Raw genomic sequence first — 43,223 nt, forward strand, 5'->3', positions numbered from 1 at the left:
ATATCTATTCAACCCTCCCGCCAAGCCTATTGGATCGCTCTGTAAATACCGGCCTAATGTCGGGTCATAGGTTCTGTGCCAGTTATCATAATATCCCGTTTCTTCGTCGGCATATTGCCCGGGGAACATGAGGCTTTGCGTGACGGCCCCCATAGCGCTGAGCTGAAGGCCGAACGGCGTGGTAATGCCGCCTTCCCAAACAACTTGCCCGGCGACATCTGTGGCATAGGATGGTCGCCCGAGGTAATCTTAGTGAGAACTTGAGAGTTTCTAACTCAGTTAGTTGCGTAACTCACACTAATCTGGCTGTATAGCATTTGCGAACGTGCCGTCTCGAAAAGCGGAGTCTACCATCAAAAGAGTAAACCTTTTATAATTTAATTTAACAGAGTTACGCCTTTTAGAAAACGGAGTAACGGAGACGAATAAACTTTTAAGAAGGCCTTTATTTGAAAACTCTGGAGGAAAGTAATCTTCAAAATTAATGCCTGTAACATCCACTCCCATTTTTCTAATAATAAAAATTAGCTCCCAAGCTTCATCTCCGTAATAATTCAAATCGTGATAAAAACTTGTGTCTTTAGTCAGGTCTTCAATTTGATTATTAGATAGTTTCAAATATTCTACAAACTGTTCCGTTTTCTTGCATACGGATAAATTTTCAGAAAGCTTCATGATATCCTTCATAAACATTTCCGTATACGATTTAATCGGTAAATAGAACAAGCTACCGAAAGTCCACCTGAAAGCTTGCCCGCCGCTCTCCCGAATTTTCTCAATCGTCTTGTAACACGGCGTGATAACCTATTTTGACGCTCAAGACTTGCCAAACCTTTACTAAACTGAGATGTCTTATCCCCTGAAGGACCTCCGCCCGCAAAACCAAGCTTTCCATCTTTTCTTTCAAATGGGCCGAAAAATCCGTAGGCAGACCCTAAAGCGCCACTAATCATGGTTTCCGTATCAAGACATCCGTCACATTTCCAAAGTTATCAGTCGCTTTAATTGTCTAAGTAGATATCTGAACTTGAGGCACATTTAGCATACGCATCACTACATACAAATCTACTAACCTTCTCGACATGAATATCATTTGAAATTAATTGAAGAGCGATAGAGGCTCACATAAATGAAAATAAATTAACAAAAAATGCAATTATATAGTCAACAAGCCTCGTGGCTTGATTTTTCCTTTTTCGAGTTTTTTTTCGCGCCATCGTTCAATCCTACTTACACATACCGCAAGAGTCATCATCAAGGACATTGGTAGTTTTTTTAAGCCCTGTTTGAGCGACTACAGCAGAAAATCTAAACTCAAGTTCTAAAAGTATATCGTTGTTAGCTTTTCCCTTTCTACGTATAAATTTTCGTATATTTTTTGGGTTTTTTACCTTACGAAGATAGCTGTTCATTTGTTTCCGTTTCGAAATTGCTAACTTAGCGCTTTTAACTTGCGAAAGCGCACCTGGAATAACTGCACCAAAAACGCCAGAAATCATGACGTCACCCCAATCCACACATTCAAATCTCCCACCATTTAAAGCTAATTGGATTGTTAAGTTTGTTCCAGCTCCAATCGCCCCTCCAAGAAAACCAAACTCTCCCGTCGGGTCAATGAAATTAACCGGGTTCCCACCAACATAGGCGTATCTATTCAACCCTCCCGCCAAGCCTATTGGATCGCTCTGTAAATACCGGCCTAATGTCGGGTCATAGGTTCTGTGCCAGTTATCATAATATCCCGTTTCTTCGTCGGCATATTGCCCGGGGAACATGAGGCTTTGCGTGACGGCCCCCATAGCGCTGAGCTGAAGGCCGAACGGCGTGGTAATGCCGCCTTCCCAAACAACTTGCCCGGCGACATCTGTGGCATGCGTTGGTCGTCCAAGGTGGTCAGCGTGTAAATTCGGTATCAAATCCATCAAAGTAGTACTGCTCGACTAAGGTTGATCTGCGCCTTCAATATCGCAATGATCTGTTCTTCAGAAAATCGTGATCGCTTCATATTAGTCTGCATTACTGTCGAAGACTCTACCAGAAAATGGTGGAAGTTTAGGGGCGCAGGTCACAATGTTTCGTTATACTGATACGTTTGAAATCATTATTGCTGCAAGATTAACAAAAAATATGCCGCAAAACAAATTCGGTTCCGAACCGTGAAATTTGTTATTACTTTTAACAATTTCGAGAAAATAAAACATACAAAAGAAGAGGGCAATATATGACATCGATAGAGATGCAATTGCCTTTAACGAGTTTAACATATCAAAATCTTTAGCAAAAATCGAATATAAATGTGTAGAGAATAAAAGTAATAAAAACCCGCAATAAAATTGAAATTTATTCAATGTAATCAGCTGTGAAGTGCTTATAGATGGTGCTTTGTCTGCATCGCTTTGATACTCATCTCTTTCTATTAGAAGCATTTTTAGATTTTCATAAAGTATGTATACAAAACAAAAAAATATAAGGAAAATAGATATGTAGTTTATGTATTCGGGAAAGAAAAAGGAAAGAGGGTTGATAACACAAAACGTTGCCAATAGCATTAATATAGATTTTCGATTGTTTTGGATAAAGTTCATATTTCACACCCACACGTATTGCTGCCAAATAGCGGGGCTGAGCTAAATCCATGCTCGTTACCGATTTCATAAACTGGCAGCCTAACCTTAAATGCATCCTTAAGCTTTAATTTGTTTTTCTTGTCCTTTTTTGCCGATGGCCAAGGAAAGTTATATTCCAATGGTTGAGGACCTGTTCTTTTTTTAACACCGTAAGTCTTTACTTCAACTCGACTTAGTTCTTTTCTCACCCCTACAACGCTTATGTTTGCATTAATTTCGCTTACAGCCACGCTAGACCAACCAACTGGAGCACAATAACTGTTACGAAAAATAAAGGGAGAATCAAATCCTCCACCAAGGCCAATTAGCCCTCCGTAATTTCCTCTAAATCTAAATTGCTTACTTTTAGTATCGAAGGATATTTCAATGCCGAACTTGCCACCCGCCAACAGAGAACCAGATATACCAAACCGAATACCTATTTCTTTTAATCCATCTGGGTCAATGAAGATCACCGGGTTCCCACCCACATAGGCGTATCTATTCAATCCACCCGCCAAGCCTATTGGATCGCTCTGTAAATACCGGCCTAGTATCGGGTCATACGTCCGATGCCAGTTATCGTAATATCCCGTTTCTTCGTCGGCATATTGCCCGGGGAACATAAGGCTTTGTGTGACTGCGCCCATGGTTTCAATCTGCATCCCGAAAGGCGTGGTAATGCCGCCTTCCCAAACAACTTGCCCAGCGACATCTGAGGCATAGGCCGGACGCTTGAGGTGGTCGGCGTGTAAATAATGCAGTACCGTTGGGCCGCCATTGCCAGGCGTTGGGTTTTCGCCATAAGTGGCAATCGGCGTCAGCCCAATCCAAACATATTCGCGCAGGAACTCGCCAGTCGCCGCGCTCGTCTCGCCAATTAATCGACCCTCCCTGTCATAATGGTAATGGACATCCGTCACATTTCCAAAGTTATCAGTCGCTGTCTTGGCAATACGCTGTTCAAAGACATCATAAGTGTAAGACGCGGCAACCGCGCCATCACGGTATACTGTTTCAATTCGGCCACGCGCATTTAAATCAAAGTCCAGAATGCGCTGACCCTCCGCGTCATAAAACTCAATCCGCGATTCTATCTTAGTGTTGGCCGCGAAGACACGGCCAGCATAGTCATAATCAAGTGACGTGGCACCGTTTAGCGGGAACGTCATATCAAATCCCTGTTTATCCGAAGTCCCAACAACTCCGCCGACAATATCCGTCGTCCACCCCACAGCTTCCCCGGCATCCGTTTTCGTGAATTTGACAGCGGAGCGGGCGTCTATGGTTTCATCCGTCATAGCAAAGCCTTGCCCGATTTGCCAAACATGCGCGAAGTCTTCTGCCAAATCAAAGTCAAGCGTAGCCGAAGCTGGTGTGCCCCCGACAGAGTTACCGAGACATCATCAAGTGCAAAATCAAAGTCCCCATTGAGAGCCGCGCTCGCGCTATAGCTTTGAAAGCTAAGGGTGGCTGTAATCATATTTAAAAGCGCTCTTTTTCGTTCGTCTAAAGTAGAGCCGGGTGTAAAAGATTACTCATTAAGTTGATTTAATTTGTAGATAACATCTAAATTCTTACCGTCTGAGTATACAACGACAAGTAATATTTTATCTTGAAATTGAAAACTAGACTGATTTAATTCATTTATTAGATGGTTTTGTTTTCTTATCCAAAGAAACAGCTTTTCATCAGATTCGGCACGACTAAAAGCGCAAGTAAAATCATTTGCTCCGTTTGGTGAGTATGGAGAAAGTTTTTCAAAAGAAGGGGAGTACTTCCTAAAAAATGTTTCCTTTTTTAAATATTTCCAATGAGGCGGTTTACTGACTTGGGTATAAAAATACTTTCGAAAATAGTTGCAAGTAATCTCGGCATTGTAGCTTCGTATATCTATATAAATGTAACTCAAAAGCATTGAGAAGAGGACAATTATTGCGGCAGTTACCTTCATGGGGTTGCCCCTCTAAGGTCAGGGGGTGACTAATCAATTGCCGACTTTAGCCCAGACGGAGATTATTTAAAGAATTTTCTATATGAAAATCTATTCCAAATAGCTGTCGAAAAAGTTGAACATTGAAGAGACGGGCTATAATTCAAATGTTCAACTTTTTGATTATCCTCATGAACTCGATTTCCATCTTATCATTGAGGTAAACACTTCGCGATGAATATTTGGTAGAGTTAACATCGTCTAAATAAAAATTGCGGTTTAACCCATTTTTTTGTCCCCGATCAGGCACAATTAGAGGGATTGGGCCCGGCCAAAAACTGAAGGTCTGTTTTTCACAATTGCAATTATCGCTATCTTTTTGAAAAGATAAAAAGGAATGACCAAAACCGCCTTCTCCATCCTTGGAATAAATCGTTAGTATTCCAGATAAACCTTGAAAGTCTACATAGTTCACCGGGTTCCCACCGACATAAGCGTATCTATTAAATCCACCCGCTAATCCTATCGGGTCGCTCTGTAAATACCGGCCTAGAGCCGGATCATAGGTTCTGTGCCAGTTATCGTAATATCCCGTTTCTTCGTCGGCATATTGTCCGGGGAACATAAGGCTTTGTGTGACAGCGCCCATAGCGCTGACCTGAAGGCCGAACGGCGTGGTAATGCCGCCTTCCCAAACAACTTGCCCGGCGACATCTGCGGCATAGGCCGGTCGCCTGACGCAACCTCACTAAGGACTTGAGAGTTTCTAACTCAATTAGTTGCGTAACTCACACTAATCTGGCTGTATATCATTTGCGAACGTGCCTTCATTCTGCTACGCAATTTTACATACGCTGGGATGCTGGATGCCGACATTTGAACATGTTATTGCGAATACAACATTAGCCGCCATTTAAAACGGCCTAAGATATAAGAAAAGCAGGCGCGGAACATTAATTTAAATGGAGTAAATTGTGAGGTACTAAAACCACTCCCCCAATGGACCGTTAAAAGCAGTAATTTACATAAAAGAAATGGCGCACCGGGGAGGATTCGAACCCCCGACCCCTTGATTCGTAGTCAAGTACTCTATCCAGCTGAGCTACCGGTGCTTAGAGTGCGCGAAACCGCGCGGCATATCGCAATCTCTTGCGAGCGCGCCTTAAAGCGGAAATGTTCTGACTTTGCAAGGGGTATTTTCAGCCAAATTCGAGGATTTTCGTCCCTTTTCGCATTTCAACAGTTTTGCCGTATCATCAACATATTCAAGCTTGTGCGAAATAGACGCCACGCATGAGAGCCCGCGCGACAACCCGTGCGGCAGCCGCGCCGAGTTCAGCTAAGGCTACAGGGGTTTCGCAGGGTTTATTTCCTGTCGATAAAGCAAAAATCGTGTCACCATCTAGCAGCGTATGGGATGGCTGCACCGCCATAGCTATTCCGTCTTGCGCCATAATTGAAATTCGCCGTAATTGCTTTTGGGATAAACCCGCATCTGTGACGATGGCTCCGATTACTGTTGACTGTCCGGCCTCTTTTAAAAACGCTAGCTTCGTGTCTTTGGCCTCTGAGAGACTATATCCCTTTGGCGGCTGCTGCCCGCCAAATTCATTGTCGACTTCATATGGCCAAGCCCATGGACATTTTGACCCTGGCATATATGGCGACCCAACAGGGTTAGCTGCTATGATAGCGCCAATTTTAACGTCCCCCACACTTTCAACTGCCGCGCCCAAGCCGCCCGCATATAAGCCAGCCGTGGCGCCAAAGCCGGCCCCTGCTTTACCTTCGCTCAGGCGCGTTTCTGCGCCTTCGCACGCCTGAATGGCCAAATCACGGAATGGCGGATTTAATCCCCACAATTTTTGACCGCCATTGGCATTATCAAAAAGTATAGCCGAAGGTACAATTGGCGATACAGGCACAGGCTCGGGGCCTGGGGCATAACCAATTCGCTGTTCACCGAGCCAAGCCGTCACGCCGTCTGCTGCAGCCAACCCATAAACTGACCCACCCGAAAGAACGACAGCATGTACCGAATCAATTAAACCGCCGTCTTGGAGCGCCATGATTTCACGTGTCCCGGGCCCACCGCCGCGGACATCCACTGCGCAAGTCGCGGCCTGTTCAGGTAAGATCACGGTCACACCTGTATTAACGGCTTCATCATGCGCTTGGCCAAGGCGAAATCCGCCAATATCAAAAATTGGGTGTTGTTCCATACGCCAACCCTATGCGGTTTGGTTACAATTTGCCAGCGTTCGAGAAAGTTTAAAGGCAATTTTGAAATGGATAATTTGATTGAAGGTCAGAGATGATAACGGTATGGCCCGTTCATGTTTGATCTTGCCCTATTCTTGAGCGCCTTTGCGACTCTTTTTGTTATTGTTGACCCGCCCGGCTGCGCTCCAATTTTTGCGACCTTAACCCAAGGTACGTCAAAAACCCATCAACGGAAAATGGCCTTTAAATCAGTCGCCGTGGCTTCGGTCATTTTGATTGGCTTTGCTTATGTCGGCGAGTGGTTGTTTTCTAAACTCGGTATCAGCCTTGACGCCCTGCGGATTGCGGGCGGCATTATGCTCTTTATCATCGGTTTGAACATGGTGTTTGAAAAACGCACTGAGAAACGGGAAGACCGCGCTGAGGACTTACTTGAAGAAATTGAAGATCCCGAAGATATCTCCGTGTTCCCAATGGGTATTCCCATGATTGCGGGCCCTGGTACTATGGCCTCCTTATTAATCCTGATGAGCCGCAGCAGTAATGGCTGGGAAGAGGCCTCAATTATTGCCGCCCTCGTCCTCGTCCTTGTTATAACATTGATTTCATTTCTCATCGCCGCGCCGCTTATGAAGCTAATGGGCAAAACGCTCACCAATGTATTAACCCGTGTCTTGGGGGTCTTACTCGCAACCCTCGCGGCGCAATTTATTATTGATGGCATTAAGGGCGCTCTATTTTAGAAAACCGTCCAAAGTTATGTTGAATATAAAAAAGGCCCCATTCACAAAATGGGGCCTTTTTTATGATGTAAGATATGATGACGTCGACATCATCACTTCCTCTTTTTAAGTGCCTCTGCAAGTTCAGACGCTTTAGTCTCTTTCAAGGCAGCACATAATTCAATCCGCTCAATTGTTTGTTTCAAGCTCCGCTCATATCCGGGAATGGTTGCACTATTAGCTTCCATAAAGGCCTGAACCTCGTCCCGGCGGTCCAGAGAGCAAAAATTGCCACCTGTTGAAGGCATGCCGCCCTTACGCACATCTGCCACACGGTCATTCACAAATTGCGTAAAATTACCCTTTAGCCAATTCCATGTATAATCACCAAATTGATTTGAAGCCAGTAAACCGTTTACCACGCTAAGAGCTTGGCGACCTGTTAAGGGGCCGTCTTTATCCAAAGCCAACCCCAGAAGGGCGTCGACAACGTCTTGACTATTTGTCGAGGAAAGCGCGCCTAGAGCGCGGCTTTTTTCAAGAGGTGAGCCGGTTGTCGCTAATTCCAGCAATGGAGCATAGGCATTATCACCATACTCTATCATGGCCATAGATAAGGCGAGCCCCATCATATTCGGAGCGAGCGCCTTTTTATTCATGGAGCCGTTAAGTCCTAAATATTCTGCCCCTTTAAGCGCCATTTCCTGACGTAAGGTCGAATAATTTCCGATATACGCCAATTCTCCCGCGAGTGACGGGGCCAATAGGTTACCTTCAACGGTATTCTGACCTCTGATACGCTCAAAACGCGCTTTGTAATTTCCGCTAACGTAACGGGCCAAATCCTCTCTAGACTCTGGCAGTTCATTATACATGAAACCTATCAGGCGGGTGGAACCAGACGCCACATCATATTCTGGGTGTTGTGCAAATTTGGACATGCCATCAAGAAACACCGAAGCCTCAACTTCGCCTGCTCGGAAGGCCGCAACAAGGCTATCCATAACGGTTAAGGCTTCTCGTGTATTTAAACTATCGATATTGGCAATTAATTCAGACCAAGCTTGGCTATCCATTGTGAACCGATAATAACCCGAACCATTTTCATTGGGGGTCATAAAGCTTGGGCAAGCCTCTACTTCGGTGCTTTGGGTGAGCGTCTTTTCTTTCATCAAGAAACAACTCTTTGATGTCTGCCCATCGGCATAACCAAATTTCGCACAGACAGGGATTTGCCAAATTTGCCCTTGTTGCACTTTGGAGCCCAGAGGGGCGTATCGTGATTGGGTCAGGTTTAGCTCCATTTTATTATCAGAACAGGTCATTTGAGCATCAACCAATGGAAGCCCGGGCTGATCCACAAAGCTTTTCATAGCCCCTACCACGTCCTTATTACCTGATCCTTCGGCGATTGAACGAAAGAAATCATCCCCTGTTGCAACACCATCAGCATATGTTTTCATATGAAGGCGAACCCCATCGCGGAACTTCTCTTCGCCGACATAGCTCTCGAACATCGATAAAACTCCGCCGCCTTTTCGGTAAGTAATGCCGTCAAACTGGTCCATGACATTTTCGGAACGCTCCAAAGGCTCGCGGACTTTACGCGTCGTTGAAAGCGTATCGATATTCATCGCTCCTAATGCTGAATTGAGCGTGTTTCGATCAAAGTTGCCTTCAGGATTCCAAAGAGAAGTCCCTTTATTCCCTGCCCATGTGGCAAAGGCTTCGTTCAACCAAATATCTTCCCACCATACAGGCGTGACCAAATTACCAAACCATTGATGGGCGAGCTCATGCGAATGCACACCAGCGTAAGATCGCTTTTGTGAAAGAGGCGGGTTATCCCCCAAGAGAAGTAGTGACTCACGATACACAATCGCCCCGGGGTTTTCCATCGCACCAAAAGCATAATCAGGCGCCGCAATAATATCGAGTTTCTCGTAAGGGTATGGCGTCCCAAAATACCCTTCTAACGCGCTTAGAATGCCATTCGTATTTTCCAAAGCATAAGTAAGGTTTTCGCCCTCCCCTTTGGCGGCCAAACCTCGAAGCTGCAGATCTGTCTGCCGAATATCATTTTTGGGCAACATTCCGAAATCAACCACGTCCCATGGACCCGCGCCAAAAGCGACCAAATAGGTTGGTAAGGGTCGAGTTTTGGCAAAATCATGCCGGATCCAACCATTGTCTAATTCTGTCCGTTTGATCTCAGGTGTATTCGCGTAAACGAAATCAGAATCTGGAGCTGTGATAGAGAGTGTAAAAGGCACCTTATATTTAGGTTCGTCAAAACTTGGAAAAGCCTCACGCGCGCCCAAAGGTTCAAACTGTGTGATTATATAGCCTTCGCCGCCGCGCTTTACTTGGTAAGCCGAATTTAGGGATTGGTTATAGGGGGTCGCATAATCCAAAATAAGCGTTAGCTTGCCTTTAGGCAGAGTGTCTTCCGAAGTCAAATAAGCAACCCCTGAAGGCGCGGCTTCTGCAGAAAGCTCTGTGAATGTGAGCGGCATTTCTGTGCCATCATCTAATTTTGCTACGGCGCGAGAGACTGTCATATGTTTCCCGTGCATCCAGATTTTTTTCGTAGCTTCCTTATTGTCAACGACAATTTTTACCGTGCCTGTAAACCCATCGGTATCTGGGTCCATGACCATATCAATTTCGTAATTTTGCGGAACGACCGTGTCGGGAAGCTGCGCGTGAGGAATACCGTCACTCGAGAAAACTGACACCTGCTCAGCGGCGACGTTTTCTTCGCTCGCTACCTTTTCTTCACCACACCCTGCCATGATGAAACTAATCGAGGCCAAAGCCGCGAGTGAAAATTGCTTTGAATACATAGAAATAGTCCAGATTTATAAATTTTGTTTCTGTTAAACAATAAGGTTTAGCAATACCAGAGCGCAATTTGGGTCTTCTGAGGTGAAATTCTATGAATCTCGGGAGAATGCTGACAAAATTGTCGCCCCTGTAAAAGTTATGCTATAACAGCCCACTTATGAGTGCTGCACCCGATAGTTTTTCTTCTACAGAAGACACACGCTTTGATAAGCCTGACCGTCGTGGCTTGCCAGGACGGTTACCGCCTGAGAGCGCCTCGCGCATTACGCGCCGCATCACTGCCTTAGCAGTCATCGTTGGCCTCACCCTTACGGTCAGTAAAATTTTCCTATGGCAAGGCACGCATTCTATTGGGGTTTTATCCTCATTGGTTCATTCTGGATTGGATATGTTCGGCGCGGTCTCCAGCTTTATCGCCGTCCGCTACGCAGCCAAAAAACCTGATGGGCAATATCGATTTGGACGCGGAAAGGCTGAGAGTTTTTCTGCCGTCTTTCAGGTTTGCCTCATTATATTTGCTGCATTTCATCTCTTTGAAGAAGTTATCGAACGCATTGATGGGCACCAACATATCTCTAACTCTGCCTTAGCGATTCTGGCTATGGGCGTCTTTATTATCATCACAATTTGGCTGATAATCGCGCAAAGTTGGGCTATCCGTGCTACTGGCTCTATCGCTGTTCGCGGGGATCGGGCGCACTATCTCGCAGATTTATTTGCCAATATATTTGTTATTTTAGGCCTCGTCATTTCGAGCTTTACCCCCTTTATCTGGGCCGATGCGGCGGTCGGGACAATCATGGCAATATGGCTTCTATTCACAGCGTATCGTGTTGGCCGTTTAGCGTGGGCCCAGCTTATGGATATGGAATTAGGCTCCGAAGAACGCGCGTTGATAATTCGCCTTGCCATGGCTGACCCACGAGTTCGCGCCGTAACGGAACTAAGAACTCGCGCATCAGGCCCACATATACATATACAAATGCGGCTCGATATGGATGAAACGCTCTCATTATCCGAAGCCCACGACATTATCATCAATGCGGAGAGGCGTCTTATGGGCGACTTTCAAGCTGCGGACATTTTGATTCACCCGCACCCAGCCGGCTGTTCCCACAGCCATGGGAATCGTAGATTTTTCACGGATGAAGAGGCACAAGACGACATAGTCTGAGCCAATCTTTAACGGCATTATAAAATACTAAATCTATCAGGATTTACAGTATCGTTAAGGCTTCGTTACTACTCTCTTGATTAACTAGTCGTTATGCGTACGCTTTATCATTTCGCCCTGCACCCCGCGAGCCGTCAGGCCCGTATAACCTTGGCCGAAAAAAAGCTGAAAGTCACTGAAAGTCCGATTAACCCTTGGCAGTTAGATCAAGGGGATTGGAAAAAATTTGAAGACATCACGCCTGAGGGCGTTCCCCCTACATTGGTTGATGTTATACCTTCTGGTGAAATCATTATAACAGGCGCGCGAGCGATTTGCGAATATGCAAATGATGGGTCGACCCGTCATCCCTTACTCGCAGAAGATATTGTTGAACGCGCAGAAGCCCGTAGATTAGCCGACTGGTTTGATCATAAATTTGCCCAAGAAGTTGATGCCCTTATTCTTCATGAGAAAGTTGAAAAGTCTATTGCAGGCGCTGGCGCGGCTGACCCTGCAATTCTTAGAGAGGGCCGAGAAACGCTTGCTCATCATTTAGGGTATTTTTGCTGGCTTCTTGAACGCAGAGATTGGCTCGCAGGGCGATATTTCAGTCTTGCTGATATTGCGGCAGCCGCTCATATATCTTGCCTCGATTTCCTCGGTGAAATTAATTGGCGCGACTGGCCCACATTGAAAGAATGGTACCAAAAAGTTAAGTCTCGCCCTTCAATGCGCCCCCTGCTTATGGACCGCATTCCAGGGTTCAGAGCGCCAAGGCATTACACCGATTTGGATTTTTAATATTTAACATCCCAGTCTTGAGTTAAGGCATCATTTCATTATGTTTCCGCCAAAGGAGAAATCATGCCACGATTGACTTTCCAAAAAATTATATTTGCAAGCCTAACAGCCTCTCTCATTTTCTCTGGTGGCATTAACATGGGAACGGAACCGCATGCTCATGCACGGCAGACCTCTCAAATTAATTCACTCAATGACATGTTGGCTTGGCATCAACAATATTTACAGGCCTATACGCAAATACTTTCCGTTTACAATACGGGCTCAATATCAATCCTTTATAGTATTGATTATGAAGACTTAGACGCCGTTAAACGCGCTTTTTCTCACTATAATGCGGAACGCGAGGCCATTCTAAGTCGCGGTACCGCTCTATTCGATCAATTAGCCCCGCCTCAACAATGGGATGTAGACCGCACCCTCTTTAATCGCCAAGACAAGGCCTATTATGTGGCCGCCTTGCAAAAATATAACGACATTCCTGATCTCTTAGTCAATATTCGTGAAGGCTCTAATTTTTTACCGGCGATAGAACTTATCGAGCAAGGGAAGTATGAAGCCGCATCCCAAACCTTTATCGAGAAACAAATCGAAGCCAATCAGGCCCTAATTGTCGCAGAAAACAAACAAATTGACGCATATCTGGCTGCGATCCCCAAGGATCACCCCAACTATCAAATTCAACAGATTTTCAAAAAAGGCAATCATTTCGCCCTTAAAGAGCTAGAGTGGTCCAGGCGAGATATGATTGAATTTCAAAGTCTCGAGCAGCGTCATGAGTTTGCCAAAGAAATGAAACAAACGATTGAAGAGGTCCCCTCCCTCATACAGCTAAGCCGGAACAATACCTTGAAAACACTAGAAACTCTAAAAATAGCCAGCCAGTCTCAGAGCGCGCGCAAAAGTGATCAAGAGCTGATAAAACGCGTTACTAAAGCCCTTCAAACATTCGATGAATCTTTAGACGTCGAACAAAAAATTTATGCCAACCAACAGGCAACTGTGGTGGCACATCAGTCAAACTTAATAGACAACGAATACACTGCAGTCATCGATAAAATAGACCTCGAGTTTTTCGTATTAATTGATGAACGCACACGACTAGCCGATAAACGGCTCACCTTAGTGCAACCTTAACCTAAATGGTCCATCGCCCCACATCCTCACAACATCCCCATTGGCATAAACGGGCCCTTAAACTGGGGTTTACTGAACCATATATTTTAGACCTCTCTCAATTCGGCCATATGGCTGGACATCGATTGAATGATTTCATCGAAAAAAAACGTCATGGCTCTATGACATGGATGGAAGAAACAGCGCAGCGGCGCGCACATCCACAGTCACTATGGCCCGAGGCAAAATCTGCCATCGTTTTTGGTATGAATTACGGCCCTGATATAGATCCACTCCTTACGCTTGATTTAGCAGATCGCGCCACTATTTCGGTGTATGCACGCGGCCGAGATTATCATGACGTCATGAAAGGCCGCCTAAAAGAAATTGCCGGATTGATTGCACGAGACACACAGGCCGATGTGAAAATTTTCGTCGATACTGCCCCTTTAATGGAAAAACCTATCGCAGAAGCCTCTGGTTTAGGCTGGCAAGGCAAGCATACAAACTTAGTCAGCCGTAATTATGGCTCATGGCTATTTTTGGGCACGATTTTAAGCGCGGCAGAATTAACGCCGACCCCCACGGAAATAGATCATTGTGGCTCGTGTCGCGCCTGTTTGGATATTTGTCCAACGGACGCCTTCCCAGCCCCTTATCAGCTCGATGCGAGACTTTGCATTTCTTATCTGACGATTGAGCATGCTGGCGCCATCGACGAAGCTCTCAGAGAGAGAATGGGGAATCGCATTTATGGATGTGATGACTGCTTGGCGGCTTGCCCTTGGAATAAATTTGCTGTTCTAGGGCAAGAAACCAAATTAGCAGCGCGAGAAGATTTAATGGCGCCCCAACTGGCTGACCTCGCACAATTGGGCGAAACCGAGTTTCGAAGGAAATTTGCGGGCTCTCCCATCAAACGGATTGGTTGGCTGCGATTCTTACGCAATGTCCTATATGCCATTGGGAACAGCGGCGATGCCCGCCTAACTGTCTCTGCGACCCCCTATCTGGATCACACTGACCCCGTAGTAAGAGAGGCCGCGCAATGGGCCGCAAATAAATTGTCCTATAATGTGAATTAAATCCTTCTTTATATATTTAAAGTAATCCTATTTTATAAAACAGCGTTAAATTGAATGGGGTCAATCGGTGCTTAAGAATGAGGACAGCCTCGATAAGGCCTATCATCCAGGGTTCCTGACTGACACATCTGGGGTTCGGCGCGCCAACCACAAAGCTTCACTTCTTTTTAAAATCTTATTCTGGCTTGGGGTAGCCGCACTTGGCATAGGACTTTTTCTCAACCCCTTGGCCTTTCTGTTAAAGCTCTCAAGCCTTATTGCTTGGATAAGTCTTGCCGTTGCAATGCTGCGTATTGCGGCGGCCATTAATCAGAAACCCAAAAGCCGGCGCTATGAATCCCCTCAAAACTATCCGAAATATTCTGTCCTCGTCCCCATATTTCATGAAGCCAATATGGTGGAATCTTTGATGAACAATTTAGCCGCGTTAGATTACCCTCTATCGCAGCTTGAAATTTTCATCATATGTGAAGCCGTAGACCCTGATACAGTTGAAGCTGTTAAACGGTGTTTACGCCCGCCCTTTCAACTTGTTGTCGTGCCCGCAGGATATCCGCAAACCAAACCCCGCGCATTAAACTATGCCATGCAATACAGCACAGGAGAATATATTACGATTTACGACGCAGAAGATCAGCCTCACCCCTCTCAGTTAAAAGCAGCGTTGCAATCCTTTGGCGAACATCCAGAATGGGCGGCGCTACAGGCGCCACTCGATTACTATAATGCGGATGCGTCTTGGCTCTCGGCGCAGTTCACACTTGAATATGCCGCACTATTTCATGTTTGGATTCCATTTCTTTCTCGAATGGGCATACCGCTTCCGCTTGGTGGAACGTCTAATCACATGCGGCGAGGGCCGCTTGAAAAATGTGGGGGGTGGGACATTCACAATGTGACAGAAGATGCAGATCTAAGTTTCCGCCTCGCAGCACTGGGCTATAAAATTGGATATATCCTGCCGCCCACAGATGAAGAGGCTGTCACGACGTTAAAAGCGTGGCATAATCAACGAGCGCGGTGGATGAAAGGGTATATGCAGACATGGCTCGCGCACATGCATTCACCTTGGAAACCAAGAAACATCTTCGGGGTCATGCGATTTTTATCCTTGCAGTTTACCATCGCTTATGTGTTCTTATCCGCCTTTATCTTCACGCCTATTGTTTGCGGCGGCATCATTTATGCCATTTGTCATTGGCATATGGGCTGGTCACTCCCTTTTTCAAAAATTCATTTCCTCGCCCTCGGCACCAGCCTCGTCGCCGGCATTCTAATTGGTATGCTAGGGGCTTATCGCGCTGGAAAGACCACTCATTTATGGAAAGCCTTTCTTATGCCCCTCTATTGGCTTTTACTTTTTTGGCCGACACTGAGGGCCTTGGTAGAGCTGAAAACCAAACCTTTTCACTGGCATAAAACCACGCATGGTGTTAGCGCGTCGCAAACGAAACAAAATCAAATATTTTGCTGCCCCGCAGACGCGTCTATAAAGTCTCCAATGGTTACGGAGTAAAGCCATGTCACGGTCATCAGACCTTACCCTTACAATTATTGCCCTGATTTTTTTAGCGGGCTTAGCGATTATCGCTTTGCGAAATCATTTCGCTGAAAAACCCAGTATCAAACCCCACAGAGCCCCTTGGATGATTATTTGCTTAGGGAGTATTGCCACAGGCTTCATGGTCATTGTGCACCTAGTGAACTTAATGGGGTTTGAAACAGGCCGGATGTAACTAGACTCCTAATAAAGGATAGCTGGCCTCTAGTCGGTAAATATTAGGTCCGTTAATTTTGCGCCAACTTGAATAGAGTTGAAATTCATCAACAAAAAAAGGGCCTGCTTCGAAAGCCGCTAACCTTTGTTCAAATTTAATAATACGGTCCAAGGGCGCGCCTTTCTTCAAATAAGCAAGCGTAACATGTGGCACATATTTTCTTTTCTCCATGACAATACCTGCACGGCGTGCGGCCGTTTTGCAATGTTCATGGATACGGGTCAACGATGGGTGAGGCTGCACACCCGCCCATATTGAATGAGGCTCTGCAGAACCAAAATGTCCTACCCCTTTAATTGAAAGTTCAAAACCACACATTCGCAGCTTCGCAAGTTCATCGTCTAGAATTTCAGCGCGGTCATCATCAACCTCACTGAAAAATCCTGTCGTGATGTGTAGCTTCTCTGCTGCCGACCACCTAGCCCCAGAAACGCCTTTTTGAATACGGGTTAGAGCCGTAACCGTGCGAGGTTGCATTTTGATGGCGGCAAATAATATCATGGCATTATCATTGTAAACTAAATTGGAAACCGCAGGCGTCGTATTTTGATCCCGCGCCAATTCTGTGCTGAAGGGCTCAAAAGCGACTATCAAAGATCACGCGAGTTTTGCGCCCTGCTGAATCCACCATATGACATTCGTTTTGCGGTCTTACGGCTATTATTCATCAGGCTTCGCTTTGAATTCTGATAAAAATAGCTTATATAGACTGTAAGCCGCAAGACAATTCGATATGTCTTGCCATAACGTGAATAAAGGAGCGTTTAATGAATGATTTTAACTCGTCCGTCGGCGTAGGTGCCCAAACCGATGTCGGCCTTAAGAGCTTTATGCTCGGTACATATCGCTATATGGCTCTGGCCATGTTGGTAACTGCCGCTGTTGCTTATATTAGTGCGCCTTATGTTGCACAAAGCGGCATTTTCCGTAGCCCCTTTGCGCTACTTGGTTTTGTTATTGCTATCCCTGTTTTGTTCGGCGCTGTGGGTGCTAAATTGCAATCCATGAGCAAAGGCGGCGTCTTAGCGTTCCTCTTTGGCTTTGCGGCGTTCCTAGGCCTATTTATGTCCGCTATTACAATCGCATTCCCTGGCGTAGTTCTGGCTAAAGTCTTTTTCATGACCGTAGCCATGTTCGGCGCTCTTAGTCTTTTTGGATATACGACACAGCGTAACTTAGGGACATTTGTCAAATATGCGGCAGCAGCCTTTATCGGTTATGTTGCTATCAGCCTCTTGGGGGCCTTTTTCCCCTCTCTACGTCCAACAGGGCCTCTTGATGTAATCATCAATATTGTAGCCCTCGCCGCCATTGCCATCATTACGGCATGGGAAACACAAATGCTAAAACGCATTTACTACGGTAGCTCTGGTGATGCCGTCATGATGGACAAGCTCTCAGCTTATGGCGCAGCCTCTTTGCTCCTAGCTTTTGTTAACATGTTCCAAATCCTTCTCAGCCTTTTTGGCCGTGAGTAATTTACATAAATAAGAGTTCGAACCCGCCTCACTGGCGGGTTTTTTTATGGCTATAGAACAGTCAAATTTCAGCTCTCCTCATAAAAACTTGATTTTACAACAGTTTCATGACAAATCGTTAATGGATTGACGGGCCAAAGAGCGCGCAATCTTTTCGCATTTTGCGACATCAGGGGAGAAAAACTATGTCACTTGCAAAAATCATATGGGCCGTCAGCGCTGCGGCCGCCATTATTTTAGCGTTCATCAATCTTGCGGGACATGACGCTATGATATTGGCAATATTGGGACTGCTTTCAGGATTTTTCTTGGATCACAACCATCGTCGTGGCGTTATTATAGCGGCTATATTTTTGATGGCAGGCGGCGCTAGCGCGTTAGCTAGCATTGTCGGCATCGGGGACTATTTGACGGCAATTTTAACAAGTCTAGGCGCGGTCTTTGCAGCCGCATCTGTCATGGCCATCGTTAGAACTTTGGTCGAACGTATATTCCTGTCAAACAAGGAAGCCTCGACAGCATAAGTCGACGTTCATCATTTAACAAAAAAGCTCGCTCTCGTAGCGGGCTTTTTTATTTGGCTTTAGACGGACTGGAAACGCTGCTTGTCAAAGACTCGCAAAACAGTCGCGAGATCGTGACCACGCTTCAATATGAGGCCCCCCGGCGCAACCACCGCAAATTGGCCCTGTTTATTCTTTAACTCAGGCTTTTTTTCGACGCGATATAGAGCGTGTTCTGTTGCCTTGCGATAAATTGAGAAAACAGCCTTATCCTGTAAAAAATCGATGGCGTAATCTTTCCAATCTCCTTTGGAAACCATCTGTCCATAAATATTTAAAATCAATCCTAACTCTCGCCTATCAAAGGCGACTTGGCTTGGCTGTTTTTTCCGGGACTTTTTAATCGGGACAATATTCGACATTTCCCTAACCTAAGAGGCTTCCTCAGTTTGGGCAAGTTGCATTGCACATACCCAATCGTGTTGAAGCCTTAATGCCCGCCTGTCCGAAGTGTAAGGTTTTGCCATAAATTAGACATAATTTGGTCTCGCTTCGACCATAGTGAAAGCGCAGTTTGAAATTGTCAGTTGGTGTTCTTAGAAAATTCGGTTTTTCTTTTGGCCCCCCAGCCCCCCGAATATTTTAGGGACAGCAACTGACGCATCCCTTCCCCGGGTTTGGATGAGCCATATTAAACAAACCCTGACGGACCTTTGCGCTTCAGCCCCGCTTAGGTCCGTTCCCTTTTTAAGGGTAGCTATGGTTTAAGAATAGCGGCTGTAATTATTTTACTGGAATCAGGAGCATGAAACAAAGCGGCGTAGGCCTGTCCAGCTTCGAGCTTAGAAGGCAAACGTAGATCATCGCCGCCCCAATTTGGTGTATCGAGCCCCATAACAACATTTTCAATTTCTAACACGCGCCCTGAATTCTCGCCGCGTTTGACGGCCACTTTTTGCGTGCCTGGCTGATACCGAACAAGAGACAAATTATAGTCTGCAGGAAGGTTTGCAGAAATTACAACATCGCCGCCTTTATCCAAACGAATATTCGCTTTGGGCCTAGAGGTTGAAAGCGGCATAGAAATAACATCACTCTCTGAATAATTCGGACTATGGGCCGCGCCGTTCAAAACAATTTGCGGCGTGTAATTATTTGAACCGAGTGACTTTCCATATTCGTTTTGCCGCGCCGTAAAAGCGGCGTCACCGAAGCTATCTTTCCATCCCAAATAATCCCAATATGTTACGCCATATGACAAGACGAGTGCATCCGAACGGTTGGCCGCCAGTTCGGAAACAAAATGGTTGGCCCGTGGACAGGATGAACAACCTTGTGAGGTGAAAAGCTCGACAACGAATTTCGGTTGAGCATCCCGCTGCTCAACACTTTGCTGTACCCTTTCATCCGTCGCGGCTTGGGCGCCAGAACTAATCACAAGCTCTAAACCAATTGCGGTGCTTAAGGTGAGTCCAAGAGTAAATAAAAAAGCAGCATGTTTCATAATTTATCTATAGCAAGCCTTTTCTGAATAGGCGATTGACGAACGCATCACGCCTCTGTGAAACGCAGTGGCATCACAGAATCTCCGCCCTCAATTATAATGACGGGACAGCATTTTTCGCCTGTTTCTCATAAGGGTCTAAATCTGGCTGACCATCGGCAGACAGTAAAACTGCAATCCAACGCGTCGTTGGGAATTGTGCCAAGACGATCATAATGATGACCGTTAACGGCGCAGACAGAAAGGCCCCAACGCCGCCCCACAACGCTCCCCATAAAGTAAGAGACAACACGACGACCAAAGCTGAAAGGTTCATGCTGTCTCCCATCATTTTGGGCTGTATTGTATTGCCAATGATAAATTGCGCTCCGAATAAGGCTCCTGCCAGAATACCGATACGGCCCACGCTATCAAACTGTACGGCCGCAAAAATGACAGGAAGGGCGACGGCCGCGAGGCCCCCAACGATGGGGATGTAATTCAATATGAATATAACCAATGCCCAAAAGAGGGCATTATCTAAACCCAAGGCGACCATCGCAATATAGGATACAACAGTTTGCATCAGGCTGATGATGGTTTGAACACCAAGATATTTTTCGATGGAATGACGAATACGTTCTCCGACTTTATGCGCCTGTGCTCGGCGGCTACGGTCTGGGAAAAGGTCATCCATTTTTTTGGGAAAGCTAGATTGTGCAGCAAAGAGAAATGCCACATAAATCGCGATAAAGCTGATATTCCCTAATACACCTTGGATAGAACTTGCAAATCCCGCTAAGCCGCTCTGCAGTTTTTCACTCAAACCAAACCGATCATTTAACGTTGAGACACTAAGGTTTTCTTGCCCAGTAATACCTCCGACCCATTCAAACATCATCTGAAGTTTAGCTTCATATAAAGGGGCCTGTTTCACGATATCCGATGCCGTATCGGCAATGATAAATCCTATACCAATAAAAGCCGCCACTACGGTCAAAACCGCAATTATCAAAGCAACCCAATAAGGAAATTTTGGTGATAACCTATCCATCCATCGTGCAAAGGCATCAATGATAAGCCATATAAACACGGCCAAAGCAAAAGGGGTGATAAGGTCTCGAATTACATAAAGCCCAGCAATTCCAAGTATAAACGCAATAAACAGGAGGCTTGCTCGCACAGCCGGGTCGGTTGTGCGGTTTTCAGATTCAGCCATTTGCAGTTTCCCTCTTTTAGACTATGCCATATTGCATTCTTATGCCCTATTACATAACAATTTCTCACGACACTCTAAACCAAAAATATATAAGGCTTTCGCAATGTCAGGCTCAATAGACGATCATATCTTTGTCGGTACAGATGATGAAGGTAACCGTCAAAATCTTTTACTTAAACTTGCCAACCGCCATGGATTAATTGCAGGCGCCACAGGCACTGGTAAAACCGTTACGCTTCAAATCCTAACAGAAGGGTTTTCCAAAGCCGGCGTTCCTGTCTTTGCCGCAGATGTAAAAGGGGACTTATCTGGCGTTTCGCAATCGGGTTCAGAGACGCATAAGCTCCATGACAAATTAATCGCACGGGCAACCAAGATTGGCCTTATCGGCAATGATTATGCAGGTCTGCTGGGCCAAGGTTATAGCTACTCTGCTATGCCAACCATTTTTTGGGATTTATACGGTAAACAAGGCCACCCTGTCCGCACAACGATTTCCGAAATGGGGCCAACGCTTTTGGCGCGCCTAATGGGTTTGAACGAAACTCAAGAAGGTATTTTAACTATCGCATTTGAGCTAGCTGATGACGAATCTATGCTTTTGCTGGATTTAAAGGACTTGCGCGCGCTTCTAAATTTTCTTTCAGATAATCGGGCCGAAATCAGCCGCGAATACGGGAATGTCACCACACAATCTGTCGCCGCAATTCAGCGAAGCTTATTACGATTAGAGCGAGCTGGTGCAGAAGAGTTCTTTGGCGAACCCGCTCTTAAACTCGAAGACTTAATGAAAACAGATGAAAATGGACGCGGTATAGTTTCTATATTAGCCGCGGATGAACTCATTAATTCTCCAGCGCTTTATTCAACCTTTCTTCTTTGGCTTTTATCAGAATTATTTGAAGAACTGCCAGAAGTCGGAAATCCTGATAAACCGAAAATGGTTTTCTTTTTTGATGAAGCGCACCTTCTTTTTGACGATGCTCCAAAAGCGCTCATCGATAAAATCGAACAAGTGGCCCGGCTTATTCGCTCTAAAGGCGTTGGCATTTATTTTGTAACACAAAACCCTATGGACATCCCTGACAGTGTTTTGGGACAATTAGGTAACCGCATTCAACATGCGCTTCGTGCCTATACGCCAAAAGAGCAAAAGGCTGTCCGTGCGGCCGCCAGCTCTTTCCGCGAAAATCCATCCTTTAAGACTGAAGATGTTATTACCGACCTAGGTGTCGGTGAGGCCTTGGTGAGTCTATTAGATGCAGACGGCGTGCCCGGCATTGTCGGCCGTACGCTTATTCGTCCGCCATCAAGCCGCCTTGGCCCAGCAACAGCCGCTGAGCGTAAAACAACAATTAAAAACAGCCCTGTCTTCGGTCAATATGATACACCTATTGACCGCGAAAGTGCCTATGAAGAATTAGAGGCAAAAGCCAAGAAAATGGAGCAAGACGCTGCAAAAGTTGAAGCGGCGAAAACCAAGGCAAAGAAGACGCCAAAGAAAAAAACCACGACCCGAAAAACCACATCTCGTCGTAAAACAAAATCAGCAACGGACCATGTCCTCCATGAAGTTAAACTCGTAGGGCGGCAAATAATGCGTACAGAAGGGCGGCGAATTATTCGAGGCATTCTTGGCGGCTTGATGCGGCGATAGCGTATATGCGCACACGCTTTGCGCCGTCGCCTACTGGCTATCTTCATCTAGGCCACGCAAAAGCGGCCTATGAGGCCTTTCACTATGCCCAAAGCGCGGGCGGTGTTTGTCTCTTACGGATTGAAGATACAGACCACACACGGTGCAAACCAGAATACACCCAAGCGGTGTTTACGGACCTTGATTGGTTAGGCTTTGATTGGCCCGTCCCTGCGCGCCGTCAAAGCCAGCACTATCCGGATTACGCCAAGGTGGTCTTGCAGCTTCTCGAACGCGGCCTCGCCTATCCCTGCGCTCTCACGCGCTCTGATATAAAGAATGGAAGCCAACCCGCTCCAGAAAATTTTGCCGCTCACTGGAATAATGAGCAAGTTATCTCACGCCTTCAGTCTGCTGCCGCGACTGAGGCACCAACGCTTCCATTTTCGATACGCCTCAACCTCTCCAAAGCGATTAGAACCCTCAACAAAGCGGCAAAGTTCAAAGAAACTGGGCCGCTATACACTGGTGTGTATGATGCGCGTGAGAGCCTCGCCCAACGGGAAGACCCCATTCTTGCTCGCAAAGATATTGGATGTAGCTATATGATAGCGGGACCGCATGATGATTGGCACCAAAACATAAGTCATGTTGTACGCGGGGCAGACTTATTTCATGAAACCGCTTTGCATGTTCTTATCCAAAATCTGATGGGCTGGCCCACACCACTATATCATCATCATGGATTGGTTCTTGCTGAAACGGGCGAAAAGCTATCTAAGCGTAATCTGGACACAAGCTTACACGGTCTTCGTGAAGCGGGCCAAACGCGCGAAAACATTTTCGACCTGATTCACATGGACAGACTTTAAATGACATCTGCTTATTTCTTGGATTTGTTTGATTGGGTTGGCGTCTTTGTATTTGCTGTTTCTGGCGGGCTTATCGCCGTTCGGCAACGCATGGATATTTTTGGTGTTGTTGTCATCGCTCTTTTACCAGCCATTGGCGGCGGGACCTTACGGGACGTATTACTTGGCCAACCTGTGTTTTGGTTAAGTGACCAAATCAGTCTTTTAATTGCTACAGGAGCAGGCTTTGCCGCGTTCTTAGCCCCACGTTTTTGGACAAAATTTAAAAGTTTGCGCTGGCTTGATTCAGCAGGGCTGGCTCTCTTTGCTGTGGTCGGCGCCTCAAAAGCCTATTCGCTAGGCTATGGCTTTGTCATCTGTACGATAATGGGTACGATAACGGCCACCGCCGGGGGGCTCTTACGCGATGTTGTTTGTAACGAAACCCCCATGTTATTGAAATCTGACATCTATGCCACGGCCGCGTTCTCAGGCGCGGCAGCCTATGTCATATCAAAAGCGCAAGGGGGTTCTGAACTTCTCAGCTTGTCTTTAGGCGCAGGATTAGTCTTTCTCTTACGCGCGGTAACTATACTTTATAAACTTAACCTCCCGACTAGTAAGGGCGACTAAGCCCCGATATAAAACCTTATGGCCACTGCAACATCAGAATTAGTATTCGACATTTGGTATTTTGCTGGCCTTTCCCGCGAAATTAAAAAAGACAAAATGGTTCGGTTTGAAATCGCGGGGGAAGCCATCACGATTGGCCGCGATAAGGCCGGGGATTTATTTGCTTTAAGTGATATTTGCCCCCATCGGGCGGCACCTTTGTCCGAGGGTCAGATAAAAAATGACACTGTGGAATGTCCATATCATGGCTGGCGATTCGACATCAAAAATGGACTCTGTAAAGAGATACCAGCGCTATGCACTGGTCAGGATATGGCCATTGAGCGCATTCGCGTTCGCCGTTTTCCTATTCGGCAAGAAGGGGAGTTAGTGTGGGTTTACATCGCCAAAGACCCCAAATTCATAGGTGAGCCTGACCTGCAACCCCCTCCCTTTCCATGTGCAAATAGACGCGCAAACTTATCAGATAGTCTGGTATTGAATTGTCACGTTGACCATGCCGTCATTGGGCTCATGGATCCCGCTCACGGCCCCTATGTTCATCGTCAATGGTGGTGGCGTTCTGAACACTCCATGCATGAAAAATCCAAAAAATTTGCGCCAAAGAATATTGGCTTTGCGATGGTCGCTCATAGTCCATCGTCTAATAGTTTTGCTTATAAATTATTAGGCGGCAAACCCGTAACAGAAATCACCTTTCAACTTCCTGGCATTCGGACCGAACATATTAAAGTCGGAAAATATACAGTATTATCTTTTACGGCTGTCACACCTATAGATAACACGCACACAGAAATCCGTCAGATTTTCTTCTCAGACCACCCTGTGTTTTCAGTCTTAAAACCTTTGATAAAATTAGGCGCTCGAAAGTTTCTACGCCAAGATGCCCGTATGGTGGACCTTCAACAAATGGGGTTGCGTCATAACCCTCGATTAATGTTGGTTGAGGATGCAGACACCCAAGCCAAATGGTATTTTGCCTTGAAGAAAGCTTGGGCAACATCTCGTAGAAATGGGGAAGATTTCATCAACCCCGTGAAAGCGAAAACTTTGAAATGGCGTAGTTGATGAAGACATTTTTAAAATCTTGCGCATGGCTCATCTTAGTGGGCGTCATCATAGGCGGCTTTTATGTTTTCGCTATTCTGGTCCCCAAAGTAGATAAAGACTTGAATCAAGTCACAGCACATGCCCCCTACCCTGTGTCAGAAACAGCCCAAACTTTGCATGACAGCCTGCTCATTACAGACTTACATGCTGATAATCTCTTATGGCGCCGAAATCCTGAGAAACGCAATAATTACGGCCAAGTTGATTTTCCGCGTTTGCGCGAAGGCGGCGTCAACATTCAGGTGTTTTCCGCCGTGACTAAGTCGCCGCGTGGACTAAATTTTGACGAAAATGATGCTGGTGCGCCTGACGACATTGCCTTACTCGCCAAGGCACAACTTTGGCCTGTTCGCACATGGGGTTCAATCTATGAACGTGCGGCTTTCCAAGCGCAGCGCCTGCACAGATTAGCGAGCCATAAGGAAAACAAGCTTGTCATCGCCAAATCTAAATCCGACCTAGACCAAGCCGATGATGTCCTCATAGGTCTGTTACTTACTGAAGGAGCGCATCCATTAGAAGGGAAAATTGAAAACATCAGCCGCCTTTATAACGAAGGTTATCGCGCTATGGGTTTACAACATTTTTTCGATAATGCGTTGGGCGGCTCTATGCACGGGCGAAGCCAATCTGGCCTGACTGAATTTGGCAAAGCAGCCGTAAAGGAAATGGAACGGCAAAACATAATGATCGATGTTGCTCACTCCTCTGTTGCCAGTGTGCGCGATACGCTCGCCATTACAAATCGACCTATTTTTATCTCTCATGGCGGCACAATTAGCCATTGCCCGCAGACGGCCAACCGCAATTTGCCTGACGACATTCTGATAGAAATCGCCTCTCGCGGTGGAATTATCGGGATAGGATATTTTAACGGTGTGGTTTGTGATATTTCTCCCAAAGGTATCGCCGCTGCGATTATTCATGCCGTTAATTTACTCGGCCCGGATGCTGTGGCGCTCGGGTCCGATTTTGACGGGTCTGTCACGACAGCATTTGATACATCGGAACTGGCCGCTTTGACGCATGAACTCTTGGAACAAGGGCTTGATGCACTGACTATACGTAAAGTGATGGGCGAGAATGCCAAAATCTATTTCACCAATAATTTGCCGGATTAAACTATGAGAAAAATATTAGCTCTGCCCATCCTCGCCGCATTATCAGCCTGTTCCCCCATCGCGCCAGAGGCCGATATGCAAACAGCTTTGCGCGTTTTCGAGACACTCTCTGCTGATGATATGCAAGGCCGCGCCACAGGAACAGAGGGCGGCAACAAAGCTCGCGCTTATCTTAAAACGGAAATTAAAACACTAAAGGTCTTTGATGAAACATCAGCCGAGGTTTTCACATTTACTCCGCGCAGTCGAGATGGTGCGTTTCAAGAGGATATAGTCGGCGAGAATTTAATTGGCTTAATTGACATAGATGACAAGGATCAAGGGCCCATATTAATTATCACCGCGCATTATGATCATTTGGGGCAACGCGGTGACGATATCTATAATGGCGCCGATGATAACGCATCAGGAAGCGCCGCTTTATTTGCCATAGCTGAGAGCTTTAAAAAACAGCCGCCACAACATGATATAGCCTTTGTATGGCTAGACGCCGAAGAAAGAGGCCTCAGCGGCGCACGGGCTTATGTCAGTGCCAATAATAATTTCAAGGATAGGCCCGCTTTCAATCTGAACTTAGATATGGTGAGCCAAAATCAGGACGAACTATATTTTGCTGGGAGCTATCACTTACCCGCGCTCAAACCACTTATGGAAAAAGCCGGTAAGAATACGGGCCTTACGCTGTCCTTTGGTCATGACCGCCCGGAAGAGGGGCCAAATGATTGGACATTACAATCGGATCACGGAGCTTTTCATGCCGTCTCTATCCCCTTTGGTTATTTTGGGGTTGAAGACCATCCACACTACCATCGCCCCAGTGACACATTTGATTCTGTGCCGCTCGCTTTTTATGAGAGCTCAGTTCAAACGCTCATTAATGCAGCGCATATTTTGGATGACAATTTAGAAAATTTGGCCCGTAAAGGAACTGAGATTAAACCCGCACAGGCGGAGTAAATAGAGTTACAGAACATCCCCGTTTAGGGCGCTTTCCAAGGCCGCGAGCCTATCTTTCACGGCTTTAAGCTGCGGGTGAAGGCGGTGCGCTTCTCGATAAGCCTCAAGGGCCTCTTCATTTCTATCGAGTTGTTCAAACACATTTCCCATCGTCCAAAGGGCATAGAAATGACGAGGTTCTAGAGCCAAGGCTTTCGCTGCCTCCGTCAGAGAACGAGAGAGGTTTTTCTCTTCTAATGCCAAACGTGATGATCGTGCCCAACCTTCAGCATAATCCGGAGAAAGTGTGAGGGTTTGATCATACATTCGGCGCGCAAGGTCAGATTCTCCGCGTTTTTGAGCGGCCGACCCCCGTCTTAAAACAAAATTGATGGACGCCGATCCGCTATCAAGCCAAATCGCCCAAATTTCTTCGGCGATGAGTTCGGCTTGGCTCTCATCAGCGGCCGATGCTAGCCGATTAAATAGTGCATCTAACCGGACTGTACGTTCTTCTTCGGCAGAGAGGTGAGAGTAGTCAGGCTTAACAGGCGGCAACACATCCGAAAGATCAGTCTCTTGGTCTGGGCCTGTTTCTGGCTCGGGCTTTTTTTCGATGTCAGGGTCCAAACCCGGAATCTCTATATCAGGCGGCGGTAAACCTTGCTGATCCTGCGGCGGAATCACTTGCGCTTGGGAGATCGAAGGGAACAGAGCCACGCCCATTAACGACGCCCAAAACAAGGCAAGGCCTGAACCACAAATCTTATGAAGGGATTGTTTCATCACCCAGATACACTGACGCCTCCCGCAGTAACTGGCAAGAGGCGTTAAACATGTCATATGCGCGAAATCACGCAAATATTTGTGAAGTCAGATTGCTGACTAACAATAGGCTTAGCCTTGGCGTGCCTTAAAACGTGGGTCTGTCTTATTGATAACATAAAGACGGCCCTTACGACGCACGATTTGGCAATCGCGGTGACGATTTTTAAGGGACTTCAGTGAACTACGGACTTTCATCGGTCTATCTTTCCTGCGGGCGCAACTGCGCCGTGTTAATCTCGAATGGGGGCATATACGGAAGGCGCGCAATGAAGTCAACGCGCAAAACTGCATTATCATAGGAGATTCAGAGTCCAATCTGGGCGCTTCTTAGTTTCTGAACCTATTCAAGGCTCCATCTGCACTTCACCGCCTAATTTACTATGTGTTACCATAGTTTTTTGGTAGCGTGAGTTATGAAAATCAGATCTACCCTCCCTTTATTATCCGCTATCGCGCTTCTTTCGTCAGCCTGTGCGGCGACCCCAATGGCAGAAGCCCAAACTTTACCTGTCTCCGAAGCGGCTCAACTCACGGAACTAAGTCAAACGGAACGATTCGAAGCTTGGAAAATTGATTTTACCAACCGCGCCATCGCCAAAGGTTATGACAGAGCACTTGTCACGACTTTATTAAAAGACGCCGTTATCAATGAATTAGCCCTTGATCGTGACCGCGACCAACCCGAATTTACAAAACCCGTTTGGTCTTACGTAGATAACGCGGCCTCAACGGACCGTTTGAATACGGGCCGCGCGAGACTTACGGACACTACCGCCATTTTTAATGCCGTTGAGAGCCGTTATAATGTACCCCGTTATATTTTAACGGCGATTTGGGGCCTCGAAACAAGCTATGGCCGTATCATGGGCAACCATGACACAATCAGCGCCTTATCTACTTTCGCATTTGAGGGGCGCCGAACAGCCTTTGGTGAACAGCAGCTTTTCGCCGTTTTGGACCTAGTGTCCGCTGGTGATGTCCGTCCTGAGCAACTTACAGGTTCATGGGCTGGCGCTATGGGTATGACACAGTTCATCCCGACGACTTTTCGTGATTATGCTGTAGATTTTGACAATGATGGCAATAAAGACCTTTGGAATAATCGGGCCGATGCCCTTGGCAGCGCCGCGCATTATTTAGCGCGCCATGGCTGGCGTAGAAATGAGCCCGTGATGGCCGAGGTAAGTGTCCCTCAAGGGTTTGACTATTCTTTATTAGAGGGCACTAAAAAAACTATCAATCAATGGATAGCTATTGGCGTCGCGCCGATTACCGGCGAGAGATGGACTGCAGATGACGGATTTTTAGAAGCAAAAATGATAGCGCCAGGTGGGCATCGCGGCCCAAAAATTCTGACGTTCAAAAACTTTGACGTTATTAAAAGATATAACAACTCTACAAGCTATGCCATGGGCATTACTGTTTTGGGCGAAGCGCTTAACGGGAAAGCCATTCTTCAAACGCCTTGGCCACGCGAAGATAAACCGCTTTCATTTGATAATAAAAAGGCCATGCAGGCCCGCCTCACTCAGCTTGGCTTTTCGACGGGCGGCATTGACGGACAAGTGGGGCCAAATACAAGGAAAGCCATTCGCGCATGGCAACGCTCAATGGGATTGCCAGCGGATGGCTATATGGAACAATCTTTATTTCAGAAACTTATGGGCCGATAATCTCCATAGAGTCATCTTGAGCTAAAATTTGTCTTAATGCCAGCGCCCCGCCCCCTTACGCTTTGCCCTCCCGCGGCATTAGACTGGAGCCGTCCGGGCACGCCTGCAGCCCCTGAATTTGGGGATATTTATTTTTCAACAGATGGCGGCTTAGACGAGACACGCGCTGTTTTCTTAAGAGGCTGTGGCCTACCTGAGGCGTGGCAAGAGACGGAACGATTTGTTATTGGAGAATTGGGCTTCGGCTCTGGCTTGAACTTTCTCGCCGCGCGGCAATTATGGGATAAAACTGCGCCGCATAATGGCCACTTACATTTTGTTTCTATTGAAAAATTTCCCTTTGATACAGAGCAGTTACGCAGAGCTCTTTTGGCGTGGCCAGAATTAAAAGCCTATGCAGATGAGTTACTAGCCCAATGGCCCGGACGTGTTCGTGGTTTTCATCGTTTACACTTCGGGACAGTCACTCTCACGCTTATCCATGACGACATTATGTCAGGGTTGGATGACCTACAAATGCAAGCAGATGCCTGGTTTTTAGACGGTTTCAGCCCCGCCAAAAACCCCGACATGTGGTCCCCTGCTGTTATGAAAAAGCTAGCGGCCTTATCCGTAAATGGAGCGAAGCTAGCGACTTTCACTGTCGCAGGGGCCGTGCGCCAAGCACTATCAGAGGCTGGATTTACAGTTGAGCGTAAGGAAGGTTTTGGTCGTAAACGTCATAGGCTTGAAGCTATTTTTGGGGAACGCTCTGGCCAAAACATCTCTTATACTCAATCGGTACAACCGACTATTATCGGCACTGGCATTGGCGGATTGTCTCTAGCCCAAGCCTTTAGACGGCGCGGCATACAGCCCCATATCATATCTGATCCAGACCATATTGCGGCGAGCGGTAATGCGGCGGCGCTCGTGAAACCTCGCCTTGATTTACAAGATAGGCCTGAAAGCCGTTTCTTTTTGGGAAGCTATTTATACGCCCTGAAAACCTATCATGAGGCCTGCCTACATCGCTCTATTACTCATATCCCAAAATCAGATTCTGATCTTAAACGCCACCATAAATTATTAGCGCAGGCCCCCTTACCAGAGAATCACCTCACAAGCCGTGACAATAAAGCCATGTTCTTTCCCAGCGCTCAGGTCATTTGCCCAGCGTCCTACAGAGACGCGGTTCTGTCAGGTTTAATCGTAGAAAAGCGTGAAATAAAAACCCTCAAAGCGTTACCTTTTCCTCTATTTATTGCGGCGGGATATGGCATTGCGAAATTAATTCCAGAATGGCCCATGCGGTTTTCACGAGGACAAATTACTTGGGTGACAGGAGCATCGCCCCTAAATGAAGCCATCAGCTATGGCGGCTACGCAATCCCCGCAGGAGAAGATGTCCTACTGGGGGCGACGCATGATAGGCTGGTATCAGGTAATAACCCATACCGACTTCAGGTCGAAGATGATGTAAAAAATATCGCGCAAGCCAAAACACATTTAGGTTTGAACTTCACAGCGTCTGAAACCCCTTCCCGCGCCAGTGTTCGCGTGACCTCACAAGACACCTTACCTGTTATTGGTCAGATTAATCAAAATCAGTATGTTTTGACTGGACTTGGATCGCGGGGCTTTGTCTTTGCTCCGCTTCTAGCCGAAGCGTTGGTCTCGGAATATTTCGGTGACCCGCTGCCTGTTGCCCGTTCTTTATGGGAAAAGCTGTCACATCACCGATTACTTTCCTAATCAATATGAATATCAGCGGAGCCCGACTCTTTGCTAATGAGAACCCCAGAGACATCGCCAAGATATACATCCGTTGAACCTGACGCTTTCACGTCAGCATCAATTGTATCCACATCAATATTAACAGTACTCGAACCAGAGGCCCGCACAAAGATTTCTCTCACTTCGGTTCCATCAATGGACACGTCTCCACTCCCTTGAGATTCCACTTTAATATAGCTTGATGGGCCACCTTTAAAATTCTCAATGGAGAGGTCACCCGAGCCCGATGTAGAATAGTCTAGTGCCCCATAAACTGTATCAAAGTCCAAATCACCAGACCCAGAGGAACTGGCCAGAATTGAGCCCTGAACCGTATCAATTTCAACATCGCCAGAGCCGCGCGTAGTGATGTCTATATCATCCGCCTGTTTAAATTCGACATCTCCTGAACCTCGCGCCCGCAGAATTAGGGCCCCAATGTCTTTACCCTTGATATCACCAGAGCCTTTTAGACTCGCCTCCACACGGCCAGCGCGCCCAAATACGACGTCTGTTGAGCCACGATTTTCTAAAACCATATCACCACTGACATCACCGAGCTTTATCTGACCGCAATATTGCAAAGATAGATCCGCAGAATGTATATCAGGTGCGCCTTGGGAATAAATAACAGCATTATTTATGATCAGCTGCGTATTAGCGGGAAGCGCAATCTCTAGCATCGGGAAGTCTTCTAAATTTTCATACCCTCCCAAAGTGCCTTTGTTTTTCTTACTTCCGAAAAAATCAAAATCATATGACCCGTGATAGCTTTTACACTCACTGCCATCTATCGAGTCTATATTGCCATTAATGACAAGACCGCTATTGGCAGTGTCAAAATTGACATCTCTTGTCTTTTTTTCCGCGATGATCTTCACAGGGCCTTCTGAATTTTTCCAGTGGATTGTCCCAATAAAGTTTTCAATACGCAGTTCGGGGGCACCTATATCTTGGGCGATAGACTGTGGCGCTAAAGCCGTTAGTGTTATCGCTGTGGTGAGACACAAAACCCGCTTGGCTGTATTACTCATCGCTCTCTCTTTTCATTATTTATAAAATTATTGGAAGTGGCCGCTTTGGGGTAGAGCCTTAGAATTGAAGGGTGATAATTTTATCGCCCGTGAGTTTCAGCTTCAGCGCAAAATCTGTTTGCGGCGTCAACTTGGCCTCAAAACCTTCACCACCCCAATTCAATGAAAACTGAGAGACATTTATAGTTGCCTCTTTGACTGGCTGTATTTCCTGAACGGCTGGCAATGTTGACCCCGTGGCAAAGACACCGAGCAATACGATTGATTTTATCATGACCGTTTCCTCCTTTGGTCAATTCAATTATTTAGGATTCTAGGTCGCGAAAGTCGCGGCGTAGCTTCCATTCTTTGGATGTGATGGACTGCTCTAGGTCTTGCATCCGTGTCTCAAGAGAGCGATATTTTGACTTCACATCTTTAAAGGTTGTCGTCCGAATTGGCGCTGTCGGTGATTCCCGGTATGCACGTCGCGCTTGATTATACTCACGGCGATATGGCGCTCTCGTATCCTTTGGAATGAAAATCCATAGCAGGAAGTAAACAAAGAAGGGCAGCCCCAAAAAGATAACCGACAAGACGAATAATACCCGTACAATTGTATGATCAAGGCCGACATAGTCACCGAAGCCGGCACAGACGCCGCCCAAGACGCCGTCAATTTTGTTCCGGCTTAACCGTTTTGGCCCTGTATATTCATGGCCGTCATCAGAGCCGTCCCAATACATATCATTGAGCATACGGTGGGTTTTATTCTTATACTTTTTCTTAGTCATTTTTTGCTCTCCAATCTGGGACTTCATCGTCTAGGATACGCTCAAGAACGGCAACGCGTTGGTCAAGAATATCAGCGACTTTGGACATTTGTTCCAGTTCAGCGATCTCATCACCGCTCATATGGTTTAGTTTTTTATCCTGATGTTTGAAGTGCATGACTGTCCAAACGATAAAGACTGGCATGAGCAGGGCAATGATAGGGATTAACAAGGCCAATTCGTCCTCCATTATGTTTCTCTCTCTTATTAAATATTATGCGGTCCGAGCGGTGGGATGCCACCAGTTCGAAGGGTGAGCAGGGGGATAGTCCGCTCGGACCTATCAGCAAGCTATTAGCCTGCTTTTTTCGATGTTTTCTTTTCGCCCTTGCTACCAAGCCGGGCTTTCAAAGCTGATAGCTCATCTTCGATGGCTTCATTCGCTTCGAGTTCAGCAAATTGGCTTTCAAGAGTTTGGCCTGCGCCAAGATCAAAGCTTTCCACTTGGGCCTCTAGATCGTCGACCTTGCGCTCCATGCGGCTATAACGGGCCAAAGCATCCTCTACTTTTGTATCCTTTAGCACTGTCCGCATCTTGATTTGTCCGCGAGCAACATTTCCGCGCATCATAAGCGCCTTATGTTTGGCTTTGGCTTCATCAAGCTTTGTTTGAAGTTTTGACAGGTCTGCATCAGCTTTGTCGACGGCTTCGTCTAAAATTCCAATTTCGCGCGTTACAACCTCTGACATAGCTTCGGCTTGCTGTTTGGCACTCAGCGCTCCTCGGGCTAGGTCTTCGCGGTCCTTAGAAAGCGCAAGCTCTGCTTTGGCTTCCCACTCACTGGCGCGCGCCGCATAGTCTTCGGCTTTACGTGAAAGCTCTTTACGCTCTGCAATGTTGCGGGCCGCATCAGTACGGACTTCGATTAATGTATCTTCCATCTCCTGGATGATAAGGCGTGCGATTTTTTCTGGATCTTCGGCTTTATCAATCATCGCGTTCAAGTTTGAATTAATGATGTCGCCCATGCGTGAAAAAATTCCCATTTTCGTCTCCTAAAACTTTTTGGTGGGGTTGGGTTGGGTGAGCCGTGAGGCAGAGGTTAATTTAAAATCGAGGCGATAACAAAGCCTGCGATAAAAAAGAACCAAGTTTCTGACTTACGGGTTGTTAGGTAGCGGACGAAGCGGGCGCCTTTGCGCTGCCAGCTTTCGCCCTGATTTCGGTAATCGTCTGAGTGATAATCGTTCATAGTGCTTGATACCTTCCTAAAATCCAAATCCGACGACGCGGCAACCGTAGCTACGGCGGCTCATGACTGAAGCATGGCGACGTGAACGTGTCGTGCGGGCTGGTGATGAAGACATGGCTGTAACGTCAGGCGTTTCAATGGCTGTATCTATGTCTAAAGTACGGAAGGTCATTTTACTCTCTCTTTCTGTTTGACCTCGATTTTGAGGTTTGTTGTTGTCAGTAAGTATCACCGACAAATTCAATATGGCTAGATGAACCAGAACTGTCTACTTTTTTTAAGTTATTGAAAAATATAGATTTTTTACTTTTTCGAATTTTCACACATCTTAAAATTAGTATATTTGACTAAATTTTAGCTTGATTAATTAGCCTATTTGGCCACATATAGCCCCCTATGAGCGCTATCTCTCAACAACCAATAGGCCGGTCGGCCATTTTCTACGCCTTACTGGATAAGGTTTCCAATGCGGCCGCCCTCGAACGCCCAGTTTTAATCATGGGAGAAAGAGGAACAGGCAAAGAGCTTATTGCCTCTCGACTTCATTTCCTCTCCCCTCGATGGGAACAAAGCTACATTCGCGTCAATTGCGCGGCCTTCACAGATGAGATGCTCGATAAAGAATTATTCGGTCAGAGCTTTTTAGATGGGCGAGAAGACACTAATGGCCGCTTTTATCTCGCCGATGAGGGTACGCTCTTTTTAGATAATATAGAACAAACGACCTTGCGCCTTCAGGAGAAGCTGATGCGCGCCATTGAGTATGGGCATTTTGAGGCAGGGCTCGAAACTGAAGTCCAAGAGGTTGATGTTCGCATCATCGCGGCAAGCGGTACTGATCTTCGTGAATGCGTTGCGAAAGGCACATTCCGCGAAGACTTACTAGACCGACTAGCCTTTGATGTCGTTCACCTTCCCCCACTTCGCATACGTCCAGACGATATTGCGCCATTGGCTGAGCATTTCGGCCGCAAAGCATCTGGCGGTTTAAATGCCGAAAGCTTCCCAGGCTTTACGCCCGAAGTCTTGGCGCAACTCGAAAGTCTGTCATGGCCAGGCAATGTAAGAGAGCTTAAAAATGTCATAGAGCGCAGTGTCGCAAACAGTTTCCTACAAGATGAAAGCTTAAGCCACCCCATTGAACGCTTATATCTGGATCCGTTTGAGGGCCCTGAATGGGTTAAAGCTTTAACCCCCACCTCTAGCCACAAAGTTGAGGACAAATCGGTCTCAGGCAATACAGGCCCTGCAAATACTGATGCGACATTTAATGACCGCGTGATGACTTTTGAACGTCGACTCATTGACGAAGCCCTCTCCTCACAAGACCACCACCAAGGCAAAGCCGCGAATTATCTCGGGCTAAGTTATCATCAATTTCGAGGTCTGCTGAGGAAACATGGGTTAAAGAAGTAACTCAATCGTCAGCGATAGACTATCCCCATCAAATTATCGAATATACCTCGTCTAAATGTTCACTTTATGTTCTTATGCATAAAAGGATATTACGCGGTGAAAAAACCAACAAAACTTACGACTCTATACATCGATTTCGATGCGTTTTTCGCGAATGTTGAAAAACAACTCTCCCCTGACTTTCACAGTTTCCCGACGGCTGTCAGCGCCTTTCCGTCAGAACACTCAGCACTTATAGCGCAATGTTATTTGGCCAAAGCTTTTGGACTGCATCGCGGTATGAAAGTCAAAGACGCAAAAGCTTTATGCCCCGATTTGCGCGTTATATCGGCACGTCATGATGTTTATGTAACTATGCATCATAAAATTATTGCTGCGATTGAAAAACATATCCCCGTCAAGAAAGTGTGGTCCGTTGACGAAATGGAATGTGACTTCGGCGCCTTACGGGATAAAGTCTGTATTGAAATTTCGCAGGCCATACGCGAGCAATTAAGCCGTGACATCGGCCCCTATATAACCCCATCTATCGGACTGTCCTCTAGTAATTTGCTGGCTAAAATTGCTGCAGAAATGAATAAACCAAATGGCTTTGAGATACTTCACCCTCGTGATTTGCCTGGCCGTTTACTTAACGTCCCGCTTCGGGATGTGCCTGGCATTGCTGGCGGTATTGAAGCTCGCTTAGGGTCAGCAGGTATTCGCACCATGAGCGACCTTTGGTATATATCCAACAAACAAGCCCGCGCCCTATGGCATAGTGTGGAAGGAGAAAGAATTTGGTGGATGCTTCGCGGTTATAACCTCGAAAAAGCCCCAACAAAGAGAGCGATGTATGGACATAGCCGCCAACTCTCAGGAGATTGGACAACGCCTAAACGCGCCCAAGACTGCCTCAGGCTTCTGACTTGCCAAGCCGCGCGGCGCATGCGGAAAGATGGGTATTTATCCTCTCGTTTGACCGTTTCGCTACGAGACCAGAAAAGAAATCGGTATAGCGCCGAAAGCCAATTCTCTCCTATTCGTGATGATCACTCGGTTCTGCGATATATGCTATCCGCCTTTGATAAATGTATGAAGCAACACAGCCTGAGCCGAATATCATCTGTCTACATTACGCTGCAAGGTCTCTCGACTCACGGCAACGTGTCCCAAGATATTTTTTCTACACCTGCCGACACGCACGCGCAGGAAAGACTCAGCCGACTCAGCGATATAATCGACAGTACCAACTCTCGGTTTCAGTCTGACTGCCTGACTGTTGGGCTCCAAGAGCAACCCCCTGGGGATTATGCCGGCGGAAAAATTGCCTTTGGTCGCATCCCCGATGCAGAGGCATATTTGAAACAGGTACAAACCCGTAGTCCCTAACCCCTGCTCTCTGTCTTTCTCTCTCAACCTTCAAAGACCGCTGTAAAAAAACCGTTATGTTCTTGAATTAGGACTTGAAGACAAGGATTCAGGGCCCTATATGACGCCTTCGGTAACGCGGGGTGGAGCAGCCCGGTAGCTCGTCAGGCTCATAACCTGAAGGTCGTAGGTTCAAATCCTACCCCCGCAACCAACTTAACTTGCCTCTGCTGGGCAAGTTTTTGACTTCCCAAAGCTTTTTCATATTCTTGACGTAAGTTGTGTGGGTATCGAACCCCCGCAACCAACTTCACTTTCCTATTGCACAAGCCTTTTCCAGTAACGCTTTCAGCGCTATTTTTGACCTTGTCACGGCAATGCCCGTTTTCAGACACTCTATTTAGGCATAGCAAAAGAAATCATCAATTGTCGCCCAGCCCCGTTCCTATCTAGACATCACTAAGCACGCCGTTTGGATGTATTTACTTTCAATTTCAGTTTTCATGACGTCGAAATACAAAAACAGCGCTCCGCTTATTCCACAGAGGCCAAGGCCAGAGGACAACTCGAATTGTAACAAATAGACCTGGTTCGTACGAGGCAACGCTTAAGGTGTTTGGGTTGAAACGCTAAGAGGGCGTTGGAAGCCGAAAGTGTAACCGCACAGACTGTTCTCACGTTCCGATACGATACAGGGAACGATAATCACAGAAATTCAGATTCGTCTATCAAGCGCAAAAGCGGCCCTCTGCTCACGGTCTGATGTATTATCTCTTGAGTAACCGACGCCACCTCATTTCAAGAAACACACTCCGAAAGTTTAGATATCATGCCAATCAGGAATGGGAATTGGCACGGCATCTATGTGCTGTAAAATTCAAAAGCACGAGAAACCAGGGTCAGTCCTGTTGACGTGACAAAGCCTACATGCACGTTTTATTATAAATTTGGTGGGCCATACGGACAGTCAATCAGATACCCCCAGCCGCCGCTTTCAAATCTCTTTGCAACTTCTGTAGATTGACCTTCCGCCATGATGTTCCCGTCTGGTGCCACCACACTCCAATTCGCACGAATTAGCGCGATGTCTCCGATGATAACTTCACTGAACACCTCACTCTTGATTTCTGGCCTAATGTCCATGAATCCAGCAAAAGCCGTACGTGCGCCCTCTATCCCTAAACTAGGTGGCTGATCTGGGGGGAAGAATACTTTACAGTCCGGGTGGAACATTGATGTGATGCCGTCCAAATCTCCCTCTTGAAGATATGCGCTAACGCAGTCGGCAATGTCGCGGGGGTGGTGGGCAATATGTTTGGACATAAGTTTCTCCGGTTTGACTTCTAGCCATTATATTTGGCTGGATGTATTTGCGAGTTTGACGAGTGCCTTAAGCCTGTAGAAAGTCGAAGCACTCGCCATGGATTCAGCGTCGTTTAGGCTGGCCCATTATTGTCCATATCTAGGATCATCTTCCATGCGCCGGCATCATCGCGCTGATAGACCAGAACCAATCGCCCTTTAGGGCTGCGAACCTCACCAGTATCGTGCATTTTCATTGTCCCATAAAAATGTCCTGAAACGATGGCAGTATCTCCAAAGACTTGAAGCTCTTCGATATCAAAGCCGGAAGTGATTTCGGCAGCCGCTATGCGTGGAGTGTATTTGTCACGGATGGCTTGAGAGCCAACAGTCACAGGCTGATGTTCGTTCACGGTCATGACATTCGGGTGGCACGTACTTACCATGGCTTCAATATCGCCAGAGTCGAGTCCACTGTTCCAAGTATTGATAGTCGCTTCGATTTGCTCATATTCAGTCATCGATAATCTCCGTAATTTGGTCTTAATTGGTTTCGTTATGCTTTTTGTTTTCAGCTTGTAGAGACATTAAGCCGATGTTATCGTTAGAATAAACAACGTACTTCCATACACTGTGATTGGTTTAACGAACAATGAGTCGGAATAATTTTGGAGATATTCGGATCTTTGTTCAGGTCGCGCGCATGGGGGGATTTCGGGCAGCCGCAAAACAATTACGTCAAGCTCCAGCATCCGTAAGTGAGGCTGTCCAACGGTTAGAAGATCGAATAGGGGTTAAATTGTTTGAGCGCTCGACCCGCTCTGTTGCACTTACCCAAGTAGGAGAACAGCTCTACACGCGCAGCCTCCCAGCCGTTAAAGAACTGGAAGAAGCTCTCAGTGATATTGATGTACAAAAAGATGAAGTTGCAGGCACATTGAAACTATCTGCCCCTTATAGTGCCGGCCCCTTTTTCCTTGATAACTTAATTGCGAAGTTCGCCACTCTCTATCCAACCGTCGACGTAGAGATTATTTATGATGACAATAAAGTGGACCTAGTGACATCAGGAATTGATGCCGCAATCCGCTCAAACACACTCTTGGAGCCGGATACACATGCAGTTACTGTTGGGCCTGCACTTACAATGTCGATTATTGTTTCGCAGGATTATCTGACCCGCAAAGGCACGCCCAAGCATCCTCAAGACATTATTAATCATGATACGCTTTGTTATGCGTTTGGTCGTAGCGGCCAACTCGCTCCTTGGAGTTTTAACGGGCCGGATGGTGTCTATACAATACAACCTAAACCAAGGATCGCCGTAAATGATATGCGGTCACTTCTACATTATGCAGAACAAGGACTTGGACTGGCTTATGTCTACAAGGAAATTGCGGCCCCATTCCTAAAATCTGGAAAGATGAAAGATGTCTTGAACGCTCACCTGACCCCTTTCCCGCGTTACTCACTCAACTACCTCAGCAAACGGCATATGCCGCGGCGGTTACGTGCGTTCATAGATATGGCTAAGGAAAGTACTATTATGTGAGAGCCTCATTAATCATTTAGGATTGGAGCTTGAGAGATCATATATTTGCTTTTGCAGCACAAAACGCACCGTTCTTTTGGGACGCTTCTACGCTAAGGCCCAGTTTTTCTGACGTACGTTGTGGCATCTCTTTATTGGCAACTGATGCCGTACCGTCAAAACACCTTTATCCGGCTTTGTTATAAGTTTGTCGAATGACACTGCCTTTGATAATTTTTTGTGAAATATCCTGTAAACTGCTGTTTGCGCTATCTTTTTAGTACACCTATTTAAGGTTTGATAAACTTTACCCCCCATATCTTTTGTACGATTTTGGGATGAGCTATGTATCAAGTCTATACCTGCCTAATGACGGAGCATAATTTTCTGCTCGTCGCATTGGCTGCTGTCATATGTTTAACGGCCTGTCTGACAACAAGTTTTCTATCAACACGAACAGAAAGCCGTTCGGGCAAGCGTAAATATCTTTGGCTTGTAGCCGTCGCGCTTGTTTTTGGAAGTGGTGTATGGGCGACACATTTCGTTGCAATGATGGCCTATGACCCGGGTGTTGGGTTTACATTTTCTTATGTACCGACATTTGCATCCCTTGTTATCGCCTTTGCCATGTCCTTTGGGGCTTTTGCCTTACGTTCAGAAGCCAAAGGTCCGCTTTTACGCTTATCTGCGGCCACAGTATTAGGCCTTGGGATATCACTCATGCATTATATGGGCATGAAAGGCATAAATATTGCAGGGATCAAAGAGTGGGATACAGGGATTGTAGCGACCTCTATTACCCTCTCAATGATCTTCTCTGTCATTGCATTTGAAATCTTACATCGCTCACAACGCGCTAAAGGAGCCATTTTAGGTGCGTTATCTCTAGTCTTAGCTGTATGCTCCCTCCATTTTACGGGCATGGGCGCACTCACAATTCTACCCACAAGCGCTGAACAAAGTTGGAATCTAGCCATCAGCCATACTAATTTGGCGACACTTATCGGTCTTGTATCTTTAGCTGTCATTCAGGCAGGGTTTGCGATTTCCTATTTTGATTTACAAATGGATCGCACCATAACAGAAAAACAAAGAGAGATTACAAAATACAAACAAGATTACGTGTCTCTGAAGGATACATCTAGCGCTGAAATCCTAGCGGTTTCCAACCTGCTTTCTCATATTATTGAAAATACACCGACGGGTGTTTTGGTCTTTGATAAAGATAAAAAATTCGTGACAAGCAATAAGATCTACCGTGATCAAATGCCATTCTTGAATGATATTTTGTCTCCTGGGTTAGATCTGCGAACTTTTGTTACGGCCTGCTTTGATGACCATTATGGCGTTGTCATTAAGAACCCAAATGAACATCCCGACATTGCCAAGACAAAAGAAGATTGGATCGAAGCCCGAATGGCTTGGTATGAAACTGCGATTGAATCTGAATATCAAGATGCCTGCGGATGGATTAGAGCCATTCATCGACGCCTGAGTGACGGTACATATATTGGGCTCCGCATTGATATTACTGACTCTAAAGCCCGTGAGACTGAAATCAATAAAGCCCGTATAGAGGCCGAAACGGCGAACATTGCCAAATCTCAATTTCTCGCCACAATGAGCCATGAAATTCGGACGCCTATGAACGGCATCCTAGGTATGGCGCAATTGCTTCAAAATGCGGACTTGCCTGCCAATACGGCTCATTTCGTTGACATTATCATGACCTCTGGTGAATCTTTGATGCGCATTATCAATGATGTTCTAGATTTCTCTAAAATTGATTCTGGAGAATTAGAACTCGAAGAAAAACCCTTTTCGCTTCGGGAGGCTATTGGCGATATTACTAGCCTCTTATTCTCTAGTGCCAAGGATAAAGAATTGGATTTAATCACGAATATATCCCCCAATATGCCAGATCAATATATTGGAGATGCAGGACGCATGCGCCAAATTTTAACCAATCTGATTGGCAATGCCATCAAGTTCACTGACAAAGGTCATGTTATCGTCAATGTTATGGCCCGCTGCAAAATGGAGCGTGCAGACATTACAATTCAAATTGAAGATACAGGCATTGGTATTCCAGAGGATAAAGTCTCCAAAATCTTCAAGGCCTTCAGTCAGGTCGATCAATCCTATTCTAGGGCACATGATGGTTCGGGTCTGGGCCTATCAATCGTACAAAAGATCATTCAGCATATGAACGGTACGATCAAAGTTGAAAGCGAGGTCAATACAGGCTCTGTCTTTACAATCACCCTTCCCCTTCAACTCGCCAATACCCAAGGGTCCTTCGAAAATACAGAATTTATATCGCAAATTCAAAATGCTAATATATTGCTCCTAGACGGAAATCCACAAAGTGGGCAAATGATGAAAACGCAAATTTCTGATCTACAAGGTCGCTGCGTTGTCGCACGCACATTTGAATCCGCCGCTTACATAATCAAACAAGTTTATGAGCACCAAAAAACACTGCATGTTATAATTATCAATAGCGGGACTTTCGAATTCGATAAAGCAACTTTTGTATCTTGGATGAAATCAAATCCCGCCTACATTGATATTCCACTTCTTCTCTTACAAACGGTCTCTGACAATGACGTGGCGATGCAGAGTAATGTTAGTCATGTACTTGCCAAACCCGTCAGCAATAAATCGTTACATGATGCTATAGCAGGCCTCTTGCCAGCCAGCATGGCTAATAGAACCCAAGCGGCGTAATACATCAGAGCATCTATCACTATTGATATTCAACCTGTAGGACAGTAACGGCCATTCTCATTCGATCGATAGAGTCCGCTTCATTTCAAGTATGAGCTCCCTTTATACAGCGACAGAATATATACGAGACTTCATTACTAATATTTCGGCATTAGTTATCGTCAAAGCGCTCCGGAATTGCCGCTGATAGAGAGTGTGATGCGATGTGGAAGACAAACCTTATTGCTAACCCTATGCCATCCCCTAACTTACCCCTTCCGCATTTCCTCCGCATTTGTCTCCTCTATTGGCCTTGTTCTATATTTGTAATATTTGAGCACAAAAAACCCCGCCGGAGTGAACCGAGCGGGGTTTTTGTTGGT

Annotated in this window: 45 protein-coding genes and 2 tRNA genes; 22 read left to right on the forward strand and 25 right to left on the reverse strand. The window is 46.3% G+C overall.

From position 1 onward, the window contains the following. From DES40_RS13505 to DES40_RS09575, 9 genes are all read right to left on the reverse strand, one after another. Window positions 1-186, reverse strand: a 186-nt coding sequence (locus tag DES40_RS13505; protein ID WP_267896632.1) for an RHS repeat-associated core domain-containing protein, incomplete at its 3' end; no start/stop codon positions are given. 111 nt (window positions 187-297) lie between these two features. Beyond that, complete coding sequence (locus DES40_RS09530; RefSeq protein WP_121101310.1) at window positions 298-687, reverse strand: DUF1493 family protein; 390 nt, start codon at window positions 685-687, stop codon at window positions 298-300. A 539-nt stretch (window positions 688-1,226) separates the two neighbouring features. After that, entirely contained in the window at window positions 1,227-1,922 is a 696-nt protein-coding gene (locus DES40_RS13475) for an RHS repeat domain-containing protein (protein WP_121101316.1), read from the reverse strand. A gap of 659 nt (window positions 1,923-2,581) precedes the next feature. Beyond that, the gene (locus DES40_RS09550) at window positions 2,582-3,907 is read right to left on the reverse strand and encodes an RHS repeat-associated core domain-containing protein (RefSeq protein ID WP_121101322.1); all 1,326 of its coding nucleotides are present in this window, start codon (window positions 3,905-3,907) and stop codon (window positions 2,582-2,584) included. Next, a complete protein-coding gene (locus DES40_RS09555; protein ID WP_121101325.1) occupies window positions 3,904-4,089 on the reverse strand; it encodes a hypothetical protein in 186 nt (61 codons plus the stop codon). Before DES40_RS09555 ends, DES40_RS09550 begins: the two co-directional genes overlap by 4 nt. 51 nt (window positions 4,090-4,140) lie before the next feature. Beyond that, window positions 4,141-4,560 carry a hypothetical protein gene (locus DES40_RS09560; RefSeq protein ID WP_121101328.1) on the reverse strand — a complete coding sequence of 140 codons (420 nt, stop codon included), beginning with the start codon at window positions 4,558-4,560 and terminating at the stop codon, window positions 4,141-4,143. A 142-nt stretch (window positions 4,561-4,702) separates the two neighbouring features. Further along, window positions 4,703-5,221 (reverse strand): RHS repeat-associated core domain-containing protein, encoded by a 519-nt coding sequence (locus DES40_RS09565; RefSeq protein WP_267896633.1) that lies wholly within the window; start codon window positions 5,219-5,221, stop codon window positions 4,703-4,705. 353 nt (window positions 5,222-5,574) lie between these two features. Next, window positions 5,575-5,651: transfer RNA gene (locus DES40_RS09570), tRNA-Arg, on the reverse strand. Between the two features lie 153 nt (window positions 5,652-5,804). Further along, window positions 5,805-6,761: a P1 family peptidase gene (locus DES40_RS09575; protein WP_121101335.1), complete on the reverse strand. Its 957-nt coding sequence runs from the start codon at window positions 6,759-6,761 to the stop codon at window positions 5,805-5,807. 114 nt (window positions 6,762-6,875) lie between these two features. Between DES40_RS09575 and DES40_RS09580 the strand changes: the two genes are divergently transcribed. Next, window positions 6,876-7,505: a MarC family protein gene (locus DES40_RS09580; protein WP_121101338.1), complete on the forward strand. Its 630-nt coding sequence runs from the start codon at window positions 6,876-6,878 to the stop codon at window positions 7,503-7,505. Window positions 7,506-7,597: 92 nt separating this feature from the next. Here the strand turns inward: DES40_RS09580 and DES40_RS09585 are convergent, their stop codons facing one another. Next, window positions 7,598-10,330: a M1 family metallopeptidase gene (locus tag DES40_RS09585; RefSeq protein WP_121101341.1), complete on the reverse strand. Its 2,733-nt coding sequence runs from the start codon at window positions 10,328-10,330 to the stop codon at window positions 7,598-7,600. Between the two features lie 158 nt (window positions 10,331-10,488). Between DES40_RS09585 and DES40_RS09590 the strand changes: the two genes are divergently transcribed. The 6 genes from DES40_RS09590 to DES40_RS09615 all read left to right on the forward strand — a co-directional run bounded on the left by DES40_RS09590 (window position 10,489) and on the right by DES40_RS09615 (window position 16,225). Further along, window positions 10,489-11,505 carry a cation diffusion facilitator family transporter gene (locus DES40_RS09590; RefSeq protein ID WP_121101344.1) on the forward strand — a complete coding sequence of 339 codons (1,017 nt, stop codon included), beginning with the start codon at window positions 10,489-10,491 and terminating at the stop codon, window positions 11,503-11,505. A 93-nt stretch (window positions 11,506-11,598) separates the two neighbouring features. Beyond that, window positions 11,599-12,288 (forward strand): glutathione S-transferase family protein, encoded by a 690-nt coding sequence (locus DES40_RS09595; protein ID WP_121101347.1) that lies wholly within the window; start codon window positions 11,599-11,601, stop codon window positions 12,286-12,288. Window positions 12,289-12,351: 63 nt separating this feature from the next. After that, window positions 12,352-13,425, forward strand: a complete 1,074-nt coding sequence (locus DES40_RS09600) for a hypothetical protein (protein WP_121101350.1) — start codon at window positions 12,352-12,354, stop codon at window positions 13,423-13,425. 5 nt (window positions 13,426-13,430) lie between these two features. Beyond that, window positions 13,431-14,489 (forward strand): tRNA epoxyqueuosine(34) reductase QueG, encoded by a 1,059-nt coding sequence (queG, locus tag DES40_RS09605; protein ID WP_121101353.1) that lies wholly within the window; start codon window positions 13,431-13,433, stop codon window positions 14,487-14,489. Between the two features lie 67 nt (window positions 14,490-14,556). Then, on the forward strand, window positions 14,557-16,005 hold the full coding sequence (locus DES40_RS09610) for a glycosyltransferase (RefSeq protein ID WP_121101355.1): 1,449 nt from the start codon (window positions 14,557-14,559) through the stop codon (window positions 16,003-16,005). A 4-nt stretch (window positions 16,006-16,009) separates the two neighbouring features. After that, on the forward strand, window positions 16,010-16,225 hold the full coding sequence (locus tag DES40_RS09615; protein ID WP_121101359.1) for a hypothetical protein: 216 nt from the start codon (window positions 16,010-16,012) through the stop codon (window positions 16,223-16,225). Here the strand turns inward: DES40_RS09615 and thpR are convergent, their stop codons facing one another. After that, window positions 16,226-16,768, reverse strand: a complete 543-nt coding sequence (thpR, locus tag DES40_RS09620) for an RNA 2',3'-cyclic phosphodiesterase (RefSeq protein WP_233345557.1) — start codon at window positions 16,766-16,768, stop codon at window positions 16,226-16,228. Window positions 16,769-17,034: 266 nt separating this feature from the next. Here thpR and DES40_RS09625 point away from each other — a divergent pair, with 266 nt between their 5' ends. Both DES40_RS09625 and DES40_RS09630 read left to right on the forward strand, forming a co-directional pair. Beyond that, complete coding sequence (locus DES40_RS09625; RefSeq protein WP_121101364.1) at window positions 17,035-17,745, forward strand: Bax inhibitor-1/YccA family protein; 711 nt, start codon at window positions 17,035-17,037, stop codon at window positions 17,743-17,745. A 185-nt stretch (window positions 17,746-17,930) separates the two neighbouring features. Continuing rightward, entirely contained in the window at window positions 17,931-18,269 is a 339-nt protein-coding gene (locus DES40_RS09630; protein ID WP_121101367.1) for a hypothetical protein, read from the forward strand. A 59-nt stretch (window positions 18,270-18,328) separates the two neighbouring features. On the opposite strand, the gene DES40_RS09635 is transcribed toward DES40_RS09630, so the two are convergent. From DES40_RS09635 to DES40_RS09645, 3 genes are all read right to left on the reverse strand, one after another. Then, complete coding sequence (locus DES40_RS09635) at window positions 18,329-18,670, reverse strand: DUF2794 domain-containing protein (RefSeq protein WP_121101370.1); 342 nt, start codon at window positions 18,668-18,670, stop codon at window positions 18,329-18,331. Window positions 18,671-19,005: 335 nt separating this feature from the next. After that, on the reverse strand, window positions 19,006-19,752 hold the full coding sequence (locus DES40_RS09640) for a DUF1223 domain-containing protein (RefSeq protein WP_121101373.1): 747 nt from the start codon (window positions 19,750-19,752) through the stop codon (window positions 19,006-19,008). A gap of 94 nt (window positions 19,753-19,846) precedes the next feature. Then, on the reverse strand, window positions 19,847-20,950 hold the full coding sequence (locus tag DES40_RS09645) for an AI-2E family transporter (protein WP_121101376.1): 1,104 nt from the start codon (window positions 20,948-20,950) through the stop codon (window positions 19,847-19,849). 103 nt (window positions 20,951-21,053) lie between these two features. Between DES40_RS09645 and DES40_RS09650 the strand changes: the two genes are divergently transcribed. The 6 genes from DES40_RS09650 to DES40_RS09675 are packed head-to-tail and all read left to right on the forward strand — an operon-like array spanning window position 21,054 to window position 27,258. Beyond that, window positions 21,054-22,607 (forward strand): helicase HerA-like domain-containing protein, encoded by a 1,554-nt coding sequence (locus tag DES40_RS09650; protein ID WP_121101379.1) that lies wholly within the window; start codon window positions 21,054-21,056, stop codon window positions 22,605-22,607. Between the two features lie 5 nt (window positions 22,608-22,612). Beyond that, on the forward strand, window positions 22,613-23,458 hold the full coding sequence (gene gluQRS, locus DES40_RS09655) for a tRNA glutamyl-Q(34) synthetase GluQRS (protein WP_121101382.1): 846 nt from the start codon (window positions 22,613-22,615) through the stop codon (window positions 23,456-23,458). Beyond that, window positions 23,459-24,070, forward strand: a complete 612-nt coding sequence (locus tag DES40_RS09660; protein WP_121101385.1) for a trimeric intracellular cation channel family protein — start codon at window positions 23,459-23,461, stop codon at window positions 24,068-24,070. Between the two features lie 18 nt (window positions 24,071-24,088). Further along, window positions 24,089-25,138 carry an aromatic ring-hydroxylating oxygenase subunit alpha gene (locus DES40_RS09665; protein WP_121101388.1) on the forward strand — a complete coding sequence of 350 codons (1,050 nt, stop codon included), beginning with the start codon at window positions 24,089-24,091 and terminating at the stop codon, window positions 25,136-25,138. Further along, a complete protein-coding gene (locus tag DES40_RS09670; RefSeq protein WP_121101391.1) occupies window positions 25,138-26,301 on the forward strand; it encodes a dipeptidase in 1,164 nt (387 codons plus the stop codon). The genes DES40_RS09665 and DES40_RS09670 overlap by 1 nt, the downstream gene beginning before the upstream one ends. A 3-nt stretch (window positions 26,302-26,304) precedes the next feature. Beyond that, window positions 26,305-27,258, forward strand: coding sequence for a M28 family peptidase (locus tag DES40_RS09675; RefSeq protein WP_233345558.1), 954 nt, complete (start codon window positions 26,305-26,307; stop codon window positions 27,256-27,258). Window positions 27,259-27,264: 6 nt separating this feature from the next. On the opposite strand, the gene DES40_RS09680 is transcribed toward DES40_RS09675, so the two are convergent. Together DES40_RS09680 and ykgO are read right to left on the reverse strand one after the other, a co-directional pair. Next, the gene (locus DES40_RS09680) at window positions 27,265-28,023 is read right to left on the reverse strand and encodes a tetratricopeptide repeat protein (RefSeq protein ID WP_170144950.1); all 759 of its coding nucleotides are present in this window, start codon (window positions 28,021-28,023) and stop codon (window positions 27,265-27,267) included. A gap of 111 nt (window positions 28,024-28,134) precedes the next feature. Further along, window positions 28,135-28,260, reverse strand: a complete 126-nt coding sequence (ykgO, locus tag DES40_RS09685; protein ID WP_026942405.1) for a type B 50S ribosomal protein L36 — start codon at window positions 28,258-28,260, stop codon at window positions 28,135-28,137. 218 nt (window positions 28,261-28,478) lie between these two features. On the opposite strand from ykgO, the gene DES40_RS09690 reads away from it, so the two are divergent. Continuing rightward, window positions 28,479-29,738 carry a lytic murein transglycosylase gene (locus DES40_RS09690; protein WP_121101397.1) on the forward strand — a complete coding sequence of 420 codons (1,260 nt, stop codon included), beginning with the start codon at window positions 28,479-28,481 and terminating at the stop codon, window positions 29,736-29,738. A 36-nt stretch (window positions 29,739-29,774) separates the two neighbouring features. Next, window positions 29,775-31,472: a tRNA (5-methylaminomethyl-2-thiouridine)(34)-methyltransferase MnmD gene (mnmD, locus tag DES40_RS09695; RefSeq protein WP_121101400.1), complete on the forward strand. Its 1,698-nt coding sequence runs from the start codon at window positions 29,775-29,777 to the stop codon at window positions 31,470-31,472. Here the strand turns inward: mnmD and DES40_RS09700 are convergent. The 7 genes from DES40_RS09700 to DES40_RS13230 form a co-directional block, all read right to left on the reverse strand. Beyond that, window positions 31,469-32,527 (reverse strand): GIN domain-containing protein, encoded by a 1,059-nt coding sequence (locus tag DES40_RS09700; RefSeq protein ID WP_121101404.1) that lies wholly within the window; start codon window positions 32,525-32,527, stop codon window positions 31,469-31,471. The two genes, mnmD and DES40_RS09700, sit on opposite strands and share 4 nt — an antisense overlap. Window positions 32,528-32,585: 58 nt before the next feature. After that, a complete protein-coding gene (locus tag DES40_RS09705; RefSeq protein ID WP_121101407.1) occupies window positions 32,586-32,801 on the reverse strand; it encodes a hypothetical protein in 216 nt (71 codons plus the stop codon). Between the two features lie 31 nt (window positions 32,802-32,832). Beyond that, window positions 32,833-33,300, reverse strand: coding sequence for a PspC domain-containing protein (locus DES40_RS09710; protein ID WP_170144951.1), 468 nt, complete (start codon window positions 33,298-33,300; stop codon window positions 32,833-32,835). Then, the gene (gene pspB, locus DES40_RS09715) at window positions 33,293-33,529 is read right to left on the reverse strand and encodes an envelope stress response membrane protein PspB (protein WP_121101413.1); all 237 of its coding nucleotides are present in this window, start codon (window positions 33,527-33,529) and stop codon (window positions 33,293-33,295) included. The genes DES40_RS09710 and pspB overlap by 8 nt, the downstream gene beginning before the upstream one ends. Window positions 33,530-33,633: 104 nt before the next feature. Beyond that, window positions 33,634-34,326 carry a phage shock protein PspA gene (gene pspA, locus DES40_RS09720; protein ID WP_121101416.1) on the reverse strand — a complete coding sequence of 231 codons (693 nt, stop codon included), beginning with the start codon at window positions 34,324-34,326 and terminating at the stop codon, window positions 33,634-33,636. 56 nt (window positions 34,327-34,382) lie between these two features. Beyond that, window positions 34,383-34,532, reverse strand: a complete 150-nt coding sequence (locus DES40_RS13225; RefSeq protein ID WP_170144952.1) for a hypothetical protein — start codon at window positions 34,530-34,532, stop codon at window positions 34,383-34,385. A gap of 16 nt (window positions 34,533-34,548) precedes the next feature. Beyond that, window positions 34,549-34,704: a hypothetical protein gene (locus DES40_RS13230; RefSeq protein WP_170144953.1), complete on the reverse strand. Its 156-nt coding sequence runs from the start codon at window positions 34,702-34,704 to the stop codon at window positions 34,549-34,551. Window positions 34,705-34,928: 224 nt separating this feature from the next. On the opposite strand from DES40_RS13230, the gene DES40_RS09725 reads away from it, so the two are divergent. From DES40_RS09725 to DES40_RS09735, 3 genes are all read left to right on the forward strand, one after another. After that, window positions 34,929-35,948, forward strand: a complete 1,020-nt coding sequence (locus DES40_RS09725; RefSeq protein ID WP_121101419.1) for a sigma 54-interacting transcriptional regulator — start codon at window positions 34,929-34,931, stop codon at window positions 35,946-35,948. A gap of 96 nt (window positions 35,949-36,044) precedes the next feature. Next, the gene (locus DES40_RS09730; protein ID WP_170144954.1) at window positions 36,045-37,319 is read left to right on the forward strand and encodes a Y-family DNA polymerase; all 1,275 of its coding nucleotides are present in this window, start codon (window positions 36,045-36,047) and stop codon (window positions 37,317-37,319) included. A gap of 116 nt (window positions 37,320-37,435) precedes the next feature. Next, window positions 37,436-37,512, forward strand: a tRNA-Met gene (locus DES40_RS09735). A gap of 725 nt (window positions 37,513-38,237) precedes the next feature. Here the strand turns inward: DES40_RS09735 and DES40_RS09740 are convergent. Next, window positions 38,238-38,621, reverse strand: coding sequence for a YybH family protein (locus DES40_RS09740; RefSeq protein ID WP_121101425.1), 384 nt, complete (start codon window positions 38,619-38,621; stop codon window positions 38,238-38,240). A 113-nt stretch (window positions 38,622-38,734) separates the two neighbouring features. Then, the gene (locus DES40_RS09745; protein ID WP_121101428.1) at window positions 38,735-39,121 is read right to left on the reverse strand and encodes a YybH family protein; all 387 of its coding nucleotides are present in this window, start codon (window positions 39,119-39,121) and stop codon (window positions 38,735-38,737) included. A gap of 131 nt (window positions 39,122-39,252) precedes the next feature. Here DES40_RS09745 and DES40_RS09750 point away from each other — a divergent pair, with 131 nt between their 5' ends. Then, entirely contained in the window at window positions 39,253-40,152 is a 900-nt protein-coding gene (locus DES40_RS09750) for a LysR family transcriptional regulator (protein WP_121101431.1), read from the forward strand. A gap of 324 nt (window positions 40,153-40,476) precedes the next feature. Then, on the forward strand, window positions 40,477-42,861 hold the full coding sequence (locus tag DES40_RS09755) for an ATP-binding protein (RefSeq protein WP_121101434.1): 2,385 nt from the start codon (window positions 40,477-40,479) through the stop codon (window positions 42,859-42,861). Window positions 42,862-43,223: the final 362 nt, after the last annotated feature.

Source organism: Litorimonas taeanensis, from assembly GCF_003634015.1.
GTDB classification, from domain to species: Bacteria; Pseudomonadota; Alphaproteobacteria; order Caulobacterales; family Maricaulaceae; genus Litorimonas; species Litorimonas taeanensis.

What these genes read in the sequence shown, in the direction of transcription:
- DES40_RS09530 (WP_121101310.1), bottom strand. Translation starts at nt 687, where the DNA reads ATGAAGGATATCATGAAGCTTTCTGAAAATTTATCCGTATGCAAGAAA.
- DES40_RS13475 (WP_121101316.1), bottom strand. Translation starts at nt 1,922, where the DNA reads ATGGATTTGATACCGAATTTACACGCTGACCACCTTGGACGACCAACG.
- DES40_RS09550 (WP_121101322.1), bottom strand. Translation starts at nt 3,907, where the DNA reads ATGACGGATGAAACCATAGACGCCCGCTCCGCTGTCAAATTCACGAAA.
- DES40_RS09555 (WP_121101325.1), bottom strand. Translation starts at nt 4,089, where the DNA reads ATGATTACAGCCACCCTTAGCTTTCAAAGCTATAGCGCGAGCGCGGCT.
- DES40_RS09560 (WP_121101328.1), bottom strand. Translation starts at nt 4,560, where the DNA reads ATGAAGGTAACTGCCGCAATAATTGTCCTCTTCTCAATGCTTTTGAGT.
- DES40_RS09575 (WP_121101335.1), bottom strand. Translation starts at nt 6,761, where the DNA reads ATGGAACAACACCCAATTTTTGATATTGGCGGATTTCGCCTTGGCCAA.
- DES40_RS09580 (WP_121101338.1), top strand. Translation starts at nt 6,876, where the DNA reads ATGTTTGATCTTGCCCTATTCTTGAGCGCCTTTGCGACTCTTTTTGTT.
- DES40_RS09585 (WP_121101341.1), bottom strand. Translation starts at nt 10,330, where the DNA reads ATGTATTCAAAGCAATTTTCACTCGCGGCTTTGGCCTCGATTAGTTTC.
- DES40_RS09590 (WP_121101344.1), top strand. Translation starts at nt 10,489, where the DNA reads ATGAGTGCTGCACCCGATAGTTTTTCTTCTACAGAAGACACACGCTTT.
- DES40_RS09595 (WP_121101347.1), top strand. Translation starts at nt 11,599, where the DNA reads ATGCGTACGCTTTATCATTTCGCCCTGCACCCCGCGAGCCGTCAGGCC.
- DES40_RS09600 (WP_121101350.1), top strand. Translation starts at nt 12,352, where the DNA reads ATGCCACGATTGACTTTCCAAAAAATTATATTTGCAAGCCTAACAGCC.
- queG (WP_121101353.1), top strand. Translation starts at nt 13,431, where the DNA reads ATGGTCCATCGCCCCACATCCTCACAACATCCCCATTGGCATAAACGG.
- DES40_RS09615 (WP_121101359.1), top strand. Translation starts at nt 16,010, where the DNA reads ATGTCACGGTCATCAGACCTTACCCTTACAATTATTGCCCTGATTTTT.
- thpR (WP_233345557.1), bottom strand. Translation starts at nt 16,768, where the DNA reads ATGATATTATTTGCCGCCATCAAAATGCAACCTCGCACGGTTACGGCT.
- DES40_RS09625 (WP_121101364.1), top strand. Translation starts at nt 17,035, where the DNA reads ATGAATGATTTTAACTCGTCCGTCGGCGTAGGTGCCCAAACCGATGTC.
- DES40_RS09630 (WP_121101367.1), top strand. Translation starts at nt 17,931, where the DNA reads ATGTCACTTGCAAAAATCATATGGGCCGTCAGCGCTGCGGCCGCCATT.
- DES40_RS09635 (WP_121101370.1), bottom strand. Translation starts at nt 18,670, where the DNA reads ATGTCGAATATTGTCCCGATTAAAAAGTCCCGGAAAAAACAGCCAAGC.
- DES40_RS09640 (WP_121101373.1), bottom strand. Translation starts at nt 19,752, where the DNA reads ATGAAACATGCTGCTTTTTTATTTACTCTTGGACTCACCTTAAGCACC.
- DES40_RS09645 (WP_121101376.1), bottom strand. Translation starts at nt 20,950, where the DNA reads ATGGCTGAATCTGAAAACCGCACAACCGACCCGGCTGTGCGAGCAAGC.
- DES40_RS09650 (WP_121101379.1), top strand. Translation starts at nt 21,054, where the DNA reads ATGTCAGGCTCAATAGACGATCATATCTTTGTCGGTACAGATGATGAA.
- gluQRS (WP_121101382.1), top strand. Translation starts at nt 22,613, where the DNA reads ATGCGCACACGCTTTGCGCCGTCGCCTACTGGCTATCTTCATCTAGGC.
- DES40_RS09660 (WP_121101385.1), top strand. Translation starts at nt 23,459, where the DNA reads ATGACATCTGCTTATTTCTTGGATTTGTTTGATTGGGTTGGCGTCTTT.
- DES40_RS09665 (WP_121101388.1), top strand. Translation starts at nt 24,089, where the DNA reads ATGGCCACTGCAACATCAGAATTAGTATTCGACATTTGGTATTTTGCT.
- DES40_RS09670 (WP_121101391.1), top strand. Translation starts at nt 25,138, where the DNA reads ATGAAGACATTTTTAAAATCTTGCGCATGGCTCATCTTAGTGGGCGTC.
- DES40_RS09675 (WP_233345558.1), top strand. Translation starts at nt 26,305, where the DNA reads ATGAGAAAAATATTAGCTCTGCCCATCCTCGCCGCATTATCAGCCTGT.
- DES40_RS09680 (WP_170144950.1), bottom strand. Translation starts at nt 28,023, where the DNA reads ATGAAACAATCCCTTCATAAGATTTGTGGTTCAGGCCTTGCCTTGTTT.
- ykgO (WP_026942405.1), bottom strand. Translation starts at nt 28,260, where the DNA reads ATGAAAGTCCGTAGTTCACTGAAGTCCCTTAAAAATCGTCACCGCGAT.
- DES40_RS09690 (WP_121101397.1), top strand. Translation starts at nt 28,479, where the DNA reads ATGAAAATCAGATCTACCCTCCCTTTATTATCCGCTATCGCGCTTCTT.
- mnmD (WP_121101400.1), top strand. Translation starts at nt 29,775, where the DNA reads ATGCCAGCGCCCCGCCCCCTTACGCTTTGCCCTCCCGCGGCATTAGAC.
- DES40_RS09700 (WP_121101404.1), bottom strand. Translation starts at nt 32,527, where the DNA reads ATGAGTAATACAGCCAAGCGGGTTTTGTGTCTCACCACAGCGATAACA.
- DES40_RS09705 (WP_121101407.1), bottom strand. Translation starts at nt 32,801, where the DNA reads ATGATAAAATCAATCGTATTGCTCGGTGTCTTTGCCACGGGGTCAACA.
- DES40_RS09710 (WP_170144951.1), bottom strand. Translation starts at nt 33,300, where the DNA reads ATGACTAAGAAAAAGTATAAGAATAAAACCCACCGTATGCTCAATGAT.
- pspB (WP_121101413.1), bottom strand. Translation starts at nt 33,529, where the DNA reads ATGGAGGACGAATTGGCCTTGTTAATCCCTATCATTGCCCTGCTCATG.
- pspA (WP_121101416.1), bottom strand. Translation starts at nt 34,326, where the DNA reads ATGGGAATTTTTTCACGCATGGGCGACATCATTAATTCAAACTTGAAC.
- DES40_RS13225 (WP_170144952.1), bottom strand. Translation starts at nt 34,532, where the DNA reads ATGAACGATTATCACTCAGACGATTACCGAAATCAGGGCGAAAGCTGG.
- DES40_RS13230 (WP_170144953.1), bottom strand. Translation starts at nt 34,704, where the DNA reads ATGACCTTCCGTACTTTAGACATAGATACAGCCATTGAAACGCCTGAC.
- DES40_RS09725 (WP_121101419.1), top strand. Translation starts at nt 34,929, where the DNA reads ATGAGCGCTATCTCTCAACAACCAATAGGCCGGTCGGCCATTTTCTAC.
- DES40_RS09740 (WP_121101425.1), bottom strand. Translation starts at nt 38,621, where the DNA reads ATGTCCAAACATATTGCCCACCACCCCCGCGACATTGCCGACTGCGTT.
- DES40_RS09745 (WP_121101428.1), bottom strand. Translation starts at nt 39,121, where the DNA reads ATGACTGAATATGAGCAAATCGAAGCGACTATCAATACTTGGAACAGT.
- DES40_RS09750 (WP_121101431.1), top strand. Translation starts at nt 39,253, where the DNA reads ATGAGTCGGAATAATTTTGGAGATATTCGGATCTTTGTTCAGGTCGCG.
- DES40_RS09755 (WP_121101434.1), top strand. Translation starts at nt 40,477, where the DNA reads ATGTATCAAGTCTATACCTGCCTAATGACGGAGCATAATTTTCTGCTC.